Annotated in this window: 39 protein-coding genes and 1 pseudogene; 25 read left to right on the plus strand and 15 right to left on the minus strand. The window is 68.7% G+C overall.

Annotated elements, in window-relative coordinates; all coding sequences use genetic code 11:
- From AWC02_RS18545 to AWC02_RS18560, 4 genes and pseudogenes are all read left to right on the plus strand, one after another.
- Nucleotides 1–3,042 (plus strand): SDR family NAD(P)-dependent oxidoreductase (locus AWC02_RS18545; protein WP_133055665.1); only part of this gene is annotated, 3,042 nt, incomplete at its 5' end.
- Nucleotides 3,042–8,473: pseudogene (locus tag AWC02_RS18550) on the plus strand (type I polyketide synthase). The gene AWC02_RS18545 and the pseudogene AWC02_RS18550, both read left to right, overlap by 1 nt.
- Entirely contained in the window at nt 8,470–12,864 is a 4,395-nt protein-coding gene (locus tag AWC02_RS18555; protein WP_272818992.1) for a type I polyketide synthase, read from the plus strand. Before AWC02_RS18550 ends, AWC02_RS18555 begins: the two are co-directional and overlap by 4 nt.
- 17 nt (nt 12,865–12,881) lie before the next feature.
- Complete coding sequence (locus tag AWC02_RS18560; RefSeq protein WP_085130173.1) at nt 12,882–14,138, plus strand: phthiocerol/phthiodiolone dimycocerosyl transferase family protein; 1,257 nt, start codon at nt 12,882–12,884, stop codon at nt 14,136–14,138.
- Here AWC02_RS18560 and AWC02_RS18565 read toward each other — a convergent pair.
- A complete protein-coding gene (locus AWC02_RS18565; protein ID WP_085130174.1) occupies nt 14,131–14,961 on the minus strand; it encodes a class I SAM-dependent methyltransferase in 831 nt (276 codons plus the stop codon). The two genes, AWC02_RS18560 and AWC02_RS18565, sit on opposite strands and share 8 nt — an antisense overlap.
- 102 nt (nt 14,962–15,063) lie before the next feature.
- Between AWC02_RS18565 and AWC02_RS18570 the strand changes: the two genes are divergently transcribed.
- The 6 genes from AWC02_RS18570 (at nt 15,064) to AWC02_RS18595 (ending at nt 21,290) form a co-directional block, all read left to right on the plus strand.
- Complete coding sequence (locus AWC02_RS18570; protein ID WP_085130175.1) at nt 15,064–15,762, plus strand: flavodoxin family protein; 699 nt, start codon at nt 15,064–15,066, stop codon at nt 15,760–15,762.
- Nucleotides 15,763–15,775: 13 nt separating this feature from the next.
- Nucleotides 15,776–16,279 (plus strand): DUF2505 domain-containing protein, encoded by a 504-nt coding sequence (locus AWC02_RS18575; protein WP_085130176.1) that lies wholly within the window; start codon nt 15,776–15,778, stop codon nt 16,277–16,279.
- On the plus strand, nt 16,272–16,991 hold the full coding sequence (locus AWC02_RS18580; RefSeq protein WP_085130177.1) for a nitroreductase family protein: 720 nt from the start codon (nt 16,272–16,274) through the stop codon (nt 16,989–16,991). Before AWC02_RS18575 ends, AWC02_RS18580 begins: the two co-directional genes overlap by 8 nt.
- 226 nt (nt 16,992–17,217) lie before the next feature.
- A complete protein-coding gene (locus AWC02_RS18585) occupies nt 17,218–18,831 on the plus strand; it encodes a hypothetical protein (protein WP_085130178.1) in 1,614 nt (537 codons plus the stop codon).
- A 225-nt stretch (nt 18,832–19,056) separates the two neighbouring features.
- Nucleotides 19,057–20,406 carry a hypothetical protein gene (locus AWC02_RS18590; RefSeq protein ID WP_085130179.1) on the plus strand — a complete coding sequence of 450 codons (1,350 nt, stop codon included), beginning with the start codon at nt 19,057–19,059 and terminating at the stop codon, nt 20,404–20,406.
- 98 nt (nt 20,407–20,504) lie between these two features.
- Complete coding sequence (locus tag AWC02_RS18595; protein ID WP_085130180.1) at nt 20,505–21,290, plus strand: alpha/beta hydrolase; 786 nt, start codon at nt 20,505–20,507, stop codon at nt 21,288–21,290.
- A gap of 15 nt (nt 21,291–21,305) precedes the next feature.
- Here AWC02_RS18595 and AWC02_RS18600 read toward each other — a convergent pair whose 3' ends face one another.
- From AWC02_RS18600 to AWC02_RS18620, 5 genes are all read right to left on the minus strand, one after another.
- Complete coding sequence (locus tag AWC02_RS18600; RefSeq protein ID WP_085130181.1) at nt 21,306–22,118, minus strand: phthiotriol/phenolphthiotriol dimycocerosates methyltransferase; 813 nt, start codon at nt 22,116–22,118, stop codon at nt 21,306–21,308.
- 64 nt (nt 22,119–22,182) lie between these two features.
- A complete protein-coding gene (locus AWC02_RS18605; RefSeq protein WP_085130182.1) occupies nt 22,183–23,013 on the minus strand; it encodes an SDR family NAD(P)-dependent oxidoreductase in 831 nt (276 codons plus the stop codon).
- Nucleotides 23,010–24,368 (minus strand): cytochrome P450, encoded by a 1,359-nt coding sequence (locus AWC02_RS18610; protein ID WP_085130183.1) that lies wholly within the window; start codon nt 24,366–24,368, stop codon nt 23,010–23,012. Before AWC02_RS18610 ends, AWC02_RS18605 begins: the two co-directional genes overlap by 4 nt.
- A gap of 108 nt (nt 24,369–24,476) precedes the next feature.
- Entirely contained in the window at nt 24,477–25,244 is a 768-nt protein-coding gene (locus tag AWC02_RS18615; RefSeq protein WP_207568091.1) for a phthiotriol/phenolphthiotriol dimycocerosates methyltransferase, read from the minus strand.
- A gap of 97 nt (nt 25,245–25,341) precedes the next feature.
- Entirely contained in the window at nt 25,342–26,421 is a 1,080-nt protein-coding gene (locus tag AWC02_RS18620) for an AurF N-oxygenase family protein (RefSeq protein WP_207568088.1), read from the minus strand.
- A gap of 211 nt (nt 26,422–26,632) precedes the next feature.
- Between AWC02_RS18620 and AWC02_RS18625 the strand changes: the two genes are divergently transcribed.
- The 3 genes from AWC02_RS18625 to AWC02_RS18635 all read left to right on the plus strand — a co-directional run bounded on the left by AWC02_RS18625 (nt 26,633) and on the right by AWC02_RS18635 (nt 31,762).
- A complete protein-coding gene (locus AWC02_RS18625) occupies nt 26,633–28,120 on the plus strand; it encodes a flavin-containing monooxygenase (RefSeq protein WP_085130185.1) in 1,488 nt (495 codons plus the stop codon).
- A gap of 69 nt (nt 28,121–28,189) precedes the next feature.
- Entirely contained in the window at nt 28,190–31,147 is a 2,958-nt protein-coding gene (locus AWC02_RS18630) for an MMPL/RND family transporter (RefSeq protein ID WP_085130186.1), read from the plus strand.
- 144 nt (nt 31,148–31,291) lie between these two features.
- Complete coding sequence (locus tag AWC02_RS18635) at nt 31,292–31,762, plus strand: hemerythrin domain-containing protein (protein WP_085130187.1); 471 nt, start codon at nt 31,292–31,294, stop codon at nt 31,760–31,762.
- A gap of 7 nt (nt 31,763–31,769) precedes the next feature.
- Here the strand turns inward: AWC02_RS18635 and AWC02_RS18640 are convergent, their stop codons facing one another.
- Nucleotides 31,770–32,528, minus strand: a complete 759-nt coding sequence (locus tag AWC02_RS18640; protein ID WP_085130188.1) for a lipase family protein — start codon at nt 32,526–32,528, stop codon at nt 31,770–31,772.
- A 275-nt stretch (nt 32,529–32,803) separates the two neighbouring features.
- Between AWC02_RS18640 and ileS the strand changes: the two genes are divergently transcribed.
- The 4 genes from ileS (at nt 32,804) to AWC02_RS18660 (ending at nt 39,288) form a co-directional block, all read left to right on the plus strand.
- Nucleotides 32,804–35,941 (plus strand): isoleucine--tRNA ligase, encoded by a 3,138-nt coding sequence (ileS, locus tag AWC02_RS18645; protein WP_085130189.1) that lies wholly within the window; start codon nt 32,804–32,806, stop codon nt 35,939–35,941.
- Between the two features lie 369 nt (nt 35,942–36,310).
- Nucleotides 36,311–37,546, plus strand: a complete 1,236-nt coding sequence (locus tag AWC02_RS18650) for a PPE family protein (RefSeq protein ID WP_085130190.1) — start codon at nt 36,311–36,313, stop codon at nt 37,544–37,546.
- Between the two features lie 18 nt (nt 37,547–37,564).
- Nucleotides 37,565–38,911: a PPE family protein gene (locus tag AWC02_RS18655; protein WP_085130191.1), complete on the plus strand. Its 1,347-nt coding sequence runs from the start codon at nt 37,565–37,567 to the stop codon at nt 38,909–38,911.
- A gap of 47 nt (nt 38,912–38,958) precedes the next feature.
- Entirely contained in the window at nt 38,959–39,288 is a 330-nt protein-coding gene (locus AWC02_RS18660; protein WP_085130192.1) for a DUF732 domain-containing protein, read from the plus strand.
- Here AWC02_RS18660 and AWC02_RS18665 read toward each other — a convergent pair.
- Nucleotides 39,275–39,856: a class I SAM-dependent methyltransferase gene (locus tag AWC02_RS18665; RefSeq protein WP_085130193.1), complete on the minus strand. Its 582-nt coding sequence runs from the start codon at nt 39,854–39,856 to the stop codon at nt 39,275–39,277. The genes AWC02_RS18660 and AWC02_RS18665 overlap by 14 nt on opposite strands.
- A gap of 62 nt (nt 39,857–39,918) precedes the next feature.
- Between AWC02_RS18665 and AWC02_RS18670 the strand changes: the two genes are divergently transcribed.
- Nucleotides 39,919–41,298, plus strand: a complete 1,380-nt coding sequence (locus AWC02_RS18670) for a DNA polymerase IV (protein WP_085130194.1) — start codon at nt 39,919–39,921, stop codon at nt 41,296–41,298.
- Here AWC02_RS18670 and AWC02_RS18675 read toward each other — a convergent pair.
- Complete coding sequence (locus AWC02_RS18675) at nt 41,279–42,217, minus strand: asparaginase (RefSeq protein ID WP_085130195.1); 939 nt, start codon at nt 42,215–42,217, stop codon at nt 41,279–41,281. The two genes, AWC02_RS18670 and AWC02_RS18675, sit on opposite strands and share 20 nt — an antisense overlap.
- A 30-nt stretch (nt 42,218–42,247) precedes the next feature.
- Between AWC02_RS18675 and lspA the strand changes: the two genes are divergently transcribed.
- Nucleotides 42,248–42,829, plus strand: coding sequence for a signal peptidase II (gene lspA / locus AWC02_RS18680; RefSeq protein ID WP_085130196.1), 582 nt, complete (start codon nt 42,248–42,250; stop codon nt 42,827–42,829).
- A 22-nt stretch (nt 42,830–42,851) separates the two neighbouring features.
- Nucleotides 42,852–43,757, plus strand: coding sequence for an RluA family pseudouridine synthase (locus AWC02_RS18685; RefSeq protein WP_085130280.1), 906 nt, complete (start codon nt 42,852–42,854; stop codon nt 43,755–43,757).
- A 36-nt stretch (nt 43,758–43,793) separates the two neighbouring features.
- Here AWC02_RS18685 and AWC02_RS18690 read toward each other — a convergent pair whose 3' ends face one another.
- On the minus strand, nt 43,794–44,033 hold the full coding sequence (locus AWC02_RS18690; protein WP_085130197.1) for a dodecin family protein: 240 nt from the start codon (nt 44,031–44,033) through the stop codon (nt 43,794–43,796).
- Between the two features lie 139 nt (nt 44,034–44,172).
- On the opposite strand from AWC02_RS18690, the gene dnaE reads away from it, so the two are divergent.
- Entirely contained in the window at nt 44,173–47,724 is a 3,552-nt protein-coding gene (gene dnaE, locus AWC02_RS18695) for a DNA polymerase III subunit alpha (RefSeq protein ID WP_085130198.1), read from the plus strand.
- A 232-nt stretch (nt 47,725–47,956) separates the two neighbouring features.
- Nucleotides 47,957–48,679: a hypothetical protein gene (locus tag AWC02_RS18700; protein WP_133055666.1), complete on the plus strand. Its 723-nt coding sequence runs from the start codon at nt 47,957–47,959 to the stop codon at nt 48,677–48,679.
- A 10-nt stretch (nt 48,680–48,689) separates the two neighbouring features.
- Here AWC02_RS18700 and AWC02_RS18705 read toward each other — a convergent pair whose 3' ends face one another.
- The gene (locus AWC02_RS18705) at nt 48,690–49,523 is read right to left on the minus strand and encodes a class I SAM-dependent methyltransferase (RefSeq protein WP_085130200.1); all 834 of its coding nucleotides are present in this window, start codon (nt 49,521–49,523) and stop codon (nt 48,690–48,692) included.
- Between the two features lie 85 nt (nt 49,524–49,608).
- On the opposite strand from AWC02_RS18705, the gene AWC02_RS18710 reads away from it, so the two are divergent.
- Nucleotides 49,609–50,412: an enoyl-CoA hydratase/isomerase family protein gene (locus AWC02_RS18710; RefSeq protein WP_085130281.1), complete on the plus strand. Its 804-nt coding sequence runs from the start codon at nt 49,609–49,611 to the stop codon at nt 50,410–50,412.
- Between the two features lie 18 nt (nt 50,413–50,430).
- Here the strand turns inward: AWC02_RS18710 and AWC02_RS18715 are convergent, their stop codons facing one another.
- The gene (locus tag AWC02_RS18715) at nt 50,431–50,628 is read right to left on the minus strand and encodes a hypothetical protein (RefSeq protein ID WP_085130201.1); all 198 of its coding nucleotides are present in this window, start codon (nt 50,626–50,628) and stop codon (nt 50,431–50,433) included.
- A gap of 71 nt (nt 50,629–50,699) precedes the next feature.
- Between AWC02_RS18715 and AWC02_RS18720 the strand changes: the two genes are divergently transcribed.
- Together AWC02_RS18720 and ilvA are read left to right on the plus strand one after the other, a co-directional pair.
- Nucleotides 50,700–51,137, plus strand: coding sequence for a nitroreductase family deazaflavin-dependent oxidoreductase (locus tag AWC02_RS18720; RefSeq protein WP_085130202.1), 438 nt, complete (start codon nt 50,700–50,702; stop codon nt 51,135–51,137).
- Nucleotides 51,138–51,165: 28 nt separating this feature from the next.
- Nucleotides 51,166–52,455 carry a threonine ammonia-lyase IlvA gene (gene ilvA, locus AWC02_RS18725; RefSeq protein ID WP_085130203.1) on the plus strand — a complete coding sequence of 430 codons (1,290 nt, stop codon included), beginning with the start codon at nt 51,166–51,168 and terminating at the stop codon, nt 52,453–52,455.
- Nucleotides 52,456–52,459: 4 nt separating this feature from the next.
- On the opposite strand, the gene glgX is transcribed toward ilvA, so the two are convergent.
- The 3 genes from glgX to ripD all read right to left on the minus strand — a co-directional run bounded on the left by glgX (nt 52,460) and on the right by ripD (nt 57,584).
- Nucleotides 52,460–54,622, minus strand: a complete 2,163-nt coding sequence (gene glgX, locus AWC02_RS18730) for a glycogen debranching protein GlgX (RefSeq protein ID WP_085130204.1) — start codon at nt 54,620–54,622, stop codon at nt 52,460–52,462.
- A gap of 41 nt (nt 54,623–54,663) precedes the next feature.
- Nucleotides 54,664–56,874 (minus strand): acyltransferase family protein, encoded by a 2,211-nt coding sequence (locus AWC02_RS18735; RefSeq protein WP_207568089.1) that lies wholly within the window; start codon nt 56,872–56,874, stop codon nt 54,664–54,666.
- 92 nt (nt 56,875–56,966) lie between these two features.
- Nucleotides 56,967–57,584, minus strand: a complete 618-nt coding sequence (ripD, locus tag AWC02_RS18740) for an NlpC/P60 family peptidoglycan-binding protein RipD (protein WP_085130206.1) — start codon at nt 57,582–57,584, stop codon at nt 56,967–56,969.
- Nucleotides 57,585–57,671 lie beyond the last annotated feature (87 nt).

The following is a 57,671-nucleotide window of genomic DNA, read 5'->3' on the forward strand; positions in this document are numbered from 1 at the left end:
ACCCCGGTGCTCGATGCGGACTACTGGGCGGCCAACGTGCGCAAACCCGCACTGGTCAACCAGGCCGTCGCCGCCGCTGCGGCCGACCATGACACCTTCATCGAAATCAGCCCGCACCCCCTGCTGACCCACACCATCAGCGAAGCCGCCGAAGCCGCCACCGCCGAGCCGGTGACCGTGGGGGCGACGCTTCGGCGAGGCGACGACGAGACCCTGAGCTTCCACATCCAAGTCGCCGAACTCGGCTACCAGACCGGCGCCGGCGGGTTCGTCGAGCTGCCCACCACGCCCTGGCTGCACACCCGGCACTGGCTGCCGGCCCCCGAGCGGGCGATGCAGGCACCGGATGTCCATCCGCTGCTCGGCGTGCACGTCGAGTTGCTCACCGGCGGCGAGCACGTCTGGCAGAACGAGCTGAGCACCGCGGCGATGCCGTGGCTGGCCGAGCACCCGGTGCACGGACAGGCCGTTGCGCCCGCAGCGGCCCTGATCGAGATGGTCGTGGCCGCCGGCAGCCAGGCACTGGGCACCCCCGCCGAGTCGATCGAGGTGACCGGCCTGCAGATCGAGCAGCCGCTGGTGCTCGACGACACCACTCAGCTCACCACCACCCTGCGCGGGGCGCCCACCCAGGCACAGATCGAGATCCACGCCCGCGCGGCCGGGGAAGCATGGTCGCGATACGCCGTCGCCGATGTCGCCGTGGCACCGGCGCAACGCGCGGTCGAGCCGGCCCCCCAACAGCGCACGTTCACGCTGCCCGACCCGGGCTCCGGCGCCCATCCGGCCTACCGGCTCCCCCCGGCCGTGCTCGACGCCGCGCTGCGGAAGCTGGCGGCCGGTGTCGAGGCCGTGCAGCCCGGCCACGACGCCGACGGTGCGGGGTACGCGCCGGCCGCGGTCGCCGCGGTGCGGGTGTTCGCACCTGCCGGACGCCCGGTGCGCGGCCACGCCGAACTGAGCCTTGCCGACGACAACGCGGTGCGGGGCCGTCTGGTCCTGACCGACGACTCGGGTGCCCCGTGCGCCGAGCTCGCCGGCGTCGAACTGCGGCCCATCGATCCGCGCTCGTTGCGGGTGCCACTGGACCAGAAGACCTTCGCCACCGAGTGGGCGCCGGCGATCACTACGCCGGACGGCGCCACGGCGGCAGCCGGCAGCTGGCTGCTGCTGCGCGAGCCGTCCACCGGCGAGCTCGCCGAGCACCTCGCGGCCCGCCTGGGCGGGCCCGACCGCACCGTGTTCACCGGGGAGTTCACCGACGGACCCGCCCTGAACGAGGCGATCGAGCGCGCCGCCGCGGACCCCGCGCATCCGCCCGCCGGCATCGTCGTCCTGCTCGAACGCAGCGAATTCGCCGGGACCGATCCGGACAGCGCACTGGCGCGGGCCCGTGAACTGGTCTGGACGGCGTGGTCGGTGGCCCGGGCCGCCGTCGCCGGCTGGACCGACGCGTCCGCGGGCAGCAAGCCGCGACTGTGGGTGGTCAGCAGCGGTGGGCTGGCCTTCGGCGGCGACGAACCCGGCGATCCCGCCATCGGGGCGCTCAAAGGCGTGGTCCGCACCTGGCGCTTCCCCGGCGAACTGGCCCGCGTCCTCGCCGACGAGCCGGACCTGGGCGCCACCCTGGTCGACCTCGACCCCGCCCAGGGCACCGCGGACCGCGCCGATGCCCTGCTGGCCGAACTGGGCGCCCCGCTGCGCGACGACGTGATCGCCTGGCGCAACGGTCAGCGCTACACCGAGCGGCTGATCCGGGCGGCGCTCGACGGCGCCGGGGATGCCCCGGGCGACGATGCCGGCCACGCCACGGTCCGTGCGGACGGCTCCTATCTGCTCACCGGTGGGCTGGGCGGCTTGGGCACCGTGGTGGCGCGCTGGCTGGCCGAGCGCGGTGCCGGACGGATCGTGCTCAACGGCCGCAGCGAGCCGTCGCAAGCCCAGCGTGCCGTGCTGGCGGAACTGGGCGCGCAGACCGAGGTCGTCTTCGTCGCCGGCGACATCAGCGCACCGGGTGTGGCCGATCAGCTGGTGGCCGCTGCGCAGGAGACGGGCCGGCCGTTGCGCGGCGTCGTCCACGCGGCCGGTGTGCTGGGGGATGGCCTGGTGAGCGCCGTGACGCCGGAGAGCCTGGCCGATGTCTGGTCGGCCAAGGCCGTCGGCGCCGCCCGCCTGCACGCGGCTACCGCAACCGCCGAGCTCGACTGGTGGGTGGGCTTTTCCTCCATGGCCGCCCTGCTGGGGCTGCCCGGCCAGCTCGGCTACGCCACCTCCAATGCCTGGCTGGACGCCCTGATGGCGTGGCGGCACGCCTCCGGCCTGCCCGCGACCGCTATCAACTGGGGCCAGTGGTCCGATGTGGGGCTGGGCCGGTCGATGACGCTGAGCGTGCTGGACCCGATCAACCCGGACGAAGGCATCGAGGCGCTCGACGCGGTGCTGGCGGCCGACGCCGGCCGGATCGGCGCCCGGGTCGGGGTGGGACGGCTGCGCATCGACCGCGCGGTCGCCACGTCGCCGGAATTCCGCGACCTGACCTTCTTCGAGTCGCTCGTCGCCGAGGCCGGCGTGGCAATCGGTGCTGCTGAGGCCGGTGAGGTTTCCGCGGGCGGCGGCGCCGACACCTCGGCGACCGGCGCGCCGGACTGGTCGGCCATTCCCGCCGACCAGAGGCGCGATGAGCTGGTGGTCAGGCTGCAGGCTATCTTGGCTCGCGAACTGCGCACGTCGGTGACGGCGATCGATGTGGACCAGCCCTTCCCGGAGATGGGGCTGGATTCGATGATCGCGATGACCGTGCTGAAAGAGACACAACAGTTGGTGGGGGTGGATTTGTCGGCGTCAATGCTGTGGAATCACCCCAGCATCTCAGCGTTGGCGACGCACCTGGTGGGGCTGCTGGCGTCGCACTACGCCGAGCCGGACAGCACAGCAGGTCAAGACGACGACGATCTGGGGTTCGGCTCATCCGGCGGCGTGCTGGACGAGTTGTTCGATCAGGTCGAGTCGGCTTCGACCGGGAGCGAGAGCGGTATTTATTGATGACGACGATCTTCAACAGGATCTCGGCCATGAGCGCCGAGAAACGGGGGGCGCTGACCGAGCAGTTCGACAAGGCGTCGCGGATCGCGGCCGCCGAGCCGATCGCGGTCGTGGGGATCGGCTGCCGCTTCCCGGGTGGCGCCTCGGGCCCGGACGCCTACTGGGACCTGTTGAAGACCGGTCGCGACGCCATCACCGAGATCCCCGCGGATCGCTGGGACGCCGAGGAGTACTACGACCCGGACCCGCTGGCACCGGGCCGGATGTCGTCGAAGTGGGGCGGCTTCCTCTCCGATGTCGCCGGGTTCGACGCCGACTTCTTCGGCATCTCGCCGCGCGAAGCCGAGGCCATGGACCCCCAGCAGCGCCTGATGCTGGAAGTGGCCTGGGAAGCACTCGAACACGCCGGGATGCCGCCGGCAACCCTGTCCGGGATCCGGTCCGCGGTCATGATGGGCGTGTACTACACCGAGTATCAAGGCATTTCAGCGGCCAACCCGGATGCCATCGACGGCTACTCGGCCACCGGTAACGCGCACGCCGTCGCGGTGGGCCGGATCGCCTACCTGCTGGGTCTGCGCGGGCCGGCCGTGGCGATGGACTCGGCGTGCTCGTCATCGCTGGTCACCATCCACATGGCCTGCCAGAGTCTGCGCCTGCGCGAGAGCGACCTGGCCCTGGCCGGCGGGGTCAGCCTGATCCTGCGGCCGGAGACCCAGATCGCCATGGCCAAGTGGGGAATGCTGTCTCCACGCGGCCGATGCCACACCTTCGACGCCGGAGCGGACGGCTTCGTGCGCGGCGAAGGGGCGGGCGTCGTGGTCCTCAAACGCCTGACCGACGCCATCCGCGACGGCGACCGGGTGCTTGCGGTGGTGCGCGGCTCGGCGATCAACCAGGACGGCAAGTCCAACGGTTTGACCGCGCCGAACACCATCGCCCAGATCGACGCGATCACCCGGGCGCTGCGCAGCGCCGACGTCGCTGCCAACTCGGTGAACCTGATCGAAACCCACGGCACTGGAACGGCTTTGGGCGACCCCATCGAATTCGAGGCGTTGGCCGACGTCTACGGGCGCGGTGCGGCGAAATGCGCACTCGGTGCGGTCAAGACTAATATCGGCCACCTGGAGGCAGCCGCCGGGATTGCCGGATTCATCAAGGCCGCGCTGTCGGTTCAGCGCGGACAGATCCCGCCGAACCGCAACTTCTCCACCTGGAACCCGGCGATCGACCCGAGTCCCACGCGGCTGTTCGTGCCCACCGAGATGACCCCGTGGCCGGCCACCGAGGGTCCGCGACGCGCCGCGGTGTCGTCGTTCGGGCTCGGCGGAACCAACGCGCACGTCGTGCTCGAGCAGGGACCCGACCCGGTCCCGTCGCCGGCGCCGGCCGAGCCGGTCGCCACCTTGGTGGTGTCGGGCAAGACCGAGCAGCGGGTGGCGGAATGGGCCGCCACACTTGCCGACTGGATGGCCGGCCCGGGCGCCGCGGTCCCGCTGGCCGACATCGCCCGCACGCTCAACCACCACCGCAGCCGCTACGCCAAGTTCGCCACCGTCTGTGCCCGCGACACCGAGCAGGCGCTGGCCGGGCTGCGGGCGGTCGCCGGCGGCTACCCGGCACCCGGGGTGGTCGGCACGCGCGCCGAATCCCGCGGCAAGGGCACCGTATTCCTCTACTCGGGCCAGGGATCCCAATGGGCCGGGATGGGCCGGCAGCTGCTGATCGACGAGCCGGCCTTCGCCGCCGCCGTCGACGAGCTCGAACCGGATTTTGTTGCCCAGGTCGGGTTTTCGCTGCGCGGGGTGCTGGAATCCGGAGAGCCGGTGGTCGGTATCGACCGCATTCAACCGGTGCTGGTGGGCATGCAGCTGGCGCTGACCGCGCTGTGGCGGTCCCACGGAGTCGAACCGGATGCGGTGATCGGGCATTCGATGGGCGAGGTGGCCGCCGCCGTGGTGGCCGGTGCACTGAGTCCCGCCGACGGCCTCAAAGTGATCGCCACCCGGTCTGAGCTGATGGCGCGGTTGTCCGGGCAGGGCGCGATGGCGCTGCTCGAGCTCGACGCCGAGTCCGCCGAGAAGCTGGTCGCCGAGCACCCCGACATCGCCGTGGCCGTGTACGCGGCACCCCAGCAGACCGTGATCGCCGGCCCGCCGGACCAGGTCGATGCGGTGGTCGCGGTGGTGGACGCCCAGGGCAAGCTGGCCCGGCGCGTCGAGGTGGACGTGGCATCGCACCACCGGACCGTGGACCCGATCCTCGACGAGCTGCGCACCGCGCTGGCTGACCTCAAGCCGTCGGCGCCGAAGATCCCGCTGATCAGCACCGTGGGCCAAACGGCAACCGAGACACCGACTTTCGATGCCGACTATTGGGTGCGCAATTTGCGCAACCCGGTGCGGTTCGGCCGGGCCGTGACCGCCGCCGCTGCCGGCCACGCCACCTTCGTGGAGGTCAGCCCGCATCCGCTGCTCAGCCACGCCATCAACGGCAACCTTGAGACGGCACGCCCTGCCGGCGACAGCACCGTGACCGGCACCCTGCTGCGCGACCAGCCCGAGGCCCTGAGCTTCCACACGAACCTGGCCGCCGCCGCGCCGCCGCCGGCGCAGGCGCCGCAACCCGACGGTGGCCTGGGCCGCGTAGACCTGCCGGCGCGGCCGTGGCAGCACGTGCGGTACTGGGCGGCGCCGGTGGCGTCCAACCGGAACTCCGCCGACGCGCACCCGCTGTTGGGTACGCACGTCGAGCTTCCGTCTGGACACGGTCACGTCTGGCAGGCCGACGTGGGCACCGAGCTCGTCGCGTGGATGGCCCACCACAAGGTGCACGGCCAGATCGTCATGCCGGCCACCGGGTTCGCCGAGATGGCGCTGGCGGCAGCCGGACAGGCGCTGGGCCTGCCGCCCTCCGCGGTCGCCGTGGACCGGGTCGAAGTCGAACAGATGCTGCGCGTCGATGAGCGGACCGAGGTGACCACCCGGCTGCTGCACGACACCGACGGCTCCGACGAGCTGCGCATCGAGATACATTCCCGTCCCGCCGGCGGCGGCTGGTCCCGGCACGCCGTCGCCCGGGCCGTGGCCGCACCGGCCGGCCAACCGCAGCCTCGCACAGCGGCACCGGCGAGCGGGGGCACCGCGCTGTCCCCGGCGGACCTCTACACGGCGCTGCGCCGGACCGGTCTGCAGCACGGCCCGGCGTTCGCGGCGCTGACCCGCATCGTGCGCAAGCCCGGTGGCGTTTCGGAGGCCGAGATCGTGCTGCCCGACGAGGCGACCGGGCACCGCGGCTACCGCATCCACCCGGTGATGCTCGACGCCGCCCTGCAATGCCTGGCCGCCGCGCTGCCCGACGAGTCGCTGAGCGGAGCCTCCGACGCCACCTACCTGCCGGTGGCCGTGGAGACCATCCGGATCTTCGGCGATGTCGGCCGGCGCGCCCGCGGCCACGCCGAGGTGCTCAACCACGACGACGACGGGATCACCGGGCGCGTCACCCTGACCGACGACACCGGGACGGTCACCGCCGAGCTCTCCGGGATCTACCTGCAGCGCGTGCAGCGCCGCACCGTCCCGTTGCCGCTGAGCCAGAAGATCTTCGACACCGAGTGGCTCGAGGCTCCCGGCCCCGCCCAGCCCCCGTCAGCCGCCGACGGAAGCTGGCTGGTGCTCACCGACGGCCCCGAAAGCCAAGCCCTGGCAGCCGATTTCGCCGACCGGTTCAGCTCGCCGGACCGCCGCGTGATCACCGCGGACCTGACCAGCGAACCAGCGGTGCGGGAGGCCTTCGCGCAGACCGCCGGCGATCCCGACCGGCCCCCGGTGGGCGTCGTCGTGCTGGCCGCCCGCAGCGACTTCGACGGCACGGAGGCGGGCAACGATCCGGCCCGCGGTCGCGACCTGGCCTGGTCGGTCGCCTCGACGGTGCGCACCATTGTCGGGGGCTGGCACGGCACGGCGCCCCGGCTGTGGCTGGTGGGCCGCAACGGCCTGAGCGTCGACGCCGAGCAGCCCGAACACGGCGATCCGTCGATCTGCGCCCTCAAGGGCCTGGTGCGGGTGCTGGCCTATGAGCACCCCGATCTGCACACCGCCCTGGTCGACGTGGACGCCCGCACCGACGGCGCCGACCCGGTGGCGGCGTTGATCGCCGGCTGGGACTGGCCGGCACCGACGACGTGGTGGCCTGGCGCGGCGCGAACCGCTATGTCGAACGCCTCAGGCGGGCCAGCCTGACCGCGACGGGTGCCCCGGTCGTGCGGCGCGACGGCGCCTACGTGCTGACCGGCGGTCTGGGCGGTATCGGACTGGTCGTGGCCCGTTGGCTGATCGATCGCGGCGCTGCGCGGATCGTGCTCAACAGCCGCTCGCAGCCCTCCGAGGAGCAGCGTGCCGTGCTGGCCGAGCTCGAACAGCGGGCGCAGGTCGCCGTCGTCTCCGGTGATCTGGCCGCGCCCGGCGTCGCCGAGAGCCTGGTCGCCGCCGCCGAGGAGACCGGGTTGACGCTGCGCGGTGTGATCCACGGCGCCGCCGTCATCGACGATCAGATCGTGGTCGGCATCGACAAGGAGACGCTGGGCCGGGTGTGGGCGCCCAAGGCGTCGGCGGCGCTGCGGCTGCATGTGGCGACCGCCGGAAAGGACCTGGACTGGTGGGTCGGGTTCTCCTCGACGTCGTCGCTGCTGGGCGCCCCGGGCCAGGCGGCCTATGCCGCGGCCAGCGCCTGGCTGGACGGCCTGGTGGCGTGGCGGCGGGCCGCCGGGCTGCCGGCGATCACCATCAACTGGGGCCAGTGGTCCGGGGTGGGCGTCGCCCAGGAGCTGAAGTTCAGTGCGCTGGACCCGATCAGCCCCGACGAGGGCATGGAGGCGCTGGAGGCGATCCTCGGCGGTGATCTCGGCCGGATCGGTGTCGCGCGGCTGCGGCTGGACCGGGTGGCCGCGGCCTTCCCGGAGTTGCAGCAGCTCGGATACTTCGCCACCCTGGCCGAGGAGCTCGACCTCGATGCCGAGGACGACGACTGGCCCGGCCCCGAGGGGCTCAAGCAGCTCGACGCCGCCGAGGCCGCCAAGGCGGTCGTGGCCCGGCTGGGTTCGCGCATCATGGCGATCATGGGCTACCCCAAGGGCAGCGCCATCGACCCGGGGCGGCCGTTGACCGAGCTCGGAATGGATTCACTGATGGCCGTGCGCATCCGCAACACCGTGCGGGGCGACTTCGGGGTGGAGCCACCGGTGGCGCTGCTGCTGCAAGGAGCCTCGCTGACCGATCTGGCGGCCGACCTGTCCCGCCAACTCGGTCTGGCGGCGCAGGAAGGCTCAGACGGCGACGGCGACGCCGGGGGCGTTCGGAGCCGCGCCCAGCAGCGTGCCGCGGCGCGGCAGCGGGCGGCGGCGCGGCGGAAAGTAGGAGATCGTTCGTGACCAACAATGAAGTGCCGCCCAACGCGATCGCGGTTGTCGGCATGGCGGGGCGCTTTCCGGGTGCGCGCACGCTGACCGGATTCTGGAACAACCTGCGTAACGGCACCGAATCCATCGTCACGCTGTCCGAGGACGAGCTGCGCGCCAGCGGAGTGAGCGACAAGGCGCTGGCCAACCACAACTACGTGCGGCGCGCGGCGCTGCTGGAGGGCATCGACGAGTTCGATGCGGGTTTCTTCGGGTTCACCCCGCAGGCCGCCCGCACCATGGACCCGCAGCACCGGCTGTTCCTGCAGACCGCCTGGCACGCACTCGAGGACGCCGGGTACCGGCCCGGGGAGATCGAGGGATCGGTCGGCGTCTACGGGACCAGCACCACCAGTGGCTACCTGCTGCACAACCTGATGTCGCACTACGACCCGAACCTGATCATCGGGCAGGGCGTCAGCTTCGAGATGGTCAACCTGTCGCTGCAGAACGACAAGGACTATCTGGCCACCCGGGTGGCCCACCAGCTCAACCTGCACGGCCCGGCACTGTCGGTCCAGACGGCCTGCTCTTCGGCGCTGGTCGCGCTGCACTTGGCGTGCCAGAGCATCCTCAACGGCGAATGCGACATGGCGCTGGCCGGCGGTTCCTCGCTGCGGGTCCCGCACCACGTCGGCTACTGGCACGAGCCGGGCTCGATGGTCTCGGCGAGCGGGCACTGCCGGCCGTTCGACGTGCGGGCCGACGGCACGATCTTCTCCAGCGGCGTCGGCGTGGTGGTGCTCAAGTCGCTGGATGCGGCTGTCGATGACGGTGACCAGATCCACGCGGTGATCCGGGGTTCGGCGCTGAACAACGACGGCGGCACCAAGATGACCTATGCCGCGCCCACCGCCGCCGGTCAGGCCGACGTGATCGCCGAGGCGCATGCGGTGGCCGAGGTGGATGCCTCCACGATCAGCTACGTCGAATCGCACGGTACCGCCACCCCGCTGGGCGACCCGATCGAAATCGAGGGCCTGCGTCAGGCTTTCGCGGTCTCCGAGGAACAGCGGTCCGGCCCCTGCTATGTGGGCTCGGTCAAGTCCAACATCGGGCACCTGGAGTCCGCGGCCGGCATCGCCAGCCTCATCAAGACCATCCTGTGCCTCAAGCACCGGGCGATTCCCGCCACACTGCACTACACCAGCCCCAACCCCGAGCTGCACCTCGACGACGGACCCTTCCGGATCCGCAGCGAGTACGGTCCCTGGGAATCCGACGGCATCCGGCGCGCCGGGGTCAGCTCGTTCGGCGTCGGCGGCACCAACGCCCACGTGATCGTCGAGGAATGGCCTGAGCAGGAGACTGCCGCGCCGGCGCCGAAGCCCGGTCCCGAGGTGCTGTTGTTGTCGGCACGCACCGCCGAGGCACTGGCGCAGGGGCGCAAGGAGTTGGCTGCAGAGCTTTCCGGCGACGACGCCGAGGCGGCCAGCCTGCCGGACGTGGCCTACACGCTGGCCGAGCGGCACCCGCACACCCTGCGGCTGGCCGCGGTGGTCGCCGACCGCGCCGACGCGGTGGCGGTGCTGGGCGCCGAGGAGAGCGAGAACGTCTTCATCGGCGAGGGCGTCGACCCCGCCGACGCGGCCACCGAGGACCGGGTGGTGTTCCTGTTCCCCGGCCAGGGCGCCCAGCACATCGGGATGGCGCGCGGGCTCTACGACAACGAACCGGTGTTCGCCGAGTACTTCGACCGCTGCGCGGCCGGTTTCGAGGCGGAGCTGGGCTACGACCTGCGCTCGATGATCTTCGAGGGCACCTCCCGTGACCTCGAACGCACCGATCGCACCCAGCCTGCGCTGTTCACCGTGGAATACGCCCTGGCCAAGCTGGTCGAGAGCTACGGCGTGCGCCCGGCCGCGCTGATCGGCCACAGCATCGGCGAATACGCCGCGGCCACCGTCGCCGGTGTGTTCGACCTCGACACCGCGATCAAGGTGGTGGCGATGCGGGCCCGGCTGATGCACGCCGCGCCGCGTGGCGTGATGGTGGCCGTGCCGATCAGCGCCGAGGCGGTCGGTGCCTATCTGACCGGTGACGTCGACCTTGCCGCGGTCAACGACCCGGACGGCTGCGTGGTGGCCGGGGCCGAGGCCGACATCCGCGAGTTCACCGACCGGCTCAAGCAGGCCGGTATCAACGCGCGCCGGGTGCGGACCTCGCACGCCTTCCACTCCCGCCTGATGGACTCGATGATCTCGGAGTTCACCGCGTTCCTGTCCCGGCAGACGCTGCACGAACCGCAGCTTCCGTTGCTGTCGAACCTGACCGGCACGTGGCTGGCTCCCAGCGAGGCGACGAACCCGGCGACGTGGGCGCGCAGCGTGCGGGCCACCGTCCGGTTCGCCGACGAGATCGATGTCGTGCTGGGCGACCCGCACCGGGTCGTGGTCGAGGTCGGTCCGGGGGCCACGCTGACCGCATCGGCGGCCCGCAACCCGAAGTTCGCGAGCGGACATCGGGCCGTGCGCCTGATGCGGCACCACGCCCAGAACCGCGACGACCGCGACACCTTCCTGCTGGCGCTCGGCCAGCTCTGGGCCGCCGGGGTCGAGGTGGACTGGTCGCCGTTGCGCGGGGACTACCAGCCCAAGCGCGTCACCGTTCCGGGCTATCCCTTTGAGCGGCAACGCCATTGGCTTGAGCACAATGCGAACGCCACCTGGGTGTCCGGCGGCGCGAGCGCGGCTGGTGCCGCCGCGGGCGGTCCGAGCGGGGACGCCGCGGCCAGCGGTGAGTCGATAGAGGCGACACTGCAACGCATCTGGGCGTTGTGCCTGGGTGTCGGCTCGGTGGATCGCACGGCCAACTTCTTCGACGTCGGCGGGGACTCCCTGGTGGCGATCAGCGTCGCCATGGCCGCGTCGCACGAGGGGCTCGACCTGACCCCGCAGGACCTCTACGACAACCCGACGGTGGCGGCGCTGGCCAAGGCGCTCACCGCCCGGTACGCCGCCGGCGGGCTGGGCCGTCAGTCGCCCGGTGCGGTCGAGCACCCGCCGGTGCCGCCGAACATCGCCTACTTCCTGGAAAACGGTGTTCGCGAACACGGGCGCTGGCGTATCCCGGTGGTTCTGCGGTTGCGGCCCGACATCTCGGCCGACGACGTGCGATCCGTGCTGTCGGCGGTGGTCAATCACCATGAGGCGCTGCGTCTGCGTATCACCGAGCGGGCCGGCACCTGGGAGCAGCGGATCGTCGAGCCCGGCGACTTCGGCGAGATCAGCATCCACAACCTGCCGGAGGGCCTGACCGCAGAGGACGACGCGGTCCGCACGCTGCTCGCCGAGCACATCCGCGAGCAGGACCTGTCCAGCCCACCGCTGACGGCGCTGTATGTGCGGGGCGCGGCAGGCGATCTTTGCTACCTGGCGCTGAGCCTGCACGCCGCCGTCGGCGACGAGGCCTCCCGTGACATTCTGCTCACCGATATCTTCACCGCATTCGGGCAGAAACTGGGCGGCAACGACATCGAACTGCAGCCGGTCGGGGTCGGCTGGGCCGAATGGTCGCAGCGGTGCGCTGGGCTCGCGACCCATCCGGCGGTGCTGGAGAGTCGCGAGTTCTGGTTGCAGACAACGCAATCAGCGACTCTGCGGCTGGCCGCCGAGGCCGCCGAACCTCCGGCGGCCGCCGACCTGTGCACGCTGTCCACAGCACTGCCCGCCGTGGACACCAGCGAGATCGACGACGCGCGGCGGCGGCTGCGACTGCCGATCAACGAGATCCTGCTGGCCGGGCTGGGCCGGGCGGTGGCATCGGCGGTCGGTGCGGGCAGCATCGCGGTCGACATGGGGGGAGCGGGCCGGTCGGTGCTCAAGCCCGACGTCGACCTGCGGCGCACCGTGGGCTGGTTCACCACCATCTATCCGGTCGCGCTGAGCTGTTCGCCGGCCGGGCAGACATCCGCGCGGCAGCTGCTGGACTCGGTCCACGAAGCCGTGGACGGTGTCCCGCATTACGGGATCGGCTACGGACTGCTGCGCTACCTCTACGCACCGACGGCGCGGCGCCTGGCCGCGGTCGCCCCGGCTGACATTCACTTCGCCTACCTCGGGGCGATCCCCGAGCCGCCGTCGCTCGGCGACTCCCCGGTGCAGTTCGACCCCGACACCGCGATGCCGGTGCGCGAGGCGATCGCGGGGCTGGGGCACGCACTGGAGCTGCGGGCCTATCGGACCGGTGGAGTGCTGCACGTGGACTGGTGGTTCGACAGCCGCCGCATCGAGGAGTCCGTGGTGCGTTCGCTCGCCGACGGGTTCACCGCGGCGGTGATGGAGCTGGTCCGCGAGGCCGTCGCCGAACACGACTCGGAGTCCGCCGCGCAAGACGGCGAAATGACCCTGGTCGAGTTGTCGTAGAGGGGATATCGCCACAAGTGTTTGCCACCTCGGTTATCCGCAAGCTCGCCAACAGCGAGGAGATGCTGGCCGAAACCCACAATTTCGTGGGTCTGGCGGCCCATGTCACCGGTCCGGTCGACATCGATCTGCTCTCGGAGGCCTACGAGGCGCTGCTGGAGGCACACCCGATCCTCACCGGACGCCTGGAGCGTCTGCCGGACGGGCACCACCAGTTCGTCACCGACGACCTGATGCCCGACGGTATCGAGGTCATCGAGCTCGACGGGCCCGAGGAGCAGCCGCCCGCCCCGCACTTCGACCAGACCGAGTCGTTGGTGGCGATGCGGGTGATCATCCGCGACGGGCAGGCCCAGCCGACGCTGTACGTGCACCATGCCGTCGCCGACGGCCACCACATGTACGCGTTGATCGAGGAGATGCTGTCCTACTACACCGATCTGGTCACCACGGGACGGATCGGTGCGATGAACATCGAGCCCGCTCCGCTGTCGATCGAGGCGGTGCTGTCCGATCGGGGGATCGACAAGCAACAGCGCTCCGGAATCGAGCGTTTCATGCCGGCGTTGTTCGCCTACGATCTGCCGCCGACCCGGCGGGCGGTCGCGGGGCAGGCGCCGTCGTCGCCGGTGCTGGTGCCGATGGCGTCGTGCCGGCTGACCGAAAGCCAGACCGACAACGTGGTGGCCTTCGGCCGTGCGCACGATCTGAGCCTGCACGCCGTGCTCTCCGCGGCGGTGCTGATGGCCGAATGGCAGCTGCGCGGCAAGCTCAGCATCCCGGTGCCCTACGTCTACACCGTCGACTTGAGATACTTTCTGTCGCCGCCGGTTTCGGCCACCGGTTGCACCAACCCGATCGGGCTGGCCACCTACCTGGCCGAGGTCGACACCAAGACCGACCTGGTCGAGCTGGCTCGCGATATCGCGGCGAACTTCCAGAAGGATCTCGACGAGGGCGTGATCCAGCAGTCCCGGCTGCACTTCAGTCCGCAGTACGTGGGGAACCCGCCGGGGCTGCCCGATGTCGTGGTGCTGAGCAACAACGGATTGGTACCGCCGGTGCGCACACCACCGGGCGTGGAGGTCACCACAACGCACGGTGAGCTGTACTTCGCGGTCAGCGCGGGGATCGACATCTACTTCACGCAGATCTTCGCCGGCCAGCTCAACATCGAATACCACTCCCACGGACCGGAGCCGGAGCGCTCGGTGGAGGCGATTCGGGCGCTGCTCTGCAGTATCGCCGAGCAGCACGCCGCCGGCGTCAGCTGACCGGGCCGAAGGCGTAGCGGTGGTACTGCAGCATTGCCCGCAGCGGCCGCACCGCCCGGGCCAGGCGGCTGGAACGCCGGAATCCGGCCGGAACCCGGTCAAAGGTCTGCGCGTCGAAGAAGTCGGTGGCAGCCAGCAGCCGAACGCCGTTCACCTTGTCCAGGATGTCGCTGGGGTCGTTGACCGCCCAGTGCAGTGTCGCGCCGGACTGGCGCTGCAGGCGGTGCGTCTTCTGCGTCTTGATCCCGAACCAGTTGTAGAAGTCGATCTGCAGTTCGCCGGACGGGAACTTGTCGACGATGCTCTGCAGCAGTGCCACGCCGTCGGCTTCGGTCAGGTACATGCTGATGCCCTCGGCCAGCAGCAGCACCGGGCGGTCCGCCGGGATCTTGTCCAGCCACGTCGGGTCGGTGGCCGAGGTCGCCATCAGGTGGTAGCCGGGGCGGTCGGGGTAAACCTGTGCGCGCAACGCGATCACCGGCGCCTGGTCGACGTCGTACCAGGTCACCTCGGGCCCCGGATTGATGCGGAAGACCCGGGCGTCGAGGCCGCAGCCGAGGTGGATGACGGTGGCGTCGGGGTGGCTGGCCAGGAACTGCCGAGCCCAGATGTCGTACTGGGCGGTGCGCACGGTCACCAGGGGCGCCCAGCGGCCGGGAGCTTTAAGGGCGTCCCAGTCGAAGTCGATGCGCTCGACGGCCTCCTTGGCGTACCGGTCGCCCAGCACCGGGGAGTCGAAATCGGCATCGAGTGCTTTGAGATAGAGCGTCGTCAGCATGGTTGCCGCGGCGCCGTGCAGGTCGACGGGGATCTTGTCTGCCACGTCGGCGAGCCTAATACGCTGGACGGGCATTCGATGCACGCACGGTCGGACCCGGCGGTTCAGCGAGGCTCGACGCAGGAGAGTCGAAGCTGGGACCGCCGCATGGAACAGGAGGCACAGATGGCGGCACAGACCAGCGAACGCGACGGCCGAGCGCCGCGGATCCTGTTGTTGTACTACAGCTTCTCCGGGCAGTCGCGCAAGGTGCTGGAGACCGCCGGCGAGGTGTTCGCGCAGCGAGGCTGCGAAGTGGTGGAGGCCGGCATCGAATTCACCGACCCGCGCTATTCGCAGCGGTTCGCGGAGTTCCCGCTGCGCCGGGTCTGGCCGGACATGCTCAGCGTGCTCAAGGCGCAGCAGCGGGGGGAGACGGGGCAGATCCGCACGCCCGACGCGGTGCGCGACGGCGAGTACGACTTGATCTGCATCGGCTCTCCGACGTGGTGGAAAGCGCCGGCCATGCCGATCAGGTCGTTCCTCAAAACAGACGAGGCGCGAAAGCTTTTGAACGGCAAGCCGTTCGTGGTGTTCACGGTGTGCCGTGAGTTCTGGCAGGAGAACTACGCCGAGGTCTGCCGGCTCGCCGAAGAATGTGGTGGGCGCTATCAGGACGAGATCCACTTCAGCTATCCCGGTGACCCGTTGCGTTCGATGCTGGCGCTGACCAGTTTCCTGGGCAGCGGACGCTACCGAGAGCGTTACCTGGGGCTTCGGCTGCCCCCGACCAATGTTTCGCCCGAGCAACTCGACCGGGTCCGCACGTTCGCCGCCGGCCTGGTGGGCCGGCTGTTCGGCAAGTGAGAGGTCAGCGGCTATGCCCCGTTCCTTCGAGGTGACGTTCGCCTCGCCGGCAACCGTCGAGCAGGTGCACGGTGCCTTCGGCAACCCCGCCTATTGGCAGGCCCGGCTGCAGGCGTTCGGCGGCAACAAAACCCTGGACTGCCTCGATGTCGACGCCGACGGCCGGGTTCGGGTCGTGGTGAACGAGGATCTGCGCCACGGCGCGTTGCCCGGGATGCTGGCCAAGGTGTACCGCGGCGACCTCAACATCGTCTCCACCGAGGTCTGGACGCCGGCGTCAGACGGCCGGGTCGACGGCGCCATCACGGTCGCGGTGACCGGCGCCCCGGGCTCGGGCAGTGGTGTCGCGGTGCTCGAACGCGCCGGCACCGGCTCGCAGATGACGCTCAGCGGTACGGTCCGCTTCAAGATGCCGCTGGTCGGCGGTCCCATCGAGAGCTTTCTGGCTCGCGAGTTCGCCCAAGGTGTGCCGGAGATTCAACGGTTCACCACGAGTTGGCTAGGTGAGAATGCCTGATTCGGAGTTCCCGTACACCCACGTGCCGGCCACCGCCGAGGCACTGGCCCGGCTGGACATGCCGCTGGGTGAGGCGATGATGACCCAGCGTGCGATACGGCGGGTGTATTCCGACCCGGTCGACGACGCGGTGGTGCTCAAGTGCATCGAACTGGCACTGCGCGCCCCGACCGGAAACGACGGCCAGAATTGGGAATTCATCGTCGTCAAGGACCGCAAAGTCAAAGAGGAATTGGCCAGGCGGTATCGGCAGGCCTGGAAGATTCAGCGCGGCGTGGTGCTGCGGCGCAAGATCAAAACCGACGAGTCGATCGCCGGAATCGCGCGGGCCATGCAGTGGCAGATCGACCATTTCGCCGAGCTGCCGGTGCTGGTGGTCGCCTGTCTGCGCCTGGGGGCCAGCGAGGGCCGGCTGCCGGTGGTGCGGATGCCGCACATCGCCGAATCCGCCTACTGGGGTTCGATCTATCCCAGCGTGCAGAATCTGCTGCTCGCAGCCCGCGCCATGGGCCTGGGCGCTTCACTGATCACCCTGCCGCTGTGGAATCAGCGCGCGGTGCGGCGCACCCTGGGTCTGCCGCACGCCGTCACACCGTGTTGCATCGTGCCGCTGGGGTGGCCGCGCGGGCGTTACGGGCCGACCACCCGCAGGCCGGTCGGGGAGGTGGTTCACCTGAACGCTTATGGGGACCGCGCGTGGCTGGATAGCTGAATGCAGGCTGTGGTATTCCGTGGCCGGAGATTATGTGCGATTAAGGGGAAGTCTGTCGTCGATTGGTGTAAGTTAATCGTCGATCGCTAAAGTTCGGGCCGCGGCTCCGATATGCGCGCACGGTCCGGGGGGACTTTGAGGGGGATGTGTGATTGGTGGGGGGACGCTTCAGCGTCGGCATACAACGGGCGGGGCTCATCGAGCGGCGCGGGGGCGCCGGCCGGCGATGGTGGCAACGGGGGCAGCAGCGCCGCCGCGGCGGTATGCCACGGCCACAGCAAGCGCGGCACTGGCCGCGTCGACCGCGGTCGCCGTGGTGGCCCCCGTCTCGCCGGCTGCGCCCTGGATCCCCGGCCTGACCGCCGCCGAGCGGGCGGTGCAACTGACGGCGGATCCCTCGTTCCTCAATATCCCCTTCAACTTCTTCCAAGACTTGGTCAACATCCCATTCAACAATGTGCAGTCGACCAACGTGCTGTCCAACTCGTTCTTCTTCACCGGTAACTGGTTCACCCCCAGCGCCACCAACCTCTGGGGGGAGGATCCGGGAGACCCGGGGCACTTCATGGCGATCGTGAATTACCTGTTCCCCTTCGCCCCCGAGATCTCGGGCCTCTATCAACCTGAGATCGACCCAGACGCGTTGGCCAACGGCACCGCGGGCCTGGGGCAGCAGTTGGCCATGTTCGCTGCCGCCATGTTGCCGGTCAGCGCTTCGTGTGACGCGATCCAGTGCTATCCGATGTCGCCGGTCGAGCCGATCACCGGCCTGACCGGACTGGACCGCGCGATCAACTTCCTGGTGGCGTTCTCCAACTTCCCGAACGACGACAATCAGCTTGACCTGTTCAAGTACTGGCTCAAAGTGCCGCTCCAAGATCTGGTCAACGGCTACACATTCCCCAGCAGCCCCTTCAGCGACCCGGACAACCCGACATCGGCGGGCATCGCCTCGCCGGTGGAGGGCATCGGCCCGAACGGCTCGGTGCCCGGGGGATTCGGCTTCCCGGGCACGCATCCGCTGCTGGACGACAACGGCGATCCCGTGCTCGATGAGTACGGCAACCAGATCAATCTGATGCCGTGGGCCGGCGTGACGTTCAAATTCGACCTGTTCGGGCCGATCCTGCAGTGGTTCAACAGCCTCATGCAGCCGGTCGACTGGAGCGTCAACGGCGCCGACCCCACCGTCGGCTTTCACTTCGCCAGCGCCGACGAGGTCGCGCAGGCGATGAAGGCCCTGATCGCCGGGCTGGTCATCGACTTCAACCCCTATGTCGCGGGCAGCCCGCTGTGCCCCGGGTTGTGCAATATGGCGCCGTTCTCCCCGCCGTGGGGAGTGACCACCTTGGACTTGGTGAAATCGATCCAGGCCATCGGCGCGCCCAATCCGCAGATCCAGCAGTGGATCGACCTGACCGAGGCCGCGGGCGCCCAGAACGCCGTGGGCGATGCGAACGGCTCGACCGACGAGCAGATTGTGGCTGCCATCTCGGCCTTGCAGACCGGAACGTTCACCTTCGACACCGAGACCCACAACGCGATCATCGACTTCCTGGGCGACATCAACCCCTACCTGCCGAACCTGGCGGTCAACTCCGGGCTGCTGACCGATCCCGGGTTTTTGGGGCCATGGCCGATCAATCCCGAGACCGGTTACTACATGCCGCCGACCTGGAACCCGGACCTGCCGTTGGACGAGCAGCAGATCGGCGAGTACGGGGGCCTCAACTCACTGCTGGTGTGGGACGACTTCCTGCGGGTCCTGGACCCGAGCGGAGGTCTGGTCGCCGATCTCGACGCGTTGTGGGCCGAAATCGCCAGCTGGTTCACGTTCTAGACCGCGCCGAAGCTGCGCGGGGCCGCGTTCGTGCGGCAGTCCCAGGATGCAGGGGAGAGGTTTCGGCGACAACCGCGCCCAACGATCTCATCTTGAACACAGCATTTACATCGCTTGGCGACATGTGATTGTCGATTTGCGCTCAGTCAGTGCTTTGATAGATTACAGGAATAGCACGTGGCCCTGGCGCTGCGTAGAGCTACTTTACCTTGGGAGGAAATCGGGATGGTCACAGCCTTGCGTTCGTACTTCTCCGCGGGGCTGGCCATCACCACCGCCGGGCTCATCACCGTGGCCCCACCGGCCGCTTCCATCGCCAAGAGCGACGCGGTTCACCTCGAGACACAGCTCGCTGCCGGCGAGTCGCTGTGGAACGTCCCCCTGAACCTGTTCCAGGCTCTGTTCAACGCGCCGGCATGGGAAATCCACGCCATGGACACCCTGGCCAAGTCGCTGTTCTACAGCGGTCCGTGGTTCGCCGGTAGCCCGACGAACGCCTGGGGCGAGGACCCCGGCGACATGGGGCACTTCGAAGGCATCCTGCAGATGATGTTCCCCTTCCCGTTGATCTCCGGCGCCGGTCACGAAGGGGACCACAGCTACCCGGGCCTGGGCCAGCAGCTGTCCATGCTGGCCAACGTTGAGATCCCGATCGACCTGAGCTGCGCGGGCCTGGACTGCCTGCCGGCCATGCCGACCAGCCCGATCACCGGCTTCACCGCGATCGACCAGACCCTGTGGAGTCTGCTGATCGCCTTCGGTCTGCAGCCCTTCCCGCTGATCAACAACTGGTTCCAGATCCCGTTCTCGGACATGACGAACGGCAACCAGTTCTACTTCGACCCCAACGGGCCGGGCATGGTCAACATCGGGTATGCCAATGACGGCTACTACTGGCAAGGCACCCGCACGCTCGAAGAGCTGGGGCTGAACCCGGAGGACTACCCGAACATCGACCCGAACGCCCCGCTGCAGCCGTGGGCGGGCAGCTACTACTCGATGGACTTCGGGCAGCCGTTCGCCAACTTCTTCAACAGCCTGACGCAGCCGTTCGACCCCGACCAGTTCATCCTGCCCGACCCGATCGATTTCGCGCGCGCCGTGCAGTCGCTGATCGCCTCATCCCTGCTGGCCTTCAACCCGTTCATCCCCGGCAGCCCGGTCTGCCCCGGGCCGTGCCTGCTTCTCGAGCCCGGCGGCAACATCTTCGACCCCGAGGACTGGAACACCCCCAGCTACTTCTGGCTGGTCAAGATCATGGACGACCTGTGGCCGGGCAACCCGGTCATCGACGAATGGATGGACGCCTACGCCAACGGCACCGCCAACGTCTCCAACGAGGAGATGATCGAAACCCAGGCGTGGTTGTGGCGCCTGAACACCGTGCTGCTCGATATCAAGAACCCGCTGCCGCCGGACCCGGTCATCGACACCACCCCGTTCCTGCCCACCCCTGAGCAGCTCCAGGCGTTCTTCGGCGACTACTGGTACAACATCTTCGACAACAGCGGGATCATCGGGCCGTTCGACATCCAGGGGCTCTGGGACGCCATCTTCAACATCACCCCGGAGTAGCCGTCAGGTGGCCGCGCTACCGGCCAGATCGGGCGAACGCCCCGGTGGACACGGTCGCTGCTACCGTTGCTGGCGCGGCGGATAGGGAGAGCGGTGCTGTGCTTGAGGTGATCGACAGGGGCGATACCAGCTCGGCTCACCCCGTTCCGCTGTTGTTCGTCCACGGTGCCTGGCATGCCGCGTGGTGCTGGGAGGAGAACTTCCTCGGATACTTCGCCGAGCGGGGTTATCGCGCGCTGGCGGTCAGTTTCCGCGGCCATGGCGCCAGCTCCAGCGACAAGCCGTTGCGGTCCTGCGGAGTCGATGACTACGTCGCCGACATCGTGGCGGTGGCCGAGAGTCTCCCGGTGCCCCCGGTGGTGATCGGTCACTCCATGGGCGGGCTGATCGTGCAGAAGTACCTCGAGGGCCGTCCGGCGCCGGCGGCGGTCCTGATGGCGTCCATCCCGCCGCGGGGCAACTACGGCTCCACCCTGCGCTGGCTGCGCCACCGCCCGTGGGATGCGATCAAGATGGCGGTAACCGGCAGGGCGCTGCCCTACATCACCTCGCCGGAGCGGGCTCGGCAGCACTTCTTCTCCGAGACCACCCCGGCCGAGACCGTCCTACAGTGCGCGGCCCGGCTGCAGGAAGACTCCCCGCGGATCAGCGTGGACTGCTTGATCCTCAAGTTGCCCCGGCCCAGCCGTGTGACGACGCCACTGCTGGTGCTCGGCGCCGAACAGGACGGCGCCCACACCTGCAAAGAAGTGCTGGCCACCGCACGTGCCTACGGCACCGAGGCCGAGTTCTTTGCGGGCATGGGCCACAACATGATGCTGGAACCAGGGTGGGACGCCGTCGCCGACCGCATTCACCGATGGCTGGGCGAACGCGGCCTATAGCGCCGGCCGGGCCGTTCAGTCCTTGGCGAAGCAGTACAGCCGGTAGACGAACTCGCCGTTGCGCAGCGCGCCGTTGAAGGTCCAGTCGGTAGCGGCGCTGGCCAGTCGGGCCAGGCCGCCATGGTGGGCGATCATGCTCTGCTTGCGGTCGAGGTTCTTCTCGTTGCCGCGCAGCACGTCCATGCTGATGTCCTCCTGGGACACCAGGCGCAATCCGGTGCCGGCCAGCTCGGCGTCCCAGCGGTCCAGCTCGCTGCGCCGGCGGAAATCGGTGTAGAGGAAATGCCCACCGGGGGCCAGCACGCGTGCGGCACCGTCGAAGAACCGGGCCGGGTGCGGGTACAGATGCGATGCCTCGACGTGCAACACCACATCGAACGAGCCGTCGTCGAACGGCAGGTTCTCGGCGTCGCCCTGCACGAAGTCCAGGCCGGGCAGCTGGTGGCGCTTGCGGCAGAACTCGATGGCGGTCTCGTTGAGGTCCAAACCGGTGTAGGCGGCGGGCTTGAAGGTGCGCATCACATACGACGCGCCGCCGCCGTGGCCGCAGCTGACCTCCAGCACCTTCTTGCCGGCCAAGTCGACCTGGGCGGCGGTGCGGTGATACTGCTGGATGAAGAACCGGTTGGGTTCGTCGGCGGGATCCAGCGGCACCGCCATCGGCGGGTCCTCTTCGTAGCCGTAGTTGAGGAACAACCAGTCGTCGCCGCTGAGCATCCGGGTCTGGGTGGAGAATCGCTTGTTCACGAAAGAGGTGAACACCAAGTTGTAGACGAAGGGATTCGTCAACACGCGATGGGTAACCGGGTTGAATATCAGGCGGTTCATCGTGGGCATCGAAGAAGTATCTCACGATTCGGGCGGCGCCGCGGTTCTGGCCCCGTGCCGGGAGTCAGTCGCGCAGCCCGCGCATCAGAATGCGGTTCCACAGCCGGTCGGAAACCAGGGCACGGGCCAACACGGTTGCCTTGCCGGAGATTCCGACCACGTAGCGCGGCTTGGGGTTGCGGGCCCTGACCACGCGCAGTACCGCGCGCGCGACGGTGTCGGGCTCGATCATCACGCCCCGCTTGGCAGAGAGCTGGCGGGTGTTCTCGGCATAGCGAATTTTGAAGTCGCCGTAGGGATCATCGGCTGCGTAGCTGGGACGCGCCTCCTGCTGAGAGATGACGAAGGGCGTTCGGACCGCAGTCGGGTCGAGCAGCACCACGCGGACGCCGAACGGCGCAACCTCGGCACCCAGGGACAGCGACAGCGCCTCCATGCCGTACTTGACCACGTGGTAACCGCCGGCGCCCGGACTGGCGAAACGCCCTCCGGTGCTGCCGATGTTGACGATGACCCCGGACCGGCGGTGGCGCATCCCGGGCAGAACCGCCTGAGCAAGGTGCAGTGCGGCAACCACATTGGTCTCAAACAGGCTGCGCAGGTCTTCCAGCGGCAGTTGCTCGAGGGGGCAGGTCAGCGGAAATCCGGCACTGTTGACCAGGACATCCACCCCGCCATGCTCGGCGGTGATCTCCGCGACCAGGCGTCGCACTCCGGCCTCGTCGGTGACGTCGAGTTGGCGTGCGGTCAGCCCTCGGGATGTAAGACGTTGCAGGGCTTCGGAATTACGCCCGACGGCATAGACGCGGTAACCGGCCGCCTGCAGCCGGTCGGCGGTTGCCTCGCCGATCCCGCTGGTTGCTCCGGTGACCAGCGCTACCGGCTGGGCGCTCATCGGGCGCCGGTGTTCCCGGACTGAGCCGGTGCGGGGTGCCCGGCGGAGCCGGCGGGAACCAATTCGACGGGCAGGTGCTCCAGGCCGCGCATGGTGGCGTTGACCAGATAGCGGGGATCGCCGTCGAGCCGGATGGTTTCGACGTGGGGGATCAACTGGGTCAGCACCCGGCTCACTTCGATGCGGGTCAGGTGCGTGCCGAGGCAGTAGTGCGCGCCCCCACCGAAAGCGAGGTGGTCGCTCGGATTGCGGTCCAGGTCGAACGTGTCGGGATCGGGGTAGTGGCGTGGATCGCGATTGGCCGCCGCGTAGAGCACCAACACCCGTGCACCGGCCGGGATGGTCTGGTCGCCGACCTGGTAGTCGCACGTCGCGGTTCGGTAGAAGCCCTGCACCGGGGCGACCAGCCGGAGCTGCTCTTCGATGGCGGCCGGGATCAGCTCGGGCTGTTCGCGCAGCCGGGCGTAGACATCGGGACGTTGCGCCAGGGTCAGGAACAGTCCGGAGATCAGATTCGTGGTGGTCTCACTGCCGGCGCCGACGAGCATCGATGCCGTCCAGAACACCTCGTCGTCGGAGAGGGTGTCGGCACCGCTGGGCGCCGCCAGCATCGAGATCAGGTCGTCACCGGGCTCGGCGCGGCGGGCTTTGATCATCGGGTCCAGACTGCGGTGCATCGCGATCACCGCCTGGCTCGAGCGCATGTTCATCACCATCCCGCGCAGGCTCAGCGGGGCGAATGCGGCCTCGTTGATGGTGTCGGCCCACTCCAGGAACTGGTGACGGTCCTCCTGCGGTATGGCCAGCATCATGGTGATCAGCCGGTTCGGCAGGGGCTTGGCGAGGTCGGAGACGATCTCCACGCGGCCGCGCTCGACCATCGCGGCGACCAGCTCGTCGGCGGCGCGGTTGATGTTGATCTCCCACGACTTCATCGCACGCGGGGTGAATGCCCGCGACACCGACCGGCGCAGCCGGGTGTGCTCCGGCGGGTCGGTGGCGTTCATGGTCTGCAGGCGGACCCGGAAGCGGGCCTGGCTCTGCGCCGAGGACAACGCCTCGTTGTCGCGTAACGCCTGGCGGACCTCGTCATAGCCCGGGATGATCCAGATGCCCCGCTTGCGGCTGTACCAGACCTTGGGCCCGGTCAGCAGCGTGCGGTACCCCGGATAGGGGTCGTGCATCGTCTCCGGTGCAAACGGGTCGAAGTCGGTCAGCGGAGCGGTTTCGCGTCGGGTGACCGCGTAGTGGTAGGCGGTCGCCCGGTCGCGGACCACGCCGATGAGCCCGTCGGTGCCGATCTTGAGCAGACTGGCGCGAAAACGAAGTCGGCGCGTCAGTTCCTTCTGGTCCATCTGGCAAGCCCCTCGTCAGCGATCGTCGGGATTGGAGCGCGATTGGCCCGACCGGCCCGCAACCGGCCCAGCCGCCACCCTAGCCCGGTCGCCTCCCGGGGCCCGGGGTCACTCTTTGACGAGGTCGAAAATGCGGTAGGTGATCTCGCCGCGGTCCAGGTCGCGGTAGAACAGCGACCCCTCGACCACGGCGAACTCCCGGGCGAAGCGGCGCAGGAAGAACGGCATGCGCTCGTTGATCAACTCGTTGGAGCGCGGTGAGTTGGCCGCCAGCCCGCGGACCACTTCGCGACTGATGTCGCGCTCGTTGACCAGCCGCAGCGGCGGGGTGGCCAAGGTCTGCTGCCAGGACTCGATGTCTTCCTTGGCGCGGAAATCGGTGTGCAGGAAGTGCCCGCCCGGACGCAGCACCCGTCCCACCTCGCGGACGAACTGCGCGAAGTCGGGGTAGATGTGCGAGGCCTCGACGTTGACGATCGCGTCGAAGGAATTGTCCGGGAACGGCAGGTTCATTGCGTCACCCTGCACGAAGTCCAGGCCGGGCACCTGGTGGCGTTTCTTGCAGAAGGCGACGCCGTCGGGGTTGAAGTCCAGGCCGGTGTAGGAGGCCGGCTTGAGGGTGCGGGCCAGGAAGGAGGCGCCGCCGCCGTGGCCGGAGCTGACTTCGAGGACGTCCTTGCCGGCCAGGTCGATCTGGGTCGCGGTCTGGTGGTAGAGCTGGATCGAGTACCGGTTGGGCTCGTCGGCCGGGTCGAGCTGCAGACCCAGCGGCGGGTCCTGCTCGTAGCCCCAGTTCAGGAAGACGACGTCGTCGTGCCCCATCCGCTTCGTCATGAACGGGTACCAGTACTTGAAGGCCTTCTTGTAAAGCGGCATCGCCGAGATGCGGTACACCAGCTCGGCGCCGACTTTTTCCAAGGTCTCAGATGGGGAACGCACCATACCGAAAGTATGGCACAGCTCAGCGGGGGCCTCAGTTTCCGGTGATCCGGGTGGCCGGCTGCGCACGGTGCGGTTCACCGCGGTATCGCGACGGCGGCCCGCCGATGCCGCACACCCGCCACATCAGCCTGCCGGCCATGGTCATCAGGCCCAGGTCGTCGCAGAGCATCCTGATGTCGGCGAAGGTGTCGCGCAGCTCCTGGCGTGATTCGGCCGAGCCGGCCCGTAGCTGCCGGCGGACCGACCGGGGTACGCCGAAATGCCGGTAGAACGCGCGGGGCGGCAGCACGATCGGCCGCGCGAACACCCGCATGAGCACCGGCACATAGATCGACATCCACACCCGGTTGACCCACCGGGCGTGCGGGACGCGCTGACGCAGCCGGGCGTCGGCGAAACAGATGTGTCGCGCCTCCTCGGCGACGTGGACCGCCATGATCGCCCGCACCAACGGATGTGCCGACCCGGCGCTGCGCAGTGCCTTGGTCTGGATCACATCGACGGGCACCTCGCCGGCCAGCACCCCGAAGAAGAATGCGTTGGGGAAGGGGCCGGCGTACAGCGGTAGCACCGGCGACAGCCTGCGCATCCAGCGCGGCATGCCGGGCACGTCGTGGCCGATCCGGTTCACCAGTTCCTGAAACATCAGGACGTGGTGGCATTCCTCGATGGTCTCGCGAAGGCAGTAGCGGTGTTCCGGCGATCCGTTGGGCACCCGCGAGGCGTACTGCACCAGGCCGCGAATGAGCATGCTTTCGAACTGCAGCGCGATCTTGGCGATGTTGGCCTGATGCCACATCCCGATCGCGATCTGCGTGGTGAGCGGTTGGCGGCGGTACCACGCCGTGCGGGCCAGCGGACCGTCGCAGAGCACCCACCGGGGGTCCTGCGCGCACACGGCGTACTCCGGGGCGTCCCAGTCCAGGTCGGTGAGCGGGTCGAAACGATGCCGCTCGGAGTTCTCCGAGAGCGCGGCCAGCATGGCGGCGTAGTCCTGGTCGGTGGCGGCGCGGGTCCGGGGGGTTCGCGCGCGTGCCGCGCGGGTGATTCGGCGTGTGCACGCGCCTGCGAGCAGCATGGTGAGGACCGCCAGAATCACCGTACCGACCATTGCGCAGCTCCCCGGAAAAAATCAGATACGTTTTAAAACGGGTTATCTACATACCCGTAGTCATCATACCGCCCATTTGACGCGCAAGTAGATATCGCGTCCGCGCCCCCGGGCGTGACGCTCGCGGGCCGCCCGCCGGTCGCCCACCGGTCATGGCGCTGACCTCTGTGAACGGCGGGAAGGGGCGCCGTTGCGGTAGCGTGTCGTCCTTATGGAGACGCAGCAATACGACGCCGTCATCGTGGGCGCAGGCTTCGGCGGCATCGGTGCGGCGATCCAGCTCAACCGGCTGGGTTACGACAACATCGTGATCGTGGACCGCTTGGACGGTCTCGGGGGAACGTGGCGCGTCAACCACTATCCCGGCCTCTCGGTCGACCAGCCCTCTACTACTTATTCCTACTGGTTCGAGCCCAACCCGTACTGGTCGCGGTTGTTCGCTCCCGGTCACGAAGTCCAGGCCTACGCCGAGCACGTCGCGGCCAAGTACGACGTGGAGCGCTTCATGCGGTTCAACACCAGTGTCGACGGTGCCCAGTGGGACGACGACGCGAAGGTCTGGCGGACCTCACTGGCCGGCGGCGAGACCCTGACGTCGCAGTTCCTCATCGTCGCCACCGGCTTCCTGTGCCAGCCGAAGATCCCCGACATCCCCGGCATCGACACCTTCGCCGGCCACGTCGTTCACACCGCGGAATGGGACCACGACTATTCGATGGCCGGTCGCCGGGCGGCCGTCATCGGGACCGGGTCCACCGGCATCCAGGTGATTCCCGAGCTGGCCAAAGAGGTCGCCGACCTGACGGTGTACCAGCGCACGCCGATCCTGGTCACACCCAAGTCCGACGTGGTGTTCCCGCCGCCGGTGCAACGGATGTTCGCCCGCGTGCCGTTCACCCAGCGCATCGTCCGGTGGCTCACCGACAACACCACCGACTTCATGATGGTGCTGACGATGTGGCGCTACCGGCGCTTCAAGTTCCTCAACAAGGCGATGGCGGCCCAATCGGCCCTGCACCGGCTGCTGTCGGTGCGCAACCGCGAACTCGCCCGCAAGATGGCGCCCGACTTCGACTTCGGCTGCAAGCGTCCGTCGATCTCCAACGACTACTATCCGGCGTTCGCCAAGCCGAACGTGCAGCTGGTGACCGAGGGGATCGAGCGGATCGAACCGGACGGCATCGTGGCGCGCGACGGCGTCAAGCGGGAGGCCGACACCCTGGTGCTGGCCACCGGCTACGACGTCTGGGAGAGCAACCTGCCCGCCATCGAGGTGATCGGTCGCGGCGGCCGCAACCTGGGTAAATGGTGGCGCGAGACCCGATTCCAGGCCTACCAGGGCATGACGGTGCCTCAGTTCCCGAACTTCATCAACATGTCCAGCCCGTTCTCCTGGGTCGGCTTGTCCTGGTTCAACACGGTGGAGTATCAGACCCGGCACATGCGGCGGCTCTTCGGCGAACTGCAGCGTCGGGGCGCGCAGACCTTCGAGGTCACCGAGGACGCCAACGCGCGGTTCTACGAGCGGATGATGGACCTGCTGGACAGCTCGGTGTTCCATCGCGGCAACTGCGCCACATCGAACTCCTACTGGTTCAACCAGAACACGGGGGAGGCGCCGCTGTTCCGGCCGACCTCGGTGCGCAGCGCCGTCAAAGAGCAGGATCACTTCCCGCTGTCGGATTACCGGATCGGATAACGTGCGCTGTCACGGTCCTGAACAGGGGGTTACAGTGATCGTTCGGGCAACTGGCCGGGTGAGGGGCCGATGAGTACCCGCCACCGGAACCACGGCGGGTCCTCGGCAGCCGCATTCGTTCGCCGCTTCGCGGTGCCGATCATCTTGGCCTGGGTGGCCATCACCGTCCTGGTCAATGTCGCCGTTCCACCGTTGGAGCAGGTCGCCAAGGAACACCCGGTGTCCTTGAGCGCCAAAGACTCGCCGTCGATTCAGGCCATGGCTCGGCTCGGGCAGGTCTTCGCCGAGTCCGACACCGACAGCGCGGCGATGATCGTCATCGAAGGTGACGAGCCCCTCGGCGACGCCGCGCACCAGTACTACAACGAGCTCATCGCGCAGCTCAACGCCGACACCGTGCACGTCCAGCACATCCAGGACTTCTGGGGCGACCCCCTGACCGCCGGGGGCGCCCAGAGTCCGGACGGCAAGGCCGCGCTGGTCCAGCTGAACCTCGCCGGAAACCAGGGCGAGGCCCTGGCCAACGACTCGGTCGAGGCGGTCCGCGACGTCGTGCAGCGCACCCCCGCACCGCCGGGGGTTCGGGCCTACGTCACCGGCCCGGCGCCCATGGTGACCGACATGAACACCAGCGGCGATCGAGCGGTCCTGAAGATCCTGGTGGCCACCGTCACGGTGATCTCGCTGATGCTGCTGCTGCTGTATCGCTCGCTGAGCACCGTCGGGCTGCTGTTGGCCGTGGTGGGAATCGAACTGGCGGCGGCGCGCGGAATCGTCGCGGCACTGGGCCACTACGGGCTGATCGGGCTGTCCACATTCGCGATCAACATCCTGGTGACCCTGGCGATCGCGGCGGGCACCGATTACGGCATCTTCTTCATCGGCCGCTACCACGAGGCGCGCCATGCCGGCGAAGACCCGGAGACGGCCTATTTCACCACCTACCGCGGCGTCGCTCATGTGGTGCTGGCCTCAGGCCTGACGATCGCCGGTGCGACGTTCTGCCTGAGCTTCACCCGGCTGCCGGTGTTTCAGACCATGGGGCTGCCGTGTGCGGTGGGCATGGTGGTCGCGGTGGCGATCGCGCTGACGCTGGTGCCGGCGGTACTGGCCGTCGCCACGCGCCACGGGCTGCTCGAGCCGCGCCGCAAGATGTCCGACCGCGGCTGGCGCAAGGTGGGCACGGCGATCGTGCGGTGGCCCGTCCCGATCTTTGTCGCGGCCTGCTCGGTAGCGCTGATCGGCCTGCTCGCACTACCGGGCTACCAGGTCAGTTACCGGGACCCGTCGTTCATCCCCCAGGACACCCCGGCCAACCTCGGTTGGGCGGCCGCTGCCCGGCACTTCCCGGAGTCGCGTCTGCTGCCCGAGGTGGTGATGGTCGAGTCCGACCACGACATGCGCAACTCCGCGGACTTCCTGGTGCTCAACAAGGTGGCCAAGAGCATCTTTGCCGTTGAGGGCGTTGCGATGGTGCAGGGCGTCACCCGCCCGGAGGGCACCCCGCTGGGGCACACCTCGATTCCCTTCCTGCTCAGCATGCAAAACGCCGGCCAGTTGCAGAACCTGGACTTCGTCAAGAACCGGGTGGCCGACATGCGCCGCCAGGCTGATGACCTTGACGAGACCATCGCCTCGCTGCAACGGATGTACGCGCTGATGCAGGATCTGAACTCCAGCACCCACCATGCGACCGGCGTCTCCCAGGAGGCTATGGACCTGTCCCAGCAGGTGCGGGGCAATATCGCCGACCTGAACGAGAACTCCAAGTCGCTTCGGGAATCGGTGGAAAAGCAGCAGAACTGCGCCAATGACCAGACCTGTTTGTCGCTGCGTGCGGCCTATGCGGCCATGGACGGCACCACCGCGCTCACCGACAAGATCAACGAACTGGCGCCCGACCTGACCAACATCGACACGGTGACACCGCAGCTGCTGGCGATGATGCCGGCGCAGATCGCCGCGCTCCGCAGCCTGCAGACCATGATGCTGACGCTGCACAGCACGATGTCGGGCATCCTGGCCCAGGTCGAGGAGGTCGGCGGCGACTCGACGGCGATGGGCCAGGACTTCGACGCCGCGAAGAGCGACGACTCGTTCTACCTGCCGCGGGACGCCTTCGACAATCCGGACTTCAAGCGGGTGGTTCAACTCTTCCTGTCGCCGGACGGTCATGCGGCGCGCTTCTTCATCACCCACGACGGTTACCCGGCGACTCCGGAGGGCATGGCGCGGGTCAACCTGATCAAGAAGGCGGCCACCGAAGCGCTGAAGGGCACCCCGCTGGCTACCGCCACCGTGTATGTGGCGGGCACCGCCGCGCTGTTCAATGACCTCCAGGGCAGCGCCGACTACGATCTGCTGATCGCCGGAATCACTTCCCTGGCAATCATTTTCATCATCATGTTGCTGATCACCCGCAGCTTCATCGCCGCTGTGGTGATCGTCGGGACGGTGCTGGCGTCGTTGGGAGCCTCGTTCGGGCTGTCGGTCCTGCTGTGGCAGTACATATTCGGCATCCACCTGCACTGGCTGGTGATGGTGATGTCGGTGATCATCCTGTTGGCGGTGGGCTGTGACTACAACCTGCTACTGGTGGCCCGGTTCAAGGAGGAGATGGGCGCCGGGCTGAAGACCGGGATCATCCGGACCATGGGCGGCACCGGCAAGGTCGTCACGGCCGCCGGCCTGGTGTTCGCCTTCACCATGGCCTCGATGCTGGTCAGCGATCTGCGGGTGGTGGGTCAGGTGGGCACCACGATCGGGCTGGGTCTGCTGTTCGACACCCTGGTGGTGCGCTCCTTCATGATGCCGTCGATGGCGGCGATGCTGGGACGGTGGTTCTGGTGGCCGCTGAACGTCCGGCAGCGCCCGGCGCGGATGCCGGCGGCGCCCGCCCGCGGAGAACGGAGCTTCGAGGACATGGTCGCCACGGCGTTCCCGGAGCTCTCCGGCAGACCGGCCGACGACCGCCCCACGGAGGTGCTGGCCACGGTGCGGCCCCCGGAGGAGGAGCCCGACCGCTGAGCGGGGCTCGACCCGCCGGCTCAGCGCCCCGCGACGTGGGCTAGATTTCAACAAGGTTCACTTGGAGAAAACGGTGCGGCGGTCCTGCGTCGGCGTTCGACGGTTTGGGGCACCGTTGTCGAAGGTCAAAGGGGAGCGGCCGAGATGCCCGAAGCTATTTCATCCACCCTGGCACGTGAGCATCTGCTGATCGACCGGGGTATCCGAGACTTTCTCGATCGCCTCGCCGACGGCACCGTCGACGCCGCGGGACTCAGCGCGGCGCTGGCGGTGCTGCGCCGGCACATCTACCTGGAAGAGCAGTTGTTGTTCCCACCGATCAGCGAGGGCGCCCAGCGGATGGCGGTGTTCGGGATGATCCGCGGACACGGTGAGATCTGGCGCGCCATGCACGCGCTGGAGGATCTGGTCGGGGTGGGCGCAGGCCATGCCACCCTGCGTGGCATCAGCCATCGGCTCCTCGAGCTGCTGGCCGCTCACCACCTGGTGGAGGAGCGGGTGATCTACGCGGCCGCCGACACCGGACTGGCCCCCGAACAGGCCGCCGAGCTCACCGAATTCCTTGACGGCGGCCAGATGCCCGAGGGGTGGATCTGCGCCAAGGCGGCAGCCTGAGGCCCCATCAGGCTTGTGCGGCGACGAGCGGTGTCAGCCCGGCACGATAGGCGGCCAGGCTGTGCCGCCAGCCGAGGTCGACGGCTCCACCACTGTCGACGGCGATCGCGGCGCCGACATGCACGAAGGGCTCCGGCGGCACCAGCGGGACGATGTCGAGGAAATTCACTACGCGGTAACAGCATTCGATGGCGGCGTCGAACGCGGCCTTGAAGTCGTCCAGGCCGACTCGCGGGCCGCCGAAGGTGGTCAGCCGCGGTTCGATGGTGTTGGGAGGCATCGCTCGGGCGACATCCGGTGCAGCCAGCACGGCCAGGGCCGCACCGAGGCTGTGCCCGGTGATCAGGATCTGGCTGCACCCACTGATCGTGGCAGCCACATTGGCGGCGATGGACTCGCGTACACAACCGTAGATCTCCTGAAAGCCGGTGTGCACCTGGCCGAATCCGGCAAGCGGGGTGTAGGGCGTCGGCGCGTAGTCGAAACCGGCGATCCAGTCCGCCACAGCGGCGCTTCCCCGGAAGGCGATGAACGCCGTCGCCGAGGACGTGTCATGGCCCATCAGGCCGAAGATGTCGGTGTCGCGGGCCATCACCGTGGCAGGATGCCGGTCGGGCAGCTCCGCAAGGTGCGCCCGGTCCGCGAGGATCAGCGCGGTCTGGCGCAGGCCCGCGGGCAGCGTGGGCTCGGCGCCGGCCATCACGGCGTAGGCCGCCGACACCAGCGGTAACGCCACGTCGCGAGCATTCGACGGGCTGAATGCCACAGTGGCCAGTGTAGGAGCCCCAGCCCTGCCGCCGCGGTCGGCGGCGGCAGGCCTTAGAATCTCGGCCAACGGCACTGAACCGGCAATCACCGGGGAGCCTTCGGAAGAACAGTCGATCTGCGACCGACTCAGTAGAACCGAACGGGACGGCCCGTCACAGCCTTTTTCGAGCGGTCGCGCCCCGCCCCGGGTGCGCGGCAAGCGGGGTGGTACCGCGGCGCTGGCGCAACCGTGCGGCGTCGTCCCCGGGCCGGGCCCTTGGGAGACAACACACCGTGACCGAACGCAGCTATCCGAAGCCGCCCGCCGGCGCCCCCGACTTCCCGGCGGCCGAGGCCGCCGTCCTGCAGTATTGGGCCGACGACGACACGTTCCGGGCCAGCATCGCCCGCCGTGAGGGCGCGCAGGAATACGTCTTCTACGACGGCCCGCCGTTCGCCAACGGCCTGCCGCACTACGGGCATCTGCTGACCGGCTACGTCAAGGACATCGTGCCGCGCTACCGCACCATGCGCGGCTACAAGGTGGAGCGCCGGTTCGGTTGGGACACCCATGGCCTGCCCGCCGAGCTCGAGGTCGAGCGTCAGCTCGGGATCACCGACAAGTCGCAGATCGACGCCATGGGCATCGCCGCGTTCAACCAGGCGTGCCGGGACTCGGTGCTGCGGTACACCGCCGAGTGGCAGGCCTACGTCACCCGGCAGGCCCGCTGGGTGGACTTCGACAACGACTACAAGACCCTCGACCTGCCGTTCATGGAGTCGGTGCTGTGGGCGTTCAAGCAGCTGTGGGACAAGGGCCTGGCCTATGAGGGCTATCGGGTGTTGCCCTACTGCTGGCGTGACGAGACGCCGCTGTCCAACCACGAACTGCGGATGGACGACGACGTCTACAAGAGCCGGCAGGATCCGGCGCTGACCGTCGGGTTCCGGATCGCCGGCCCCGGGCCGGCCGAGGACCTCGCCGGCGCCCACCTGTTGGTGTGGACCACCACGCCGTGGACCCTGCCGTCCAACCAGGCGGTCGCGGTCAACCCCGATGTGACCTATGTGCAGGTCGCGGCGGGGCAGCACCGGTACCTGCTGGCCGAGGCCCGGCTGGGCGCCTACGGGCGCGAGCTGGGCCTGGGCGAGGGCGAACAGCCGCAGGTGCTGGGCCGCTACCGCGGGTCCGAGCTGCTCGGCCTGCACTATGTGCCGCCGTTCCCGTATTTCATGGACTCCGACAACGCTTTCCGCGTGCTCGCCGCCGACTTCGTCTCCACCGAGGACGGGACGGGCATCGTGCACCTGGCGCCCGCGTACGGCGAGGACGACAAGAACACCACCGACCCGGCCGGGATCACTCCGGTCACTCCGGTGGACGCCAAGGGCCGCTTCGACGCCAGCGTGCCCGATTACGCCGGTCAGCATGTCTTCGACGCGAACAAGGCGATCATCGCCGACCTGAAGAACGGCACCGGGCCGGCCGCGGCCAACGGCGCCGTGCTGGTCCGCCATGAGACCTACGAGCACCCGTATCCGCACTGCTGGCGCTGCCGCAACCCGCTGATCTACAAGGCGGTGTCGTCGTGGTTCGTTCGCGTCACCGAGATCCGGGACCGCATGGTCGAACTCAACGAGCAGATCACCTGGTATCCCGAGCACATCAAGGACGGGATCTTCGGCAACTGGCTGCGCGGTGCTCGCGACTGGTCGATCTCCCGCAACCGCTATTGGGGAACCCCGATCCCGGTGTGGCGCTCCGACGACCCGGCCTATCCGCGGATCGACGTCTACGGAAGCCTCGATGAACTCGAACGTGATTTCGGGGTGCGGCCGGACAACCTGCACCGCCCCTACATCGACGAGCTGACCCGTCCCAACCCGGATGACCCGACCGGTCGTTCGACGATGCGGCGCATCCCCGACGTCCTGGATGTCTGGTTCGACTCCGGGTCGATGCCCTATGCCCAGGTGCACTATCCGTTCGAGAACGAGGACTGGTTCCAGACCCACTATCCCGGCGACTTCATCGTCGAGTACATCGGGCAGACCCGCGGCTGGTTCTACATGATGCATGTGCTGGCGACCGCGCTGTTCGACCGCCCGGCGTTCAAAACCTGTGTGGCACACGGCATCGTGCTCGGCAGCGACGGTCAGAAGATGAGCAAGTCGCTGCGCAACTACCCGGACGTGAGCGAAGTGTTCGACCGGGATGGCTCTGACGCCATGCGGTGGTTCCTGATGGCCTCGCCGATCCTGCGCGGTGGCAACCTGATCGTCACCGAGGCGGGCATCCGGGAGGGCGTACGCCAGGTGATGCTGCCGCTGACCAACGCCTACAGCTTCTTGACGCTGTATGCCCCGAAACCCGGTGTCTGGCGCACCGATTCGCAGCATGTGCTGGATCGCTACATTCTGGCCAAGCTGGCCTCGCTGCGCGACGACCTGACCGAGGCGCTGGACGTGTGCGACATCTCCGGTGCCTGCGAGCAGCTGCGGCAGTTCACCGAGGCGCTGACCAACTGGTATGTGCGGCGCTCCCGGCAGCGGTTCTGGGACGAGGACCGCGACGCGATCGACACATTGCACACGGTGCTGGAGATCACCGCGCGACTGGCCGCGCCGCTGCTCCCGCTGACCACCGAGGTGATCTGGCGCGGCCTCACCGGCCAGCGGTCGGTGCACCTGACCGACTGGCCGGAGGCCGCCGATCTGCCCGCGGACCCCGCCCTGGTCGCGGCCATGGACCAGGTTCGCGAGGTCTGTTCGGCGGCGTCGTCGGTGCGCAAGGCCCACCAACTGCGGGTCCGCCTGCCGCTGCCCAAACTCACCGTGGCGGTCGAGGAGCCCCAGCGGCTGGCGCCGTTCACCGATCTGATCGCCGACGAGCTCAACGTCAAGGCCGTCGAGCTGACCGACGACATCGCCGGCTACGGCCGATTCGACCTGGCGGTCAACGCCAAGGTCGCCGGGCCTCGCCTGGGCAAGGACGTGCAAGCCGCGATCAAGGCCGTCAAGGCCGGCGAGGGCGTCGTCAACCCCGATGGCACGCTCAGCGCCGGTCCGGTGGTGCTGCTCGACGGCGAATACACCGCCAAGCTGGTGGCCGCCGATCCCGAGTACACCGTTGCGCTGCCCGACGGCGCGGGCCTGGTGGTGCTCGACAGCGCCGTGACGCCGGAGCTGGAGGCCGAGGGCTGGGCCAAGGACCGGATCCGCGAGCTGCAGGAGCTGCGCAAGAACACCGGTCTGGACGTCTCCGACCGGATCGCCGTGGTGATCGCCGTGCCCGAGCAGCGGCTGGGCTGGGCGCAGACCCATGCGGACCTGATCGCCGGGGAAATCCTGGCCACCAGCTTCGAGTTCGGGACCCCGACCGATCCCGTGGAGATAGGAGACGGCGTGCAGGTGTCGATCGCCAAGGTCTGAGCGAAACCGTTTTCCGAACGCCTCCCTACCTGGGCCGAGTTTTTCGCGGCGAGATTCTTATAGCGGTACGCGGTGCCGGGGAGCCCACACCGCGTCGTGCCGAATGGCGGATCACTTCATCCGTGCTGTTTGGGGCTGTTGCGCCCTGGGACCTGTCAGTTTCCTGTATGCAAGCTTCGGGTATACCCCGGCGCCGGAGCGATCGCGACCATCTGTCGCATCGCTTCGGGGCCGTGGGTGCCTGATTAACCTCCAGTTCATACGAACGGCAGTGTTCAGCTGGTTCTGACCCACCCGAATTGCCAGTACTCGGCAGTCGTCGCGGCAGCGACTCGGGTGGGTCGGTTCTTAACATGGCAAGGGGGATTCATGGATTTCGGGGCGCTCCCGCCGGAAGTCAACTCCGCGAGAATGTATGCCGGCCCCGGCTCGGCGCCGTTGCTGGCCGCCGCGGCGAACTGGGCGGCGATGGCCACCGAGCTGAACTACACCGCGACCTCCTATGCCGCGGTGATCGCCGACCTCGCCGACTCGGCCTGGCAGGGGCCGTCCGCGGCCGCCATGGTCGCGGCGGCCGCCCCGTACGCGGCGTGGCTCAAAGCCACCGCGACCGGGGCCGAAGAGACGGCGATGAAGGCCACCGCGGCGGCGGCCGCCTACGAGGCCGCCTACGCCGCCACCGTGCCGCCGCCGGTGATCGCGGCCAACCGCGTGCTGCTGGCGTCGCTGGTCGCGACCAACTTCCTGGGACAGAACGCCCCGGCGATCGCGGCGACCGAGGCGCAGTACGGCGAGATGTGGGCTCAGGACGCCGCCGCGATGTACGCCTACGCCGGCTCGTCGGCGGCCGCCAGCCAGCTGGCCCCGTTCACCGCCCCCGCGGAGACCACGAATGGCACCGGCCAGATCAGCCAGCCCGCGGCGGCGACCGCTGCCGCCGGTCAGTCGACGCTGTCGGACCTGCTCAGCCAGATTCCCGAAGCCCTGCAGAACATGACCCTGAACCCGTTGTTGCTGCCCACCCAGCTCTTCGAGGACTACCAGGCGGTGGTGAAGACCCTGTCCACGGCGCTGAGCACCTTCAACGGTCCCTACGCCACCGGAATGATCAATGCGGCCCGCGGCATCTACCAGATGTCGATCAGCATCCCGGCGGTGGCGAACTCGCTCAACAACCTGACGTCCACGCTCAGCCCCAAGCCGATCATCGGTGCCTTGGCGCCGTTGATGTCCAGCACCATGCTCAGCGGCTCGCACGCCGTCCCGGTGTCGGGGGCGATGGGCCGGGCGGGACTGATCAGGTCGATGTCGGTTCCGGCCAGCTGGGCGAGCGCGGTCCCGGCCGCCAAGACCGCTGCGGTGGCCCTGCAGGCCGGCGTGCTCGAGGCCGCGCCCGCCCTGGCCGCCAACGGGGAGAGCCTGCTGGCCAGCCAGATGGCGCTGTCGAGCCTCGCCGGTCGCGCGATCGGCACCCCGGTGCGTCAGGCCGCCGGAGCCGCCTCCACCCGCGCGATCAGCGCCATCAGCCACGTCACCAACGCCCAGACGGGGCCGGATATCGCCACCACCGCCACCGTCATCGTCATCCCGCCGATCGCGAAATAGCGAAAGTAGGTCGCGTTCATGGTGTTTTACAGTTTTGCCGCGCAACCCCCCGAGGTGATCTCGGGCCAGTTGTACTCCGGTCCCGGTGCTGACCCGCTGTTCGCCGCCGCGACGGCCTGGTCGGGACTGGCCGCCGAGCTGCATGCCGCCGCATCGTCCTACCAGGCAGCGCTGTCGGGCCTCAGTGGGGGTTGGCAGGGGCCCTCGGCGGCGGCCATGGCGGCCGCCGCGGCTCCCTATGTGACGTGGTTGTCCACCACGGCGGCGCAGGCCCAGGAGACCGCGGCCAAGGCGACGGCCGCGGCCAGCGCCTACGAATCGGCGTTTGCCGGGATCGTGCCGCCGCCGGCGATCGCGGCCAACCGCAGCCAGCTGGCCGCGCTGGTGGCCACCAACATTCTGGGCCAGAACAGCACCGCGATCGCCGCCGTGGAGGCCGAATACGGCCGGATGTGGTCGCAGGACATCTCCGCGATGCTCGGCTACGCCGGCGCCTCGGCGGCCGCCACCGACCTCACGTCGTTCACCGAGCCGCCGCAGACCACCAACGCCACCGCGGGCAGTTCCGAGGCGACCGCCCCGGTGACACCGCACGACATCCTGCAGGGCGTCCTCAAAGAGATCAACGACATGACCGCGGGCTACAACAAGGGCTGGCAGGACTTCATCGACACCGCGACCGGAGGCCCCGAGGCGCGGTCCTACCTGGAATCACATATGGCGTTGATCTCGGGTACCAGCAGTCAGACCGCCTGGGTCAACACGGTGCACGCCTCCACCAACATGAGCATCACGCAGTTCCGGGCGGGCTACAAAGCGGTGCTGCCCGCGGTTCCCAAAGCCGCACTGCACGGCGGCCTGACCAGCACCGGCGTGACCGCGGGCGCGGGGCTGACCAGCGCCGCCGGTGCCAGCACGGCCAGCGCGATGCGGGTCGGCGCGCTGTCGGTGCCGCCGAACTGGGCCAGCGCGACCTCGGCCATTCAGCTGGCGTCCACGTCGCTTCCCGAGACGGCGCTGGGTGCGGCACCCGCCGCGGGCGCTGTGCCGGGCATGTTGGCACCGGCGGCCCTGGGCAGCGCCGCCGGCGGCGCGCTGGGCGCTCCCGCGGCGCGCACCCGGACGGTGGCGCCGGTGGCCCGCGTGGTGTCGACCAACATCGACGACCGCAACGCGCCGGTACCGCTGGACCAGGTGATCGCCCAGTTGCAGCAGACGCCGGATGTCGTGCAGCATTGGAACGTTGATCAGGCCGGCTTGGACGAGTTGGTGGCCAAGCTGTCCCTGAAGCCGGGCATTCACGCGGTGCACGTCCTGGATGACAGCGACAGTGCTCTGGCGGGCCCGAACTCCGCGCTCGGCTGACGCCGCGTAGATGCGCGAAACCCTTCGGTCGCTCCAGGAGATTCCCGATGAAGTTGTTGATCGTCCCGCTCGTCGCCACCGCCGCGGTGGTGCTGGCCGCGCCCGGGCACGCCTATCCCGGTACCGCAGAGCCTGACGAGGTCGACAGCGCGGAGTTCATCACGTCGCTGAACCAGGTCGGGATCACCTTCGCCGACCCGGCTCAGGCCGTGGAAGCGGCCCGTGCGTTGTGCGGGCTGGCGGCCAACGGTGAGTCGGGCCTTGAACTGCTGACCGACATCACCGACGCCAACCCCGAGCTGACCATCCCCGACGCCGCGCGGTTCGCTGCGATCTCGGCAAAGACCTATTGCCCGCACCAGCTCAAGTCGAAGTGACCGAGTCTGCGGGTTTGACGGCCAGCCAGCGTTGTTGACCGGCCGCGGTAGACACCTCTATTTTTCGGAAACCCGTGCGGTGCAAACGTTCTGCCATTGTTTCCGGTGGCACGGGGTTGTAGGTGTCACCCCAGTGCATGAGCCGGAACAGTGGCGAGTGCACGCCATCGCTTCCGGCAAACACCCCGGTCGGCCGCAGCACGCGGAAAGCTTCCGCGAACAGCCGGTCCTGCAACTGCGCCGTCGGCACATGGTGCAGCATCGTGAAGCACACCACTGAACTGAACTGCTCGGAGGACAGGCCCGTGTCGGTGCCGTCGCCGTTGACGATGTGGGCGCGCGAGCCGTACTTCGCCTGCAGGCGTTTCGCCATCGTGGGATCGATCTCGATCGCAGTCAGCTTAGGTGTCAACTCGACCAGACAGCGCATGTTGGCTCCGTATCCCGGTCCGATCTCCAGGGTGTTGTCGCCCAGATCGGCGTGTTCCAGCGCCCATGGCAGCAGCCGCCGCTCGACGCTGCGTGCCCACAACTGCGAACTGCAACAGATTCGGTGAGCCATATTCATCGCCACCGTCTCGACGTTAGTCGGGCATCGCCGGCGGCGGGCGCCCCCATAGGCTTGCGGTCATGGACGCCCGTTGGGTCCTGCACCTGGATATGGACGCGTTTTTCGCCTCCGTCGAGCAACTGACCCGCCCGACGCTGCGGGGTCGGCCGGTATTGGTCGGCGGGCTCGGGGGACGCGGCGTGGTGGCCGGGGCCAGCTACGAGGCGCGAGTCTTCGGCGCCCGCTCGGCGATGCCGATGCACCAGGCCCGCCGACTGGTGGGGGCACCGGCGGTGGTGCTGCCGCCGCGGGGCGCCGTCTACGGCATGGCCAGCCGCCGGGTCTTCGAGACCGTGCGTGCCCAGATCCCGGTCGTCGAGCAGCTGTCCTTCGACGAGGCGTTCGGCGAACCGGCTGAGCTGGCCGGGGCCGACGAGGCCGAGGTCGTCCGGTTCTGCGAAAGACTGCGGCGCCGCGTGCTCGAGGAGACTGGCTTGGTGGCCTCGGTCGGGGCGGGATCGGGCAAGCAGATCGCCAAGATCGCCTCCGACCTGGCCAAGCCCGACGGGATACGGGTGGTCGGCCGAACCGAGGAACGCCTGCTGCTCGACGGGCTCCCGGTGCGGCGGCTGTGGGGGATCGGTCCGGTCGCCGAGGAGCGGCTGCACCGGCTGGGCATCGACACGATCGGTCAGCTTGCCGCGCTCAGCGACACCGAGGCGGCCGACATTCTGGGTGCCACCGTCGGTCCGGCGCTGCACCGGCTGGCCCGCGGTATCGACGACCGCCGGGTCGCCGAACGCGCTGAGGCCAAACAGATCAGCGCCGAATCCACCTTCGCCGTCGACCTGACGACCCTGGACCAGCTGCGGGCCGCCATCGGGCCGATCGGCGAACACGCGCACCGCCGACTGCTGCGCGACGGCCGCGGCGCGCGGACCGTGACGGTCAAGCTCAAGAAGGCTGACATGAGTGTGTCGACCCGTTCGGCCACCCTGCCGTTCGCCACCACCGACGCGGGTGCGCTCATGGCCGCCGCTGCCCGGTTGCTGCTCGATCCGCGCGAGATCGGCCCCATCCGACTGCTCGGCGTCGGATTCTCCGGCCTGACCGACGTCCGCCAGGAGTCACTCTTCCCGGACCTGGAGTTTCCGGATGGGGCGGCGATCCCGGACACCACCGCGCTGGAGACGCCGTCTGCGGCCGGTAGGGCTTCCTGGCGCGTCGGCGACGACGTCCGGCACCGCGAGCTGGGGCACGGCTGGGTGCAGGGCGCCGGCCACGGGGTGGTCACCGTCCGATTCGAAACGCGCAGTTCAGGTCCGGGACCGGTGCGGACGTTCCCCGACGACGAGCCCGCCATCGGCCGTGCCGACCCGGTCGACAGCCTGGACTGGGGCGACTACGTCCACGAGCAGGCCGCCGGCGACGAGTCGCCGATCAGCCCCACCGGTCGATGATCTCGGCGACCGGCCGGCCGGCGGCCAGGGCCGCCATCAGCAGAATCCGCGCCTGCGGGGGCCGCAACCGCGGCACCACCACCGCGCCGGCCTCCACCAGGGCCCGCCCCGGTCCGTAGTCGGCGCTCACCCGTCCTTCGGGGACACGGCTGGACACCGCGACCACCAGGCCGGCCCGGCAGTGCCGGCCCACCGCGTCGATCACCGCCGCCGGCGCGTTGCCCGAGCCGAGTCCGGCCAGCACCACCCCGCGTGCCCCGGCCGCCGCACAGGCATCCAGGGCCACCGAGTCCGCGCCGGCGTACAGGGCGACGACGTCCACCCGTGGCGCGGTGGCCGGGACGGCCAGGTCGGGGCGGGTCTTGCGGCCGGTCAAGGTGGCTCGGCCGTCGGAGACGGTGCCCAGCAGCGGGCCGGTGAACCCGGTCAGGCCGGTCAGGGTGGTCTTCTGCAGGCCCAGCGGTGCCAGCACCCGGCCGGCGAAGCACACCAGCACCCCCATACCCCGGGCCGCGGGGGCCGCCGCCAGCGCCAACGCGTCGCGCAGATTGCCCGGCCCGTCGGCGTCGGGGGCGTCCGCGCCGCGCTGGGCGCCGGTCAGCACCACCGGTACGTCGCCGCTGTAGCCGAGCTCCAGCCACAGCGCGCCCTCTTCGCAGGTGTCGGTGCCGTGCGTGACGACCACGCCGTCGGCGCCGGCGTCCACCGCGGCGCCGATCGCGGCCAGGACCGCAGACCAGTCGGCCGGACCGAGCTCGGAGCTGTCGCGCGCCATCAGGTCCACCACGGTGACGTCGGCGTCACCGGCGCCGGCGAGCAGCTCCGCACCGTTGCGGCCGGGCCGCAACGCGCCGTCGCTGTCGGTGCTGCAGGAGATGGTGCCGCCGGTGGTGATGACGGTAAGGCGTGGTGTCAGCATGCCGCGATCATGCCGCACGCGGGTTAAGGGATGATGGGGGTCGTGACTGAGGAGACAACCGACTCGACCGAGACGGAGGTGCAGCAGCCGGCGGAACCCGCCGCGCCGCGCCGCCGGCTGGGACTGCTGCTGTCGGTGGCTGCGGTGGTGCTGACGGCCGACGTCGTCACCAAGGTGCTGGCGGTGAAGATGCTCACGCCGGGCCAGCCCGTGTCGATCATCGGCGACACCGTGACGTGGACTCTGGTCCGCAATTCCGGCGCCGCGTTCTCGATGGCCACCAGCTACACCTGGGTGCTGACGCTGATCGCCAGCTCAGTGGTGCTCGGCATCATCTGGATGTCGCGCCGCCTGGTCTCGCCGTGGTGGGCGATCGGGCTCGGGATGATCCTCGGCGGCGCGCTGGGCAACCTGGTGGACCGGTTCTTCCGGGCGCCGGGGCACCTGCAGGGACACGTGGTGGATTTCCTGTCGATCGGCTGGTGGCCGGTGTTCAACGTTGCCGACCCCGCGGTGGTGGGCGGTGCGATTCTGCTGGTGGCGCTGTCGGTGTTCGGCTTCGACTTCGACGCGGTGGGCCGCCGCCGCGCCGACGGCGGCGAGCAGGCCTGAGGCGGCTGTGACGGAACGATCGATGCCGGTCCCGGAGGGTCTGGCCGGGATGCGCGTGGACGCCGGGCTGGCCCGCCTGCTGGGCCTGTCGCGGAACGTGGTGGCCACCCTGGCCGAGAACGGCGATGTGGAGCTCGACGGCGCGGCCGCGGGCAAGTCGGATCGGCTGGTCGCCGGTGCCTGGTTGCAGGTCCGGCTGCCCGAGGCGCCCCCGCCGCTGCAGAACACCCCGGCCGAGGTCGAGGGTATGACGATCTTGTACTCCGACGCCGATATCGTCGCCGTCGACAAACCCGCCGGGGTCGCCGCGCACGCGTCGGTGGGCTGGACCGGGCCCACGGTGCTGGGCGGACTGGCCGCCGCGGGCTACCGGATCACCACCTCCGGGGTGCCGGAACGGCAGGGGATCGTGCACCGTCTGGATGTCGGAACCTCCGGGGTGATGGTGGTGGCGATCTCCGAACGGGCCTACACCGCCCTCAAACGGGCGTTCAAGGCGCGCACGGTCGACAAGCGCTATCACGCGCTGGTGCAGGGCCACCCGGACCCCTCCAGCGGCACCATCGACGCCCCGATCGGCCGCCATCACGGGCCGGACTGGAAATTCGCCGTCACCGCCGACGGCCGGCACAGCATCACCCACTACGACACGGTGGAGGCCTTCGTCGCCGCCAGCCTGCTCGACGTGCATCTGGAAACCGGCCGCACCCATCAGATCCGGGTGCACTTCTCGGCGTTACGGCATCCGTGTTGCGGTGACCTGACCTACGGGGCCGACCCGACGCTGGCGCGCAAACTGGGCCTGGAACGGCAGTGGCTGCACGCCCGATCGCTGTCCTTCGCGCATCCCGGCGACGGCCGGAACATCGAGATCACCAGCGAATACCCGGCCGACCTGCAGCACGCCCTGGACGTGCTGCGGCGCTGACGGCTGCGCCTGCGAGCCCGCCTCGCCGGTTGCCGGCTACCCCTGCGCCTCGCCCTCGGCCGGCTTGGCCTTCGGCGGCCGGATCTTGAAGGAGATGCGCAGCTTGGTGCGGTAGACGATCCCGCCCTTGTCGTCGAGGGTGAGGTCCTGCTCGACGACCTGGGCGACCCGGATGTCGTCGATGGTCTGCTTGGCACGGTGCACCGCTTCGGCCGCGGCGTTCTCCCAAGATGAGGGGCTGGTCCCGATGATGTCGATCACCCGGTACACGCTCATGTATGACTCTCCTCCGCTTCAGGGCGAACCTCAACGTAGTGCACACCGGCGGCCGCTGTCCCGGGAAACGACGGTGCGAGAGACACGGCTCACGACACGCCCGGACTGCGTCAGCACTCGGCCATAGACTGGCGGTCCTATGGACAGTTCATCGTCGCGGTCCTTCGTGCACCTGCATAACCACACCGAGTACTCGATGCTCGACGGCGCGGCGAAGATCGCCCCGATGCTGGCCGAGGCGCAGCGCCTCGAGATGCCCGCGATCGGGATGACCGACCACGGAAACATGTTCGGCGCCAGCGAGTTCTACAACGCGGCGACCAAGGCCGGGATCAAGCCGATCATCGGGGTGGAGGCCTATATCGCCCCGGGGTCGCGGTTCGACACCCGCCGGGTGCACTGGGGCGATCCCGGCCAGAAGAGCGACGACGTCTCCGGCGGCGGCGCCTACACGCACCTGACCATGGTCGCCGAGAACGCCACCGGTCTGCGCAACCTGTTCCGGCTCACCTCGCTGGCCTCCTTCGAGGGCCAGCTCGGCAAGTGGGCGCGGATGGACGCCGAGATCATCGCCGAGCACGCCGAGGGCATCATCGCCACCACCGGCTGCCCGTCCGGGGAGGTGCAGACCCGGCTGCGGCTGGGTCAGGACCGCGAAGCGCTGGAGGCGGCGGCCCGATGGCGCGAGATCTTCGGCGCGCAGAACTACTTCCTGGAGGTGATGGACCACGGCCTGTCCATCGAGCGCCGGGTTCGTGAGGGTCTGCTGGAGGTCGGCCGCAAACTCGGCATTCCGACGCTGGCCACCAACGACTGCCACTACGTCACCCGCGAGGCCGCCGGCAACCACGAAGCCCTGCTGTGCGTCCAGACCGGAAAGACCCTGTCGGATCCCACCCGGTTCAAGTTCGACGGCGACGGCTACTACCTGAAGTCGGCTGCCGAGATGCGCGCGTTGTGGGACCACGAGCTGCCCGAGGCCTGTGACTCCACCCTGCTGATCGCCGAGCGCGTGCAGTCCTACGCCGACGTCTGGGCCCCGCGCGACCGGATGCCGGTGTTCCCGGTTCCCGAGGGCCACGACCAGGGGTCCTGGCTGCGGCATGAGGTGCAGGCCGGTCTGCAGCGCCGCTTCCCGGCCGGCGTACCGCAGGAGTACACCGATCGGGCGTCCTACGAGATCGACGTCATCTGCGGCAAGGGCTTTCCGTCGTACTTCCTGATCGTGGCGGACCTGATCAACTACGCGCGCTCGATCAACATCCGGGTGGGCCCGGGCCGCGGATCGGCGGCCGGGTCACTGGTGGCCTACGCGCTGGGCATCACCAACATCGACCCGATTCCGCATGGGCTGCTCTTCGAACGGTTCCTCAACCCGGAACGGCCGTCGGCCCCCGATATCGACATCGACTTCGACGACCGTCGGCGCGGCGAGATGGTGCGCTATGCCGCCGAACGGTGGGGCAGTGACCGGGTGGCCCAGGTGATCACCTTCGGAACCATTAAAACCAAAGCCGCCCTGAAGGACTCGGCGCGCGTGCATTACGGCCAGCCGGGTTATGCGATCGCCGACCGGATCACCAAGGCGCTGCCTCCGCCGATCATGGCCAAGGACATTCCGCTGTCGGGCATCACCGACCCGAACCACGAGCGGTACAAGGAGGCCGCCGAGGTTCGCGGGCTGATCGACACCGACCCCGACGTGCGCACCATCTATGAGACGGCGCGGGGCCTGGAGGGCCTGGTCCGCAACGCCGGGGTGCACGCCTGCGCGGTGATCATGAGCTCCGAGCCGCTGATCGAGGCCATCCCGTTGTGGAAGCGGCCGCAGGACGGCGCCATCATCACCGGTTGGGACTACCCGTCGTGTGAAGAAATCGGCCTGCTGAAGATGGACTTCCTGGGCCTGCGCAACCTGACGATCATCGGCGACTGCCTGGAGAACATCAAGGCCAACCGGGGTATCGACCTGGACCTGGACACCTTGCCGTTCGACGATCCGGCCACCTACGAGCTGCTGGGCCGCGGCGACACCCTGGGGGTGTTCCAGCTCGACGGCGGCCCGATGCGTGACCTGTTGCGCCGTATGCAGCCCACCGAGTTCAACGACATCGTCGCGGTGCTGGCGCTGTACCGGCCCGGACCGATGGGCATGAACGCCCACAACGACTACGCCGACCGCAAGAACAACCGCCAGGCCATCAAGCCCATTCACCCCGAGCTCGAGGAACCGCTGCGCGACATCCTCTCGGAGACCTACGGTCTGATCGTCTACCAAGAGCAGATCATGTTCATCGCCCAGAAGGTGGCCTCCTACACCATGGGCAAAGCCGATGCGCTGCGTAAAGCCATGGGCAAGAAGAAGCTTGAAGTGCTCGAAGCCGAATACAAGGGCTTCTACGAGGGTATGACGGCCAACGGGTTCTCCGAGCGCGCGGTCAAGGCGCTGTGGGACACCATCCTGCCGTTCGCCGGATATGCGTTCAACAAGTCGCACGCCGCCGGTTACGGCCTGGTGTCGTACTGGACGGCGTATCTCAAGGCCAACTACCCGGCCGAATACATGGCCGGGCTGCTGACCTCGGTCGGTGACGACAAGGACAAGGCGGCGGTCTATCTGGCCGACTGCCGACGGCTGGGAATCACCGTGCTGCCGCCGGACGTCAACGAGTCCGAGCTGAACTTCGCCTCGGTGGGCCGTGACATCCGCTACGGGCTGGGCGCGGTGCGCAACGTCGGCGCCAACGTCGTCAGCTCCCTGATCGCGACCCGGACGCACAAGGGCCGCTTCACCGATTTCTCGGATTACCTGAACAAGATCGATATCGCGGCGTGCAACAAGAAGGTCACCGAGTCCTTGATCAAGGCCGGGGCGTTCGACTCGCTGGGGCACCCCCGCAAGGGTCTGTTCCTGGTCCACACCGACGCAGTGGACTCGGTGCTGGGCACCAAAAAGGCTGAGGCGGTGGGGCAGTTCGACCTGTTCGGCGGGGGAGACGGCGAAAACACCGGCGCCGACGCCGTTTTCGGCATCAAGGTTCCTGACGAGGAGTGGCCGGACAAGCACAAGCTGGCGCTGGAACGGGAGATGCTCGGACTCTACGTCTCCGGTCACCCGCTCAACGGCATCGCGCACCTGCTGGCCGCCCAGGTCGACACCCAGATCCCGGCCATCCTGGAGGGGGACGTCGCCGCCGATACCCAGGTGCGGGTCGGCGGCATCCTGGCGTCGGTGAACCGCCGGGTCAACAAGAACGGACTGCCCTGGGCCTCAGCGCAATTGGAGGACCTTACCGGCGGCATCGAGGTGATGTTCTTTCCGCAGACCTACTCCGCCTACGGGGCCGAGGTGGCCGACGACGCGGTGGTGCTGGTCAGCGGCAAGGTGAACATCCGCGACGACCGGATCTCGCTGATCGCCAATGAACTGGTGGTGCCCGACTTCTCCGGCAACGCCGCCGACCGGCCGTTGGCGGTCAGCCTTCCGACCCGGCAGTGCACCCTGGACAAAGTCAGCGCGCTCAAGCAGGTGCTGACCCGGCATCCCGGCACGGCGCAGGTGCAGCTGCGGCTGATCAGCGGCGAGCGCATCACCGTACTGGAGTTGGATCCGTCGCTGCGGGTGACGCCGTCCTCGGCGCTGATGGGTGATCTCAAGGCGCTGCTGGGTCCCGGTTGCCTGGGCGGCTGACCGGCGCGGCGCGCCGGCGGTAGCGGGGCGCGCAGCCCTGCGCGACGGGGACTGCTGCCGACGGCCACCGGCGCGGGTTCGGCATGTGACGGCCGGGAAAGCCCCCGGTCGTGAGGAAATCTCATGCTTTACCCAAGAGTTGAATTAGCATAGGATGTCAATGCTGTAACACAGTCGTAACGTACAACGCCTGTCATGCCGCGGGCCGGCATGAGCGCATACGGAGGTCCTCATGGTTGGTTCGGGTCGTCTTCTCAATCTGCTCGGGATAGGCGCTGCGGCAGTGTTCGCCGCCCTGACCCTTCCGACGGCGACCGCTACGGCGGCGGGCGACCCGTTCCTCGACGGAGGGACCTATGAGACGTGCAATGAGGCCGTCTGCATGGTGATGGGCGACCTGCGCGACGGCGACTGGACCTACCAGGGCGTGCGCCCGTTCATCACCGACTGGAAGGGCGACCAGCCCTACACCATCTCCTACACCGACGGCGAGAACGCGATCGACGTGGGGACCTACACCATCAAGATCGAGGACTTCTGGAACGTCTTCTACTCCACCTCGGCCTATCAGTTCGGCGACTTCGTCGCCAACCCGGACCTGCCCGAGGGCTTCGACCTGGGTGTCCTGGGCGATTTCGGCTACCTGTCGGGAAGCTCGATCTACCAGATCAACATCGGCGACTTCACCAACCTGACCATCAACGGCGTGGGTCCGCACGACCTGAACTACTGGGTGATGTCCGCCGGCGACTTCGGCTACACCGTGGTGACCGACCCCATCAACTTCGCCTCGGCGGCCTACCTGTCGATCGGTGACGACGACCTGTTCCTGTGGAACAGTCTCTTCCACCCGTGGGTGCCCGAGGTGCCGGACTATCTGATCCCGGCGGATCCGTTCACCGACCTCGATTTCGACCCGGGCGATTACCTCGGCTCGTCGGTGGCGACGTTCTAAAGCGCCCTGCTCAGAACTTGTAGCGCAGCACCCGTGCCCGGCCGGCGGCGGACTTGAACCGCCCGGCCAGCCGGGTCAGGGTGCGGGCGGGCTCGGGAAACGAATCCACCTCGGCTGCATGCGCCAAGCAGGCCTGCTCGACCAGGCGCAGCCGCGGCTCCCACCGCTGGGGAGTCCGGGGGTCGGTGAAGCCGGGATTGGCCCACACCTGGCGCAGCAGAGCGAACATTCCGCGCGGTGCCAGCCGCATGCCCAACCAGCTGAGTGCCCCGACCCGGCCGTAGTCGTTGAACGCCAGCTCGCCGCTTCCGAAGTGATCGATCACCTGGCCGATCAGCGCGACGACCTGCGCCTCGGTGAGGAATGCGAACAATCCGTCGGCGATCACCATGGTGGGCCGTCCGACCGGGATGCCCGCCGCCCAGTCCGCGGCGGTCAGATCGGCGGCCACCACGTGCTCGCCCGGCTGAGCCGGCAGGATCTCGTTGCGCAGCGCGATGACGCGCGGCAGGTCGATGCTGTACCAGTCCACGCCGGCCGGCGGCTGCACCCGGGCCATCGGTTCGTTGAGCCCGGCGCCCAGGTCGACCACGACCGCGTCGGGGTGGGCAGCGGTGTACCGACGGACCCGCTCGTCGAGCATCTTGGCCCGCAGCGCCGTCTGGCGCACCACGCTGGGCGGGATCCGCAACGCGGCGAAGTCGTAGTCGATCTGCCCGACAACCCGCTCGGAGAACTCGTCACCCAGGATCGGGGCGGCGGCCCGGCAGTCGACTGCGCGCGCAGAGGCGGTCAGGAACGCTGTCTGCTCGACCGGGCTGAACTCGGAGACGGTTATCGGCATGGGCCCACCGTAAGCGATACCCGCCGCCGGGATGGGTAAGAGCAATGTCGCGCCCGGGCCCCGCGGCGGCGCTAACTTCGACGGCATGGACACGTTGCAGGCCGCCACGCTGGTGGTGTCGGCCGACGGCGCGCTCGGCTCGATCACGCTGAACCGCCCGGACCAGCTCAACCCGCTGAGCCCGGTGACCCTGCAGGAGTTGGTGGCGGCCGCCCACTGGTTCGACGCCCGGCCGGCGGTGAAGGTGGTGATCGTTGCCGGCGCCGGCCGGGCGTTCTGCGCCGGTGCCGACCTGGCCGCCTTCGTCGCCGCCGCCCAAGACGGCGCTGCCCTGCGGGAGGCCGCCGACGCCGGCCGGCGGATGGCCGACGCCGTCGAAGCGATGCGGGCGGTGACGGTGGCCCGGCTGCACGGACACTGCGTGGGCGGTGGGGTGGTGCTGGCGGCGTGCTGCGACCTGCGGGTGGCGGCCGAGGGCACGCGCTTCTCGATCCCGGAGGTGGACCTGGGCATTCCGCTGGCCTGGGGCGGAATTCCGCGGTTGGTCCGCGAGATCGGTCCCGCGCTCACCAAGGAACTGGTGATGACGTGCCGGCCGCTGGATGCCGCCGAGGCCAAAGAGATCGGATTCCTCAATCGCGTCGTGCCCCAGGCCGACCTGGACGCCGCGGTACACGCGTTGGCCGCTCAGTTGACCGGCAAGTCCGCCCTCACCCTCGGTGGCACCAAAAGGCAGGTCAACGCCGTGACGGAGGGGATGGTGGGGACCATGCGCACCTGGAACGACGCCGATGCGCTGGTCACCGCCCTGCAGGACCCCGAGTCGCGGGCTGCCGCCGCGTCCTATCTGGAACGGACCACCCACCGTGACGGTGCCGGGAACCCATGACCCGGCGCCCGAGCGGGCTCACTGCTGGGTGAGCGCCAGCATCAGCCAGGCCGCGGTGCACACGCCCGCGCCGGTCAGCACGGCGGCGGCGGCGCTGGAGGTCACCGCGCCCACGATCACCAGGGCTAGGAAACCGAGAGCCAGCGCGACCAGTTTGTAGGTCGGCCACGGCACGCCGGCGATGGCCACCTGGTCCCTGGAATGCCCGCTTGCCATACCGTTAACGGTATCTGACAACCAAATGTTCGGCCAGCCGAACTCCGCAGCGCGGCGTTAGGGTGGATCGCATGCCGTTGAGCGGAGAATATGCACCCAGCCCGTTGGATTGGTCGCGCGCGAACGCCGAGAAATACATGGCGTCCGGTGGAACCGAGGGCACCGAGATGAAGGGCAAGCCGGTGGTGTTGCTGACCACGGTCGGCGCCAAGTCCGGCAAGCTGCGCAAGATCCCGCTGATGCGGGTGGAGCACGAAGGTCAGTACGCCATCGTCGCCTCGCTGGGCGGCGCGCCGAAGAACCCGGTCTGGTACTACAACGTCGCCGCGAATCCGCGGGTCGAGCTGCAGGACGGGCCGGTCACCGGAGACTACGAAGCCCGCGAGGTCTTCGGCGAGGAAAAGGCGCGGTGGTGGGAGCGGGCCGTCGAGGCATTTCCCTACTACGCCGAGTATCAGGAGAAGACCGACCGGCAGATCCCGGTTTTCGTGCTGACCCCAGTGGGCTGAACCCGCTGCTGGGTGACACCATATTGCGGTGTCCGCCGAACTACGCCGCAGCCGAGCCAGCTCCCGTCCCGGTCCGTTGACCGCGGCCGACATCGACGCCGCGGCCGAGCGGATCGCCGGCGTGGTCGCAGCCACCCCGCTGCAGCGCAATGACCGGCTCTCCGCACTGACCGGCGCGCACGTGTACCTCAAGCGCGAGGACCTGCAGTCGGTGCGCTCCTACAAGCTGCGCGGTGCCTACAACCTGCTGGTCCAGCTCAGTGACGACGAGCTGGCCGCCGGGGTGGTGTGCTCGTCGGCCGGCAATCACGCCCAGGGATTCGCCTACGCCTGCCGGTCGCTGGGCGTGCACGGCCGGGTGTACGTGCCGGCCAAGACCCCCAAGCAGAAGCGTGACCGCATCCGCTACCACGGCGGCGACTTCATCGAGTTGATCGTCGGCGGCGCCACCTACGATCTGGCCGCCGAGGCGGCCCTGGCCGATGTGGCGCGTACCGGGGCCACCCTGGTTCCGCCCTACGACGATCTGCGGACCATGGCCGGCCAGGGCACCATCGCGGTGGAGATCCTCGACCAGCTCGGGACCGAGCCGGATCTGGTGGTGGTGCCGGTGGGCGGCGGTGGATGCATCTCAGGCATCACCACCTATCTGGCGGAGCGGACCGCCACCAGTGCCGTGCTGGGCGTGGAACCGGCCGGTGCCGCCTCGATGATGGCGGCGCTGGCCGCGGGGGAGCTGGTGAGTCTGGATCACGTCGACCAGTTCGTCGACGGTGCGGCCGTCCGGCGGGCCGGGGCGTTGCCCTTCTCGGTGCTGTCCGGAGCCGGCGACATGGTGTCGGTGACCGCCGTCGACGAAGGCGCGGTCTGCACCGCGATGCTCGACCTGTACCAGAACGAGGGGATCATCGCCGAGCCCGCGGGCGCCCTGTCGGTGGCCGGCCTGCTGGAGGCTGAGGTCACGCCCGGCTCGACGGTGGTGTGCCTGATCTCCGGCGGCAACAACGACGTTTCGCGGTACGGCGAGATCCTGGAACGCTCCCTGGTGCACCTGGGCCTCAAGCACTACTTTCTGGTCGACTTCCCGCAGGAACCGGGCGCTTTGCGGCGGTTCCTCGATCAGATCCTCGGGCCCGGCGACGACATCACGCTGTTCGAGTACGTCAAACGCAACAACCGCGAGACCGGTGAGGCTCTGGTCGGGGTGCAGTTGGGGTCGTCGGCCGATCTCGACGGGCTGCTGGAGCGCATGCGCACCTCGGAGATCCACGTCGAGCCGCTCGAGCCCGGCTCACCGGCCTACCGCTACCTGCTCTAAAAGCTCACCGGCTCTTACGCAGGACGGTCAACGAGCGTCCCGGCACCGTCAGGGCCGTGCCGGCGTCGACCACCAGCTCGGTGCTGCCGGCCGGATGGGCGGTGTCGATCACCGCGGCCCACACCTGCGCGTAGTCGGCGTTGGGCGTGACGAACTCCACGGGCTCCTCGGCGGCGTTGAAGCACAGCAGAAACGAGTCGTCGACGATGCGCGCACCGCGCGCGTCCGGCTCCGGCAGGGCCTCGCCGTTGAGGAAAACCATGACGCACCTGCCGAACTCGCTACCCCAGTCCTGCTGGGTCATCTCATGGCCGGCCGGTGTGAGCCAGGCGATGTCGCGGACCTCGTCGCCGCCGCGGATCGGTCTGCCCTCGAAGAACCGGCGCCTGCGGAAAACCGGGTGCGCGGTGCGCAACGCCGTCATGGCGCGGGTGAACGCCACCTGATCGGCGTTACGCTCAAGCAGGGACCAATCCATCCAGGACAATTCGGAGTCCTGACAGTAGACGTTGTTGTTGCCGCCTTGGGAGCGTCCCATCTCGTCACCGTGCGCGATCATCGGAGTGCCCTGGCTGATCAGCAGGGTCGCCATGATGTTGCGGGCCTGGTGTGCCCGCAGCGCCAGGATGGCCGGGTCGTCGGTCGGGCCTTCGACACCGCAGTTCCACGACCGATTGTGACTCTCGCCGTCGCGGTTGTCCTCGCCGTTGGCTTCGTTGTGTTTCTCGTTGTAGGACACCAGGTCTGCCAGCGTGAACCCGTCGTGGCAGGTGACGAAGTTGATGCTGGCGCTGGGGCGCCGCCCGGTGGCCTCGTAGAGGTCTGAGGAGCCGGTGAGCCGGGAGGCGAACTCGCCGAGCGTCTCGGGCTCGCCGCGCCAGTAGTCGCGCACGGTGTCGCGGTACTTGCCGTTCCATTCCGTCCACAGCCCGGGGAAGTTGCCCACCTGGTAGCCGCCCTCGCCGACATCCCAGGGCTCCGCGATCAGCTTCACCTGACTGACCACCGGATCCTGCTGCACCAGATCGAAGAACGCCGACAGCCGGTCCACGTCGTGCAGCTCGCGCGCCAGGGTCGAGGCCAGATCGAAGCGGAAGCCGTCGACATGCATCTCGGTCACCCAGTAGCGCAGCGAATCCATGATCAGCTGCAGGGTGTGGGGATGGCGGGCGTTGAGACTGTTGCCGGTTCCGGTGTAATCGGTGTAGTGCCGCAGATCGGCTTCGTCGAGCCGGTAGTAGGCGGCGTTGTCGATACCGCGAAAGTTGAGCGTGGGCCCCAAGTGGTTGCCCTCGGCGGTGTGGTTGTAGACCACGTCGAGGATCACCTCGATCCCCGCCTCGTGGAACGAGCGCACCATGGCCTTGAATTCGGCGACCGCACCGCCGGGCCGCCGGTTGGCGGCGTACTCGTTGTGCGGCGCAAAGAACCCGAAGGTGTTGTATCCCCAGTAGTTTCGCAGTCCCAGCTCCAGGAGTCGCTGGTCGTGCAGGAACTGGTGAACCGGCATCAGTTCGATGGCCGTGACGTTCAGCGACTTGAGGTGGTCCACGATCACCGGGTGCGCCAGTCCGGCGTAGGTGCCGCGCATTTCGGGCGGGATGCCCGGGTGCGTCTGCGTCATGCCTTTGACGTGCGCCTCGTAGATGATCGTCTGGTGGTAGGGGGTGCGTGGTGACCGGTCGTTCGCCCAGTCGAAGAACGGGTTGATCACGACGCTGGTCATGGTGTGGCCCAGCGAGTCCAGCCCGGGGGCAGGGCGATCGCCGTCGGGGTCGGACAGGTCGTAGGAGAACAGCTCGGGACCGAAGTCGAACGCGCCGTGAAAGGCCTTCCCGTACGGGTCCAGCAGCAGCTTGCCCGGATCGCAGCGCTGACCGGCGGACGGGTTGAACGGTCCGTGTACCCGGAAACCGTAGTGCTGGCCGGGAGCGATCCCGGGTAGGTAGGCGTGCCACACATAGCCGTCCACCTCGTCGAGGCCGATCCGGGTCTCGGTGTGGTCGCGGTCGTCGACCAGGCACAGTTCCACCCGTTCGGCCACTTCGGAGAACACCGCGAAGTTGGTGCCGGCGCCGTCGTACACCGCGCCGAGGGGGTAGCTGCTTCCGGGCCAGACGGCCGGCGCGGACACAGTGGGCTCGGGGCCCGGCTCAGCCGGCGACATCGCTTGACCTTATCCGCTTTGCCGGCATACGCCGGCCGGGTTCACCACCAGCCGGTGGCCGGGCCCATCTGACGACCGAGCTCTCCGGTCATGGTGCGCATGTAGGTGGCCGACAGGTGGTGCGAGTCGTGGTAGACCAGCACATTGCCCTCCACAGCGCGGCAGACTTCCTTGTCGCAGACGGCGTCGGAGAGGTCCAGCGGCTTGAGCAGCGGGAACTTGCCGACGAAGTCCAGGGTGGGGTTGCGCTCGACGAGGGCATCCGAGCGTTTCATCCCGCAGGACTCCGCGTCGCCGCCGGCGGCCAGGCAGTCCGCCGGTTTGAACGGGTCCCCGTCCCGGACCAACCACGGCGTGTCGCGCACACCAAGGATCGGAATATTGTTGTCCGACAGCTGCTTCCAGATCCCGATGTAGGTGGCGGGCATGACGTCGCCCGGTTTGATGTTCCAGGGCCGGGTGGCGGTGGTGAACACGAAGTCCGGCCGGTCGGCGACCAGCTTGTCCATGGTCTTGCGCACCCAGTCGTAGCACTGCGGGTAGGGCGCGTTGTTGCCCATGATCAGCGGAACCTTCTCGGTGGACAGCGGGCAGCCCATCTTGAGGTAGGTGACCACCTTGAAGTGGTGCCGCTGGCCGAGGATGTCCAGGGCCGGCAGCCAGTGTTCGGCATGCGATCCGCCGGCGAGCGCGACGGTGCGAGTCGCCTCGGGATCCCCGTAGGTGCAGTTGATCAGGTCCGGATTGGTGAAGTTGCTGATACAGCCGTCCCGGGTGGACCGCGGCAGGTCCTTCTTGGCCTCCAGGATGGTGGGCCGCATCCGCAGCTTGGGCACCCGCTTGTGCTTGAGCAGCGCGCGGGCGCCGGGGTAGTCGTCCTTGCTGAGCTTGACCAGCTCGGTGCCGCTGGCCCGCTGTACGGTGACGTGCTCGCGCCAGGAGAACGATGTCGCCGTCAACGCCACGCCCAGCAGCACCACCGTCGAGCCCAGCACCATGGTGGGCCGGCGCCACCAGCCGGCCGCAGGCCTGCGCCAGCGGGGCCGCACCACCGGTGCCGGGTCGGCGCCGACGGGCTTGCGATAGCGCAGCGGGTCCTCGACGAACCGGGTGGTCAGGTAGGCCAGCACCCCCGACAGCGCCAGGATCACCGCGCCGTCGAGCAGGCCGGCTTCGCGGTTCCCGCTGTAGGACAGCCAGAAGATCAGCAGCGGCCAGTGCCACAGGTACAGCGAGTAGGCCATCGAACCCAGCGTCACCAGCGGCGCCGAGGCCAGCCACCGGTTGGGCCATGGGAGTTTGGCGGCGGTGCTCGGCTGGGCGGCCCGGTTGGCGCCGGCCAGGATGAACGCCACCGTGGCACCCACCGGTACCAGTGCCCACGGGCCGGGGAACTCCCGAACTCCCTCGATCAGCGCCCCGCAGCTCAAGATGGCGGCCAGCGCGACGGTGGCGACCACGTTGCGCAGCCACATGGGCCAGCGAATGTAGGGGACCAGGGCCCCGGCCAGCACGCCGATCAGCAGTTCCCAGGCGCGGGCGAAACTGTTGTAGTAGGCCAGGGTCTGGTTGGCCTGGTGCGCGACGATCGCATACCAGAACGAGGCCACTGTCAGCGCGGTGATCAATACGACGAACGCCGCCCGCAGATGGCTGCCCAGCACCCGCCTGAGCAGGTAGGCGAAGCCGAGGACCAGCAGCAGAAAGCTGAGGTAGAACTGGCCCTGCACCGACATGGACCAGATGTGCTGCAGCGGGCTCACGGCTTCGCCGGCCTGCAGGTAGTCGGCGGCGCTGCGCGCCAGTTCCCAGTTCTGGTAGTAGCCCAGGCTGGCCAGGCTCTGATCGGCGAAGGTCTCCCAGCGGGTCTGCGGCTGAATGAGGATGGTCAGCACGGCGCAGACGGCCAGCACCACCACCAGCGCGGGCAGCAGCCGGCGGACCAGCCGGACCAGGTCGGGGATCGGCGACAGCGACGAACCGGGCTTGAGGGCGACCCGCAGCAGCTTTCCGCCGAAGAAGAAGCCCGAGAGCGCCAGGAAGACGTCGACCCCGCCGGAGACCCGGCCGAACCAGACGTGGAACACCGCGACCAAGGCGATGGCGACGCCCCGCAGACCGTCGAGGTCATGACGGTAGAAGCCCGCTTTGCGGTTGCCCATCGTGACGGCCGGCCCAGGGGTTGAAACCGGCCCCGCGGCAGATCCCGCGACAGGAGTTACCGCCGGTCGGGAGGGAGACAGGGCAATCATGATCGCCCGATAATCTACCTAATCGTCCTGGGGAAACCGCACTCCGCGCATTGTGATGTCCATCGAGCGCGTTGTGATGCCCCCCGAGAGCCTCAGCCGAGCACCCGGGTCAGGTACGGGACCATGTTGGTGGTGCGGGCCGGGGAGACCGTCACGGCGGGGCTGGTGCCCTCGATCATCTGGTTGTTGCCCAGGTACAGCGCGACGCTCTGAGAGCCACCCGGGCCGTAGCACAGCAGGTCACCGGGGCGGGCCTGCGCGGGCGCCACCTTCTGGCCGACACTGCACTGCTCGCCGGAGGTGCGGGGCATCTTGATGCCGGCGCCGGCGAACGCGTACTGGATCAGGCCCGAGGCGTCGAAACCGACGGTGGTGGTGTCTGCGAAGTCGGGCGCCGGCGTGGTGCCGGGCAGGCCCGCGGTGGTGCTGCCGGTCGCGAGTGGACCGGTGGGCAGGGCGCGGCCGGTGAGGTCGGTCAGCGAACTGCGCGTGGTGGCGGCCCGGGCGCGGGCGCTGTTGGTGGGCCCGTTGATGTCCCCGCCGCCGTAGACGAAGGGCACCCCGCGCTGCGACAGCGCCCGCTGGATCACCCGCTCGATGAGCTGGTTCTGGGTGGTCTGCGAAAGCGGGTCGGCATAGGCCGGCGCCGCAGCCAGCGCCGGGGCCAGGGCCGCCGCCAATGCGATCGCGGTAGCGCAGACGCGTTTCATCGGAGCAACCCCCAATTCCTCGGGCCGATATTCACGGCAGTATCACTAATCACTTCTGTCACAGAGGTTACCTGCCGCATACGCATG

The organism is Mycolicibacter engbaekii, from assembly GCF_002101585.1.
Taxonomy (GTDB): Bacteria; Actinomycetota; Actinomycetes; order Mycobacteriales; family Mycobacteriaceae; genus Mycobacterium; species Mycobacterium engbaekii.

Coding starts and splice junctions, on each gene's coding strand:
- AWC02_RS18620 (WP_207568088.1), bottom strand. CDS start 26,421: ATGGTCGGTACGGTGATTCTGGCGGTCCTCACCATGCTGCTCGCAGGC.
- AWC02_RS18615 (WP_207568091.1), bottom strand. CDS start 25,244: ATGCCGCTTTACAAGAAGGCCTTCAAGTACTGGTACCCGTTCATGACG.
- AWC02_RS18685 (WP_085130280.1), top strand. CDS start 42,852: ATGCCGGTCCCGGAGGGTCTGGCCGGGATGCGCGTGGACGCCGGGCTG.
- AWC02_RS18705 (WP_085130200.1), bottom strand. CDS start 49,523: ATGCCGATAACCGTCTCCGAGTTCAGCCCGGTCGAGCAGACAGCGTTC.
- AWC02_RS18600 (WP_085130181.1), bottom strand. CDS start 22,118: ATGAACCGCCTGATATTCAACCCGGTTACCCATCGCGTGTTGACGAAT.
- AWC02_RS18630 (WP_085130186.1), top strand. CDS start 28,190: ATGAGTACCCGCCACCGGAACCACGGCGGGTCCTCGGCAGCCGCATTC.
- lspA (WP_085130196.1), top strand. CDS start 42,248: ATGATGGGGGTCGTGACTGAGGAGACAACCGACTCGACCGAGACGGAG.
- AWC02_RS18655 (WP_085130191.1), top strand. CDS start 37,565: ATGGTGTTTTACAGTTTTGCCGCGCAACCCCCCGAGGTGATCTCGGGC.
- AWC02_RS18605 (WP_085130182.1), bottom strand. CDS start 23,013: ATGAGCGCCCAGCCGGTAGCGCTGGTCACCGGAGCAACCAGCGGGATC.
- AWC02_RS18710 (WP_085130281.1), top strand. CDS start 49,609: ATGGACACGTTGCAGGCCGCCACGCTGGTGGTGTCGGCCGACGGCGCG.
- AWC02_RS18650 (WP_085130190.1), top strand. CDS start 36,311: ATGGATTTCGGGGCGCTCCCGCCGGAAGTCAACTCCGCGAGAATGTAT.
- dnaE (WP_085130198.1), top strand. CDS start 44,173: ATGGACAGTTCATCGTCGCGGTCCTTCGTGCACCTGCATAACCACACC.
- ripD (WP_085130206.1), bottom strand. CDS start 57,584: ATGAAACGCGTCTGCGCTACCGCGATCGCATTGGCGGCGGCCCTGGCC.
- AWC02_RS18570 (WP_085130175.1), top strand. CDS start 15,064: ATGGAACAGGAGGCACAGATGGCGGCACAGACCAGCGAACGCGACGGC.
- AWC02_RS18610 (WP_085130183.1), bottom strand. CDS start 24,368: ATGGACCAGAAGGAACTGACGCGCCGACTTCGTTTTCGCGCCAGTCTG.
- AWC02_RS18635 (WP_085130187.1), top strand. CDS start 31,292: ATGCCCGAAGCTATTTCATCCACCCTGGCACGTGAGCATCTGCTGATC.
- AWC02_RS18670 (WP_085130194.1), top strand. CDS start 39,919: ATGGACGCCCGTTGGGTCCTGCACCTGGATATGGACGCGTTTTTCGCC.
- AWC02_RS18660 (WP_085130192.1), top strand. CDS start 38,959: ATGAAGTTGTTGATCGTCCCGCTCGTCGCCACCGCCGCGGTGGTGCTG.
- glgX (WP_085130204.1), bottom strand. CDS start 54,622: ATGTCGCCGGCTGAGCCGGGCCCCGAGCCCACTGTGTCCGCGCCGGCC.
- AWC02_RS18700 (WP_133055666.1), top strand. CDS start 47,957: ATGGTTGGTTCGGGTCGTCTTCTCAATCTGCTCGGGATAGGCGCTGCG.
- AWC02_RS18590 (WP_085130179.1), top strand. CDS start 19,057: ATGGTCACAGCCTTGCGTTCGTACTTCTCCGCGGGGCTGGCCATCACC.
- AWC02_RS18580 (WP_085130177.1), top strand. CDS start 16,272: ATGCCTGATTCGGAGTTCCCGTACACCCACGTGCCGGCCACCGCCGAG.
- AWC02_RS18625 (WP_085130185.1), top strand. CDS start 26,633: ATGGAGACGCAGCAATACGACGCCGTCATCGTGGGCGCAGGCTTCGGC.
- AWC02_RS18665 (WP_085130193.1), bottom strand. CDS start 39,856: ATGAATATGGCTCACCGAATCTGTTGCAGTTCGCAGTTGTGGGCACGC.
- AWC02_RS18690 (WP_085130197.1), bottom strand. CDS start 44,033: ATGAGCGTGTACCGGGTGATCGACATCATCGGGACCAGCCCCTCATCT.
- AWC02_RS18735 (WP_207568089.1), bottom strand. CDS start 56,874: ATGATTGCCCTGTCTCCCTCCCGACCGGCGGTAACTCCTGTCGCGGGA.
- AWC02_RS18675 (WP_085130195.1), bottom strand. CDS start 42,217: ATGCTGACACCACGCCTTACCGTCATCACCACCGGCGGCACCATCTCC.
- AWC02_RS18585 (WP_085130178.1), top strand. CDS start 17,218: ATGGTGGCAACGGGGGCAGCAGCGCCGCCGCGGCGGTATGCCACGGCC.
- AWC02_RS18720 (WP_085130202.1), top strand. CDS start 50,700: ATGCCGTTGAGCGGAGAATATGCACCCAGCCCGTTGGATTGGTCGCGC.
- AWC02_RS18715 (WP_085130201.1), bottom strand. CDS start 50,628: ATGGCAAGCGGGCATTCCAGGGACCAGGTGGCCATCGCCGGCGTGCCG.
- AWC02_RS18575 (WP_085130176.1), top strand. CDS start 15,776: ATGCCCCGTTCCTTCGAGGTGACGTTCGCCTCGCCGGCAACCGTCGAG.